The following is a 57,671-nucleotide window of genomic DNA, read 5'->3' as shown; positions in this document are numbered from 1 at the left end:
GGGTACGGCGAACCGGGCGCCGCCGCCTGCCAGTCGGGTGCGGCGGCCTGCGGCATCGGGGGCTGCGGGGTGCTCATCGGGCGTCCTCGGGCTTGGTCAGGTCGGCGGGGGCGGCGGAGGCGGGGCGCTGGGGCGGCGCGGCCGGCGCCTGGGGCGCCGCGGGCGCCGGCTGGGCGTACGGGTTGGGCTGACCCGCGCCCGGGGCGCCGGGGGCGCCGTACGGGCCCGGCTGCCCCTGCGGCATCGCGAACGGCTGTCCGCCCTCCTGGGGCGACGGCGGGGCGTACCAGTCCGGCTGGCCCTGCCCCGGCACCGGCATCGGCGGCTGCACACCGGGCGGCAGCGGCTGCTGCAGCCCCGCCTTCTGGTCGATGGTCGAGCGGTAGTCCACGGCCCCCTGTGTCATTCGCATGTACGCCTCCTCCAGCGAGGCCTGGTGCGGCGACAGCTCCCACAGGCGTACGTCGGCGTCGTGCGCGATGTCGCTGATGCGGGGGAGCGCCAGCCCCGTGATCCTGAGGGCGCCGTCCTGCTCGGGCAGCACATGCCCGCCCGCCTCGGTGAGCGCGGAGGTCAGCTTCTCGCGCAGCTGCGGCTCGGTGTCCGGCGTACGCACGCGCGCGAAGTCGGCGGAGTTCGCCGAGATGAAGTCCTTGACGCTCATGTCGGCCAGCAGCTGTCCGCGTCCGATCACGATGAGGTGGTCGGCGGTGAGCGCCATCTCGCTCATCAGATGGGAGGAGACGAAGACCGTACGGCCCTCCGCCGCGAGCGCCTTCATGAGGTTGCGGACCCAGAGGATGCCCTCGGGGTCGAGGCCGTTGACCGGCTCGTCGAACAGCAGCACCTGGGGGTCGCCGAGCAGCGCGGCGGCGATGCCGAGCCGCTGCCCCATGCCGAGGGAGAAGCCCTTGGAGCGCTTCTTGGCCACCTCCTGGAGGCCGACCACGCCGAGCACCTCGTCGACCCGGCGGGCCGGGATCCCGGACAGCTGGGCCAGGCACAGCAGATGGCTGCGGGCCGACCGGCCGCCGTGCACGGCCTTGGCGTCGAGCAGGGCGCCCACCTGGCGGGGGGCGTTGGGCAGCTTCGGGTACGGGTAGCCGCCGATCGTCACCTGCCCCGCGGTGGGGTTGTCCAGGCCGAGGATCATGCGCATCGTCGTCGACTTGCCGGAGCCGTTCGGGCCCAGGAAGCCGGTGACGGCACCCGGCCGCACCTGGAAGGAAAGGTTGTACACGGCGGTCTTGTCGCCGTAGCGCTTGGTCAGGCCTACAGCCTCGATCATGCTCCGCACCCATCAAAGGTTCAGGACAGCGGGGCACACGCCCCCGTAAGGGTTAGGAGGATATCGAGGAGCTGACGGTTCCGCTCAAATGAAAGTAAAGCAATGTGACTCCGCTTCCCGGCGGAGCGATGCCCGCGGAGCGCTACGCGTCCCGCCTCTTCAGCAGCACATAGCCGCCCGCGAGGGCCGCGAGCACCCACAGCACCATGATCCCGAGGCCGCCCCAGGGGCCGTACGAGGTGTCCTCGTCGATCCGCGGGACCACCTGCATGATCTTGCTGCCTGCCTGGTCCGGCAGGAACCGGCCGATCTTCTTCGTCGCGTCGACATTGCCCAGGATGTTGGAGATCAGGAAGAAGAACGGCATCAGGATGCCCAGCGACAGCATCGGCGAGCGGAGCATCGCGGCGACACCCATCGAGAACACCGCGATGAGCGTCATGTAGATGCCGCCGCCGATCACGGCGCGCAGCACATGCGGGTCGCCGATCGAGGCGCGGTGCGCGCCGAGCATCGCCTGCCCGAGGAAGAAGGCGACGAAGCTGGTCGCCAGGGCGACGGCGAGCGCGAGGCCGGTGGCCACGGCGATCTTGCTGAACAGGAAGGTGCCGCGCTGCGGTACGGCGGCCAGCGAGGTGCGGATCATGCCGGTGCTGTACTCGTTCGAGACGACGAGCACCCCGAACACGATCATCGCGAGCTGACCGAGGCTCATGCCCGCGAAACTGATGAAGGTCGGGTCGAAGGTCAGCCGGTCCTGCCGGCTCATCTTGTCGAACTCGTGGCTGGACAGCGCCGAGATCAGCATGCCTAGGGCGATGGTGACGACCACGGCGAGAGAGAGTGTCCACACCGTGGACGCCACCGACCGGATCTTGGTCCACTCGGACCGTACGACCTGCATCGCGGCCATGCTCATCTCCTCTTCCAGTCCTCGCCCCAGTGCTGCCGCTGCGGGGGCCTCTCGAAGGGCGTCTCGAAGCGGGTCTCAAAGGGCGCATCGAGGGGCGCATCGAGGGGCGCATCGAGGGGAGTGTCGGCGTGCGCGTGGTACTCCACCGCCCCCGCGGTCAGCTGCATGAACGCCTCCTCCAGGGAGGCCTGCTGGGGGCTCAGCTCGTGCAGCACGATCTGGTGCTGTGCGGCCAGTTCGCCGATCTGTTCGGCCTTGCCGCCGTCCACCTCGAGCGCCCCGCTGCCGGACTCGATGACGGTGACGCCCTCCTCGTGCAGCACGTCGAGCAGCCGTTCGCGCTGCGGGGAGCGGATCCGGATGTACGAGCGGGAGTTCCGCTCGATGAAGTCGGCCATGGAGGTGTCGGCGAGCAGCCGGCCCTGGCCGATGACGACGAGGTGGTCCGCGGTCAGCGCCATCTCGCTCATCAGGTGGGAGGAGACGAAGACCGTACGTCCCTGGGCCGCCAGGGACTTCATCAGATTGCGGATCCAGTGGATGCCTTCGGGGTCGAGGCCGTTGACCGGCTCGTCGAACATCAGGATCCGTGGGTCGCCGAGCAGCGCACCCGCGATCCCGAGCCGCTGCCCCATGCCCAGCGAGAACCCCTTGGCCTTCTTCCTCGCGACCGCCGTGAGGCCCACCGTGTCGAGGACCTCGGCCACCCGCCGTCTCGGGATGCCGTTGCTCTGCGCGAGGCACAGCAGATGGTTGAAGGCGCTGCGGCCGCCGTGCATGGCCTTGGCGTCCAGCAGGGCGCCGATGTACCGCAGCGGGTCCCTGAGGTGGTCGTAGTGCCTGCCGTCGATCCGGACGTCCCCCGCGGTGGGCCGGTCGAGCCCCAGCATCATCCGCATCGTCGTCGACTTGCCGGCCCCGTTCGGCCCGAGGAACCCGGTCACCATGCCGGGTCTGACGGTGAAGGTGAGGTTGTTGACCGCCAGTTTCTCGCCGTACCGCTTGGTCAGGCCCTCGAGCTCGATCATGAAGTCACGCTAAGACCGGGGTTCGGGGGCTGCCACTCGAACGCTCGTGGGGTATGACAAAGGCCCGCACCGTTCGGGGGAGAGGGTGCGGGCCCTTGCCGTTGCCGTGTCAGGCGGTGTTACCGGGTCTGCTGCGCCGGAACCCCACGGGAGATCGGCTCGTCCTCGGCCGGCGAACCGGCGGCGGCCACCGCCGCACCGGTGAGCGTCGCGAGCATCTCGCGGACGTTCGTCAGCTGGGCGTTGATGCTGTCGCGGCGGTTGGTGAGGGCGGCCAGCTCGCGCTCGGATTCCGAACGGATCCGGTCGGCCTTGGCGTTCGCGTCGGCCACGATGTCCTCGGCCTGGCGCTGAGCCGTCTCCACCGTCTGGCGGGCGCGGCGCTCGGCGTCGGTGCGCAGCTTCTCGGCCTCCAGGCGGAGCTGCTCCGCGCGGTGCTCGATCTCCGCGAGGCGCTTCTCGGCCTTGGCCTGACGGGACGCCAGGTCGCGCTCGGACTGCTCGCGGCGCTTGGCGAGGTTCGTCTCGAAGTCGGCGGCGGCCTGCGCGGCCTTGGCGCGGGTCTCCTCGAAGAGGGCGTCGGCCTCCTCGCGCTTGGACTGCGCGTCCTTCTGCGCCTCGGAACGCAGCTGCGAGGCGTCACTCTTGGCCTTCTCGACGATCCGGACGCCCTCGTCCTCGGCCTTGGCCTTGCGCTCCGCAGCGAACGATTCTGCGTCGTTGCGGACCTGCTGGGCCGCCGACTCCGCAAGTTCGCGGTGCTGCTCGGCCGCGCGACGGGCCTCCTCGCGCAGATCCTTGGCCTCTTCCTCGGCGAGGCGAAGGATCTTCTCGACACGCGCGCCGAGACCGGCGTACGACGGCTCTGCGTCGCTTACCTGGGCCTGGGCGTTCTGCGTCTCGAGGTGGAGCTCCTCGATGCGCTTTTCCAGAGCGGTGATGCGGGCGAGAGCGCTGTCACGGTCGGAGACGAGCTTGGAGATTCGTTCGTCCACCTGAGCGCGGTCGTACCCACGCCGCACAAGCTCGAAGCCGTAGGGGGAAGTGTCGCTCATGGGGTTCCTGTCAAATGAGACCGGTGAGGTGATAGGGGGAATCCTAGGGGCCGAAGCGGTGTGTCATCGAGCGGATACGTGTTTGATCTGGAGAATGAGACCCCTTTTGGGTGGCTAACCCTCGGACCACTTGCCAAAAAATTGGTCAAAGGCCCCAGATGGCGCCGCATGTGACCCTGTCGATCAGCTGTCCGACGGCTTACCCGAACGGGGGGCGCCGACCGTGGCACCCGCCTTGACGCCACCGTCCTTGCCCGCAGTCGGGGCCTCGAAAGACTCCAACGCCTCCAGGACGTCCTGGACACGGGAGATCTCGGCGTTGATGTCCTCGCGCCGGCGCACCAGGATCTCCAGCTCGCGCTTTCCTTCCTCGACCGTGCGCTTGGCCTCGCGGATCGCCTCGGCCTTGAGCTCCTCGGCCTCCCTCACGAGCGCCGCCTTCTTCTGCTCGGCCTCCTTCAGGAGCCCCTCGGCCTTCTTCACGGCGGCGATACGGACCTTGCCTGCTTCGGAGTTGGCCTCCGAGACCAGCTCCTTGGCCTTCGCCTGCGCCTTGGCCAGCTGCTCCTCGGCGGCCTTGATGAGCGCGTCGCAACGGTCGCCCGCCGACTTCATCGTCTCCGCGGACTCCCGGCGGGCCCGCTCGTGCAGCGCCTCGATCTCAGCGGTGATGCGCTCGCGCAGCTCCTCCGCGCGCTCGCGGATGGAGGTGGCGTCCCGGCGGGCGCCGACGAGCAGTTCGTCCGCGTCGGCACGGGCCTTCTCCACCCGGGCGTTGCCCTCGACCGTCGCCTCCGAGACCAGGCGCTCGGCCTCCTTGCGGGCCGCACCCACCATGGTGTCGGCCTGCGCCTCGGCGTCGGCGGTGGTCTTGTGGGCCTGCTGCTGCGCCTCGGAGAGCAGCTTGTCGGCCTCGGCGGTGGTCTCCGTGATGAGGGTGTCGACCTGCTCGGCCACGTCCTGGCGCCGCTTGTTGGCGTCCTTGCGGGCCTCGTCGAGGGTGCGTTCGGCCTCCTCGCGCGCGGCGTTGACCAGCCGCTCGGCCTCCGCCGCCGCCTCCGCCTTGACCCGCTCCGACTCGCTGCGGACCCGCTCGGCGTGCTGCTGCGCCGCCCCGACCGTGTCGGCGGCCTCGGCGCGCAGCCGCTCCGCGTCCCCGGTGGCGTCCGCGATGAGCTTCTCCGCCTTGGCGACCGCCTCGACGCGCACCCGCTCGGCCTCCGCGACCGTCTCGGTGCGCAGCTGGTCGGTGTCCCGGACCGTCTCCGTGGTGAGCCGCTCGGCCTCGTTGCGCGCCTCGGTGATGAGGGCGTCCGCCTGCGTCGCCGCGTCCGAACGGATGCGATTGGCGTCCTCGCGGGCGTCCGCCCGGGTGCGCGCCGCCGCCTGGTCGGCCTCGGCGATCGCGTCCGATGCCTCCGTACGCGCCCGCTGCGCGTACTCGGCCGCGTCCGAACGCAGCCGCTCCGACTCCGCGATCGCCTCGGCGACCGTGCGCTCGGCAAGCGACTTGGCGGCGTCGGTCTCCTCGTTCGCCTCGCGCCGGATGCGGCTCGCGTCCTCGCTGGCCCGCTCCCGCTCGGCGTAGGCGTCGGAGCGGACCCGGTCCGCCTCCTCCTGTGCCTCCCGGCGGGTACGGTCCGCCGCGTGCTCGGCGGCGCTGCGCAGCCCGGTGATCTCCTCCTGGGCCTGCTCGTGCAGCCCGGCCACGGAGTCCCGTACCTGCTGGGCGTGCTGCTCGGCGCCCGACACCATCTCGGTCGCGCGCCGGTCGGCCTCCTCGACCAGGCGCACGGCCTCGGCCTGCGCCTCCTCCACGCGCTTGCGCGCCGAGGCGAGCAGCTCCTCGCTCTGCTCGCGCGCCCGCTCGCGCTCCTGGTCGGCCTCGGTGCGCGCCGCGCCGAGGGTCTCCTCGGCCTCGCGACGGCGCCGGTTGGCCTCCTCCTGCGCGGCGGCCAGCGTCTCGGACGCCTCCGTACCGAGCCGCTCGGCGGCGGCCAGCGCCTCCGCCCGCACCCGGTCGGCGCTCTCCTGCGCCTCCGACTTCAGCCGCTCCGCCTCCGCGGCCGCCTCGGACCGCAGGCGTACGGCGATGGCCTCGCCCTCGGCCCGGGACGCGGACGCGTCCGACGCGGCCTCGTTGCGCAGCCGGTCGGCCTCCGCCTCGGCCTGGGCCTGCAGGGTGCGGATCCGCTCGGCGGCCTCGGCGCGCAGCCGCTCGCTCTCCTCGGCGGCCTCGCGGCGGATCCGGGAGGCCTCCTCGCGGGCCTCGGTCAGGGCCTGCTCGGCGGCGGCGAGGCGCTCCTCGGCCTCCGTGCGCAGCCGCGTCAGCTCCTCGGCCGCCTCGGCGCGGCGGGCCTCCATGGCCCGCTCGGTCTCCTCCTGCAGCTCCCGCGCGGCCCGCTCGGCCTCGGCCTTGATGCCCTCGGACTGCTCGACGACCTCCTCGCGGTGCCGCTCCGCCTCCTGACGGGTGCGCTGGAGGGTCTCCTCGGCCTGCCGGCGCAGCGTGGTCGCCCGCTCGATGGCCTCCGTACGGACCTTCTCGCTGTCCGCGGTGGCCTTCTGACGCAGCTCGTCCGCGTCCTGCCGGGACTTCGCGAGCAGCTCCTCGGCGGTCTTGGCCGCCTCCTCGATCTGCTGGACGGCCTCCTTGCGGGCCTCCGCGCGGATCTTCTCGCCCTCGGCGACCGCGTCGGCACGCAGCTGCTCGGCCTCGCCGCGCAGCCGGCGCGCCTCCTCCTGCAGCTCGACCGTCTTGGCGCGGTACTCCTTGGTGTCGTCCTTGGCCGCGCCCTTGAGCTGCTCGGCCAGGTCGTGCGCCTCGGCGCGCAGCCGGTCCGCCTCGGCCTCGGCCTCGGAGCGGATCCGCTCGGCCTCCTCGGCGGCGGCCTTGGTGGTGTTCTTCGCGTCCTCCTGCGCCCTGTTGAGGACGTCCTCGGCCGTCTTGGCCGCCTTGGACAGCTGGGTCGCGCTCTCCTCGGCCGTGATCGTGCGGGCCTTCTCGGAGGCCTCGGCGACGATCCGCTCGGCCTCGGAACGGGCGTCCGCGACGACCTGCTCGGCATCCGACTTGGTGGCCTCGGCCTCCTTGGTGGCCTCCTCGACCAGCCGGGCGACCTGCTCCTTCGCCGTACGGGTGCGCTGCTCGTTCGTCGACTCGGCGCTGGCGAGGGCCTTCTCGGCGGCCGCGGTGGCCTCGGTGACCAGCTTGTCGGCCTCGGCCTGCGCCTTGCGCAGCGCCTCCTCGGCCTGCGCCATGCGCTGCTCGGCGGCCCGGCTCAGCTCCTGCGCCTGGCGGCGGGCGGAGTCCGACTCGGTGGCGGTGGAACTGCGCAGCTGCTCGGCGTGGTCGGTGGCCTCCTGGGCCTGGGTGGACGCGGCGTTCAGCAGCCGCTCGGCGTCCGCACGCGCCCGGCGCAGCAGCTGGTCCGCCTCAGCGCGGGCCTCCTCGGCCTCGCTCTGCAGCCGCTGCCTGGCCTCGCTCGCGACCCGCTCGGCCTCCGCACGGGCGGCGGCCAGGGCCTGCTCGGCCTCGGCACGGGACTCGTCGAGCAGCCGGCGCGCCTGGGACTCGGTGCGGGCGCGCAGCTGCTCCGCCCAGGCCACGTTCTCGTTGACGTGCGACTCGACGGTCTGCCGGCGCTCGGCCAGCTCCTGGTCCAGCTGCTGGCGGCGGGTGACCGCCTCCTGGTGCAGCTCGGCCTGCAGCCGGGCGGCCTGCTCCGCGTGCTCCTGGAGGATGCGCTGGGTCTGGGCACGGGCCTGGCTGAGCTCGCGCTCGGCGTCCTGACGCAGCTGGTCGGCCTGGATCTGCGCGTTCCGCAGCAGCTGCTCGGCCTGGTAGCCGATGTCACCGCCGTCGAAGGCGGGCCGGGACATGATGGTGCGGCGCGCCTCGTGCAGCTTGGCGCGCAGCACCTCGACCTGGTAGCCGAGGTCCTCGGCGTGCTGGATCGCCTTTTCCCGCTCGGTCTTCAGCCGCTCCATCTCGGCCTCGAACCGAGAGAGGTGGTCGACGTCAGCCGCCGGCTCTCGCTCCTGGCGTTCGTAGCCCCGCACTGCGCGGTCCCATCCGTCCCCTGGTCGCAAGTCTGGCCAAACGAGCTCCGTCCATCCGCCGAACGGGGCCCCCGGGGAATGGTGTCAGATCAACGGCGGAGCATGGGCTGCTGCCCCGACGCTCGACCCCCGAAACACGGTCCCCGGCGTGCGGTCACCCCCCCACAGAGACGGCGACCGCCCCCAACCCTACCGGCCCATATGTACGGGGGTCAGTGCTCAGGTGACTCAACAGGCGCGGAAGTGACCAGTTCTGTCAGAACGCCGTGGCAGTCCTTCGGGTGCAGGAACGTGATTCGTGACCCCATGGAGCCGCGCCGGGGCTCTTCGTACAGAACGCGTACGCCCTTTTCCTTGATGTCGGCCGCGTCGGCGTCCACGTCCGCCGTACCGAAAGCGATGTGGTGGACACCCTCGCCGTTCTTGTCGAGCCACTTGGCGACGGTCGAGTCCGGTCGCGTCGGCTCCAGAAGCTGCAGGTAGGAGGCCCCGCCGTCGGAAGTGCCGTTGATCTTGAGCATGGCCTCGCGGACGCCCTGCTCCTCGTTGACCTCGGAGTGGAACACCTCGAAGCCATAGGTGGCCCGGTAGAACTCGACGGTCTTGTCGAGATCGAAACAGGCGATTCCGATGTGGTCGATTCGCGTCAGCATGGTGTTAGTGCAGCGCGACGGGGATGGTTACGCAACGTGCCAGCGATCACACCGGCTGCCGGGTGACGGCACGGAGTGCCACTCAGTACATTCGAAGTAAACCCTCGTTCACTCCTCGGCAGTGCAGCCGGAAGGGGATCGCAGCTCATGTCTGGATCGAACAGCACCACCTCGGTGATCGTCGCGGGGGCGCGTACCCCCATGGGACGGCTGCTGGGCTCCCTCAAGTCCTTCTCCGGAGCCGACCTCGGCGGCTTCGCGATCAAGGCCGCCCTCGACCGTGCGGGGATCGGTGGCGACCAGGTGCAGTACGTGATCATGGGCCAGGTGCTGCAGGCCGGGGCGGGGCAGATCCCGGCACGCCAGGCCGCCGTCAAGGCGGGCATCCCGATGAACGTGCCGGCACTGACCGTCAACAAGGTGTGTCTGTCCGGCCTCGACGCCATCGCGCTCGCCGACCAGCTGATCCGCGCCGGCGAGTTCGACGTGATCGTCGCGGGCGGCCAGGAGTCCATGACCAACGCCCCCCACCTGCTGCCGAAGTCCCGCGAGGGCTTCAAGTACGGCGCGATCGAGATGCTCGACGCGATGGCGTACGACGGCCTGACCGACGCCTTCGAGAACATCGCCATGGGCGAGTCGACGGAGAAGCACAACACCCGCCTGGGCATCCGGCGCCCCGAGCAGGACGAGATCGCCGCCCTGTCCCACCAGCGGGCGGCCGCCGCCCAGAAGAACGGCATCTTCGAGGCCGAGATCACCCCGGTCGAGATCCCGCAGCGCAAGGGCGACCCGGTCCTCTTCAGCAAGGACGAGGGCATCCGCGGCGACACGACCGCGGAGTCCCTGGGCAAGCTGCGCCCGGCCTTCACCCGGGACGGCACGATCACGGCCGGTTCCTCCTCGCAGATCTCGGACGGCGCGGCGGCCGTGGTCGTGATGAGCAAGGCCAAGGCGCAGGAGCTGGGCCTGGACTGGATCGCCGAGATCGGCGCCCACGGCAATGTGGCGGGCCCGGACAACTCGCTCCAGTCGCAGCCGTCCAACGCGATCCTGCACGCCCTGAAGAAGGAGGGCCTGGGCGTCGAGGACCTCGACCTGATCGAGATCAACGAGGCCTTCGCCGCGGTGGCCGTGCAGTCAATGAAGGACCTCGGAGTTTCAGCGGAAAAGGTGAATGTCAACGGCGGCGCGATTGCCCTGGGCCACCCCATCGGCATGTCCGGCGCCCGGCTCGTCCTGCATCTGGCGCTGGAGCTCAAGCGCCGGGGCGGCGGTGTGGGTGCGGCCGCGCTGTGCGGTGGCGGCGGTCAGGGTGACGCACTGATCGTGCGGGTACCCAAGGCCTGAACCCTTTCTCCACGTAACTCTGTAGTTCTCTGAACGGAGCTGTGATGCAGGACGTCTCCACACTCGTCGCCCAGGCGAGGGAAGGCCGGCCGCGGGCCGTGGCCCGGCTGATCTCCCTGGTGGAGGGGGCGTCCCCGCAGCTCAGGGAGGTCATGGAGGCGCTCGCTCCGCTGACGGGCAATGCGTATGTGGTGGGTCTGACCGGCTCGCCGGGCGTCGGCAAGTCGACCTCCACGTCCGCGCTCGTCACGGCGTACCGCAAGCAGGGCAGGCGGGTCGGCGTCCTGGCCGTCGACCCGTCGTCGCCCTTCTCCGGCGGCGCCCTGCTCGGCGACCGGGTGCGGATGTCGGAGCACGCCTCCGACCCGGGGGTGTACATCCGCTCGATGGCGACCCGCGGCCATCTGGGTGGCCTGGCGTGGGCCGCCCCGCAGGCGATCCGGGTGCTGGACGCGGCGGGCTGCGACGTGATCCTGGTCGAGACGGTGGGCGTCGGCCAGTCGGAGGTCGAGATCGCCTCCCAGGCGGACACGAGCGTCGTCCTGCTGGCCCCCGGGATGGGTGACGGCATCCAGGCGGCGAAGGCGGGCATCCTCGAGATCGGTGATGTGTACGTCGTCAACAAGGCCGACCGGGACGGCGCGGACGCCACGGCCCGGGAACTGAACCACATGCTGGGCCTGGGCGAGTCCCGCAGCCCGGGTGACTGGCGCCCGCCGATCGTCAAGACGGTCGCCGCGCGCGCCGAGGGCGTCGACGAGGTCGTCGAGGCCCTGGAGAAGCACCGCGCATGGATGGAGGAGCGGGGCGTGCTGGCGGAGCGCCGCCTGGCCCGCGCCTCCCGCGAGGTGGAGACCATCGCTGTGACGGCCCTGCGCGAACGCATCGGCGACCTGCACGGCGACCGCCGGCTGAGCGCACTGGCGGAACGGATCGTGGCCGGGGACCTGGACCCCTACCGTGCGGCGGACGAGCTGGTGGCGGGGCTGACGCAGGGCTGAGGCGGGTTTTCGCGTGGCCAACTCCCGGCCCGCGCTGTTACGTTGACTCTCATGTACCTCCTCTTGGCATAGGGCACGCCCAAGACCGCGTACGGCGAGCGGCGGTCGACCGACGAACCGACTGACCGGCCGCCCGGCCGACGCGGCGAACAGGCGTCCCCTTTTCCGCCTCGAGTCGAGGAACTCCCGTGTCTTCCACGCCAGTGGGACGGCCGTCGTATGCCGCCGTCCTCCGCATCCCGCATGCCCGCCGCACCTTCGCCGCCGCCCTGCTCGGCAGGCTGTCGTACGGCATCGTCCCCCTGTCGGTGATGCTCGCCGTGAACCGCGCCACCGGGTCGTACACGGTGGCGGGCACCGTCATGGCGCTGTTCGGCGCCACCAGCGTCTTCCTGTCGCCCGCCCGGGCCGCCCTGATCGACCGGCACGGGCCGCGCCACACGCTGGTCCCGATGGTCACGGCGTACGCCGCCCTGCTCGGGCTGCTCACACTGCTCGTCCGGCGCCCCGGTGCCGTCTCACCGCTCGTCCTGGGCGCCGTGACCGCCGCGGCGGGCGCCTGCACCCCTCCGCTGGGCCCGACCATGCGCGCCGTATGGGGCAGGCTCGCCCCGGACCGCGCCCTGCTGCAGCGCGCCTACAGCCTCGACGGCGTCGCCGAGGAACTCCTCTTCGTCTGCGGCCCCCTCCTGGTCGGCGTCCTCACCGGTTTCGCCCCGCCAACGGCCGGCATCGTCCTCGGAACCTCCCTGATCGTGGCAGGCACGACCGGCTTCACCACATCGCCGGCCGTCGGGGCGACTAGGCCCGCCGAGGCGGGCGGGGCGCGGCGTGGGGGCAGGTGGTTCGGGGGCGCGCGGGGGTGGCTGCGCGGGCTTGTCACCGGGTGGGGTGGCCCGGGGCGGAGGGGGCTGGAGGGGATCGGTTCTGCGCGGGGCGCGGGCGGGCGGGAACGGCTGCGCGGGCTTGTGTCCGGGCAGGGCGTGGCCGGGCCCCGGTCGCTGCGCGGGCCTGCCTGTGGGGCAGGCGGTGCGGGGCTCAGTGCGCTACGGCGAGTCCGTGCCGGGCACGAAGCGGGCACGCAGGGGCGACGCGTCGGGCGGGGCGCTGCTGGGGGCGGGGTGCCGCGCGGAGTCCGGGGTGGGCTCGGGCCGGGGGCTGCCGGGCGGAGTGTGTGGCGTCGGGGTGGGCGGGGTGTGTTGTGGGGGATTGTGCAGCCCGTTGTCGCTGCCGGTGGGGTTGGGGTGACGCTGGGGGTGGTTGATCTGGTGGTGGTGGCCTTTGCGGAGCAGCGGCACTACGGGGATGGGGCCGTGGCCTGGGCGCTGGCTGCGTTGTCGGCCGGGAGCGCGGTCGGCGGTCTGGTCAACGGGGCCGTCCACTGGCGTGTCCCGGCCCCGGTGCGGCTGCCCCTGGCGGCGGCGGGCCTGGGGGTGGCGTTGCTCGGCGCCGGGTTCGCCCCCGGGCTCGGCACGCTCGCCGCAGCGCTGGCGGCCGCGGGGTTCTTCGTCTCGCCGGCGCTGACCACCGCCTATCTGATCGCCGATGACGCGGCGGCACCGGAGGCGCAGGTCCGGGCCGGTGCCTGGGTCAACACGGGTGTGAACGCGGGCAGTACGGCAGGCGCGGCCGTTGCGGGGCCCCTGGTGGGCGCGATGCCGACCGCGCTGTGCTTTACGGCGGCCGGTACGGCGGCCCTGCTGACGGCCCTCGCGACGGTGCGGCGCAGCCGTGAGAGGCGCACCGTCCGGGCGGCTCCGGAGCGGGGCGATGCGGAGAGCGTTCCCGCCGCCTGACGGGCCGTCGGCCGGAAGTGGCCGGATCAGCAGGGCAGTTGGGGCGAGTGCTCGCCAATCCTCCCGCCGGCACAGGCACGGCCTCCGGAACGCACCGGCAGGCGGGGCCCGTTCGGACTCCGCCTGCCGTTTGCGCCGTAGGACCGCTAGGGACGTCCCCGCTGCCCGCGCAGGTGCTCCGCGATGGGCTTCAGGGCCTTGTCGAGTTCCGCCATGGCCTCGGGGGACAGCAGATCGATGAAGTGCCTGCGCACGGACGCCACATGGTGCGGGGCGACCTTGTTCATCGTCTCCATGCCGTGCTCCGTGAGGACCGCGTAGAGCCCGCGGCGGTCGGACTCGCAGTTCTCACGGCGGACCAGGTTCGCGTTCTCCATCCGGGTGATCTGGTGGGAGAGGCGGCTCTTGGACTGGAGGGTGGCGGACGCGAGGTCGCTCATCCGCATCCGTACGTCCTCCGACTCGGAGAGGTTCACCAGGATCTCGTAGTCGTTCATCGTCAGTCCGAACGGCTGCAGGTCCCTCTCGAGCTGGTACGTCAACAGCCTGTTGACCTCCAGGTGGGTGCGCCAGGCGCACTGCTCCGCATCGGTCAGCCAGCGCGTGGCCGTCTCGGTCTCCATGAATGAAGTCTACCTAAAATGTTGAAAGGCGAACTAGTGAGGGTGGTGTGGTGTCGGCGCGCACACGTTCGACGTCACACTCCGCAGACTACCGCTCACAGCCCGAAGCGACGCTGGAGGTCTCCCAGCTGTCCGGGAAGGCGCGGTGCGCCGGCTTGCTGTGAAGGGCCCATGTGTGCCCCGCCACCACCGGGTACGCCGGGCTCCGGCGGAACCACCCCCGTGGCCTGCTCGGCCATGAGGGTTTCCGAGGACTGGAGCAGGACCGTGCCGGCCCCTACGAACTCGAACTGGTGCTCCTCCCCGGAGGCCCCGCCGAGGCCCGTCATCGCACGTAGACCGCCCATTACGCCCGTCAGATAACCATGGTCGTAGTGGTGGCACGGCGAGGGGCAGTCGGCCCAGCCGACGAGCGCCTGCGGATCCACCCGGATCGGCGGTTCCATGAACACCACCGGACCGTTAGATGCGGCCACGAACTTTCCGGTTCCGATGAGTGTCAGAAAACCCGGCACGATCGATTGCTTGAGCGCGAGACTTGGCTGAAAAGCGAGCAGATTGCCCGAGCGAATGGTCAGATTGCCGTCGTCCAGGTCGTACGAGTTCACGTCGAAGGCCCGGTCGGCGAGGAGCATCTTGCCCGAGCCCTCCGCCACGACCCAGTCGCTCGCATGCAGTGGCGAATGAAAGGACGTACGGACCAGGCGGTCGAGCCGGCCGTGCCCGATGCCGTTGAACTCCATCGATCCGTAGTAGGCGATCATCTTCCCCTTCTGCAGGAACCACTGGCTCCCCTTGAGCTCCACGCAGAAGGTGTACTTGTTGACGTTGTCGTCCACCGGCAGCGTCATCGGGTCGAAGACCGTCGGGCCGCCCGGAGTCCCGTACGCGCTCACAGCTTCTCCTCCGAGGCCTGGACATACACCACGCCGTTGCCGCTGAGCTCCAGCTGGAAGGCCTCGCCGGAGCCGCGTCCCACCATGTCGCGCCAGCCCAGCGCCGCGGACAGCTTGTTGCGGACGTCCCCGTGGTGCGCGACGTACGCCTGCGGGTCGACGTGCACGGGCCGCTGTGGGGTGATCGGGATCTCGAAGACTCCGCCGTGGGCCATCACGGCCACCGAGCCGTGTCCCTTGAGGGTGGTCGTGAACAGCCCCTGGCCGGTGACCTGGCCGCGGACCATGCCCATGACCCCGCCCTGCGAGCCCATGAACATCGTGCCCTGCTGGAGCGTGCCCTCGAAGGCGAGCAGCCGGTCCGCCTCCACATAGAGGGTGTCGCCGGTGAGGTTGATCACCTGGACGTGGTGACCGCCGTGCCCGAACATCACCGTGCCGTTGCCCTCGACGCTCATCAGGGGCGTGGCCTCGTTCGCGACCCGGCGCCCGATCATCGACATGATCCCGCCCTGGCCGCCCTGGATGTTGGGCGTGAAGGACACCTCGCCCTTGTAGGCGAGCATCGCGCCGCGCTGACTGAACAGCCGCTGGCCCGGCAGCACCGTCGCCTCGACCATCTTGGAGTTGATCTCACGGAAGGGCATGTCACACATCCCCCGCGATCGTGTTCCGCTCGCTCGGCTGTACGTACACCAGCCCGTCCCCCTCGAACCGGATCTGGAAGGCCTCGCCGCCGCCCTCTCCGAAGAACGTGCGGAACGTCACACCGGACTGGAAGGACTGCCGCAGATTCCCCTGGTGCGCGATGTAGGCACCGGGGTCGACCGTCAGCGGGTACTGCGCACTCACCCGCAGCACCACCGCCGGGCCGTCCGACATGATCGCCGCCTGGCCGTGGCCCTCGACGGTGGTCGTGAACAGCCCGTTGCCCTGGGAGGCGCCGCGCAGGCCGGTGAAGGTCGTGCCGGTCCTGAGGCCGGCGTCGGTCGCGAGCAGATTGCTCGACTCCACATACAGCTTGTCCCCCTGGAGACTCACGAGGTTGATCTCGGAGGCCCGGTCCGCGAACCAGCACGTCCCGTGCCCCTTCACCTCCATCACCGTCATCTGCTCACCGGTGAGCCGCCGGGTCACCATGCCCCGGATGCCCTCACCGCCGCCGGTCATCTTCTTGAAGGCCATCTGCCCGTCGTACGCGACCATCGAGCCGTTCTTCGCCTTCACGGCGTCCCCGGTCATGTCGACGGCGAGCACCTTGCTGCCTTGAAGTCGAAACATCGCCACGCTGCGAAAGGTAACCGCCCGGCGGGTGCAGCGCACAGGGCCCGTGGGTGGAGAGGCACCCTGAGCGCACCCTTAGGGGAACCGTTTGTCACAATGGGCGGACGCTTGTGCTTCCGTTCACAAAGAGCGATCCGTCTCCCACCGAAGGTGACCCGTGGACATCAAGACCGCCACCGCCCTCCGCCGCCTGCGCCTCGTCTCGGCTCCCGAGGCGGTGTCGTTCCTGCTCCTGCTGACCTGCTCCGTGCTCAAGCGGACCACGAGCTTCGACGCGGTGTTCCCGATGGGCCTGACGCACGGCGTCCTGTTCATCCTGTACGTGATCTTCTGGGCCGACGCCTGGAACCGTACGAAGTGGGACAAGAAGACCGCGGGGCTCTACTTCCTCCTCTCCGTCCTGCCCACCGGCGGCTTCTTCGCCGAGCGCAAGCTCAAGCGCGCCGCCGAGGACGCCGTCATCGCCTCCCGCGCACGCCAGGAAGGAATCGTGAACGCATGATCGTCGCCTTCTCCGTGACGCCCCTGGGCGTCGGCGACGACGTGGGGGAGTACGTCGCCGAGGCCGTCCGCGTCGTCCGCGAGTCCGGTCTGCCCAACCGCACCGACGCGATGTTCACGAGCATCGAGGGCGACTGGGACCAGGTGATGGACGTGGTCAAGCGCGCCGTCGCCGCCGTCGAGGAGCGGGCGCCACGGGTCTCCCTGGTCCTCAAGGCGGACATCCGCCCCGGAGTGACCGACGGTCTCACCGCCAAGGTGGAGACGGTGGAGCGGTTCCTCGCCGACTAGGGCCGCCGGGGCTTCCACCATGGCGGCGCGGCACACGAACTGCTCATGGTGGGGCGGGAGATGCGGCCGCCCCACCCGCCTGGACGTCTCCAGGTCGCCCCGCCCCCGAAACTCCAGTTGTGTAGGGGGTGATCGGTACTCATCTGCCGATCACACCTCATTCACTGGAGGGCGCCGTGCAGTCGGAGGGCTACGCATACGACACCCACAGCCGACTGGCCGGACCTCTCACGGAGCCCAGCGACGCCTCGTACCAGGTGCAGTACACCTCGCTGCTGTCCAGCGAACCGCGCCGAATACAGGCCGTCCTGCTGATGACCCTCGCGCCGGTGCTCACCGGCACGCTGCTCGTCTACCTCGTCTGGCCCACGCACTGGGTGGAGCGCGACGGCGGGCAGAGCTGGCTGGTCGGGCTCGATGTCACGATGCTCATATCCATCGGGCTCATCGAGCTGTTCATGGTGGTCAACGTCGCCTCCGTCGCCCATGCCACGCTGGTCGCCCGTGACCCCGTCCCGGTCGTCCCCGAAGCCGGTACCCGCGTCGCCTTCCTCACCACGTACGTCCCCGGCAAGGAACCCCTCTCCATGGTCCGCGCCACCCTGGAGGGAGCCGTCCGGATCACCCATGCCGGGCCCGGCAGCGTCCTCGACGTCTGGCTCCTCGACGAGGGCGACGACGAGCAGGCGAAGGCCCTGTGCGCGGAGCTCGGGGTCCGGCACTTCACCCGGCGCGGCGTTCCGCAGTGGAACCAGGCCCACGGCGCCCACAAGGCCCTGACCAAGCACGGCAACTACAACGCCTGGATCGCCAGCCACGGCGACGAGTACGACTTCTTCGCCTCCGTCGACACCGACCACGTCCCGCGCCCCAACTTCCTGGAGCGGATGATGGGCTACTTCCGGGACCCCGACGTCGCCTTCGTGGTCGGACCCCAGGTGTACGGGAACTATGCCGACCATCCCGTCACCAAGGCCGCCGAGTCGCAGCAGTTCCTCTTCCACGCGCTGATCCAGCGGGCCGGGAACCGGTATCGCTCGCCCATGTTCGTCGGCACGAACAACGTGGTGCGGATCGCCGCCGTGAAGCAGATAGGCGGCCTGTACGACTCCATCACCGAGGACATGGCCACCGGCTTCGAGATACACCAGCGGCGCAATCCCGCAACCGGCAACCACTGGCGGTCCGTGTACACACCCGACGTACTCGCCGTCGGAGAGGGGCCCGCCTCCTGGACCGACTTCTTCACGCAGCAGATGCGCTGGTCGCGGGGGACCTACGAGACGCTGTTCAAGCAGTACGGAAGAGCGCTGTTCAGGATGCCTCCGGGACGGCTGTTCTCGTACACCCTGATGCTCGTCTACTACCCGATGACGGCCGTCAACTGGCTTCTGGGCATTCTCAGTTGTGTCCTCTTCCTCTGGTTCGGGGCCTCCGGCACGCAGGTCGCCTCCTCGGTGTGGCTGATGCTCTACAGCGATGCCGCCGCCCTGCAGATCGGGCTGTATCTGTGGAACCGGCGGCACAACATCTCGCCGCACGAGCCGGAGGGGTCCGGCGGGCTCGCCGGCATGGCGATGTCGGCCCTGGCCGCCCCGATCTACCTCAAGTCCTTCGGTGAGGCCCTCGTCCGGCGGCCCAGCAGGTTCGTCGTGACCCCCAAGGGCGCGGACGCCAGTGCCGACCGGCTGCTCACCTTCCGTATCCACCTCTTCTGGGCGGTCCTGCTCGCGACCTCCCTGGCCGCCTCGGTCGTCCTGGACCACACCCATGCGGCCATGCGCACCTGGGCGGTCCTGGCCATGGTCATCGCCCTCGCACCGGTCGCGGTGTGGTGCTCCACGCTCCTGAAGGAGCGGCGGGAGCGGCAGGCCCCGCACCGGACCACACGTGCCGTCGACGGCACGGAGCCCGCCCTCGCCACCAGCGGCGCGGTCTCCCCGGTCTCCGGAACCACGACAGGAGGCAGCTAGCACCATGGCCCGGAACGCTGAGAACAAGTACCGGAAGAGCCCGGGGAACAGGACGACCAGAAGGGCCGTCCTCGGGGTCGGGGGCGTCATGGTCCTGGCGGGTCTCAACGCCCCCGCCGCGGTCGAGTTCGCAGGTGAGGAGTATCACGAGTACAAGATCGCCCAGCCCGAGTACCAGGCGAAGTACGGCTCCTGGCAGCGGGTAGACATCCCCGCGAAGTACCGCACCAACGCCATCCATGCGGCGCTCCTGCACACCGGCAAGGTGCTGATCGTCGCCGGGTCGGGCAACGAGCAGAAGAAATTCAACGCCGGGTCCTTCGACACGGTCCTGTGGGACCCGAAGGCGAACACCTTCAAGAAGATCCCCACGCCGGCCGACTTCTTCTGCTCCGGCCACACCCAGCTCCCGGACGGGCGGCTCCTCGTGGCCGGTGGCACCGCCCGCTACGAACTGCTCGACGGCGAGGTCAAACGGGCCGGCGGCGGTATGCGGATCAAGAACGAGAACCCCCTCAAGTCGGTCTTCCTGAAGAAGGGCACCCGCTTCCGCTCGCCCGCGGGCGTCGAGTACGTCAGCAGCTTCGACGTCACCGTCCCGAAGGCGAAGCCCGCGGCCAAGCCCGCAGCCGACGCAGCAGCCGGGCCGGTCGGCGCGGTGCGGCCCGGGCAGGCCCCGGCCCCGGCACCGGTGGTGGCGGGCGAGGCCCGGGTCTTCGTCGAGGCCGTCGAGGCCGGTCCGCTGTCCGTCACCGAGAAGCAGGCGCAGTACGACATCGTCGGGCTGACCGGCAAGGACGCGGCCAACACCTACGGGCTGAGCGAGAAGATCACCCTCGACAAGCAGGACTTCCAGGGCATCCGGACCGCCTACGAGTTCGATCCCGTGGCCGAGCGGTATGTGCCCGTCGACCCGATGCAGAAGGCCCGCTGGTACCCGACGCTCGTCGGGCTCGACGACGGGAGGGTGCTCGCCGTCTCGGGCCTGGACGACGTCGGCCAGATCGACCCCGGGGACAACGAGATCTACGACCCGAGGACCAAGAAGTGGTCGCCCGGCCCGAAGCGGTACTTCCCGACGTACCCGGCACTCTTCCTGACCAAGGGCGGCAAGCTCTTCTACACGTCCTCCAACGCCGGATACGGGCCCGCCGACCAGGGGCGCGAGCCGGGGCTGTGGGACCTGAAGACCAACACCTTCCGGAAGGTTCCGGGGCTGCGCGACCCCGACGAGACGGAGACCTCCTCCTCCGTGCTGCTGCCGCCGGCGCAGGACCAGAAGGTGATGATCCTGGGCGGCGGAGGCGTCGGCGAGTCCAGGAGGTCGACCCCGCGCACGGCCGTCGTGGACCTGAAGCAGGACAACCCGGTCTTCAAGGACGGGCCCGACCTCCCCCAGGGCACGCGGTACCTGAACAGCGTGCTCATGCCGGACGACTCGGTGTTCACCACCAACGGCTCCGAGGACTACCGCGGCCGCAGCGCCAGCAACATCTTCAAGGCGCAGTTCTACGACCCGAAGAGCAACACCTTCCACGAGGCGGCCGCGCCCACCGTCGGCCGCAACTACCACTCCGAGGCGCTGCTGCTGCCCGACGGCCGGGTCGCCACCTTCGGCTCCGACCCCCTCTTCGACGACCAGCAGAACACCAAGCTCGGCCACTTCGAGCAGCGCATGGAGGTCTTCACCCCGCCCGCGCTGCACAGCAACGGCAAGAACCGCCCCGTACTGGAGGGCGGCCCGCGGGAACTCGGCAAGGACCGCCGTGCGACCTACCGCACCGACCACCCCGAAAGGGTGGTGAAAGCCCGGCTCATGCGGCCCAGCGCGGTCACCCACACCACCGACGTCGAGCAGCGCTCCATCGAGCTGGGCCTGACCAAGGACGCGCACTCGGTGACGGTCGCCGTACCGGACGACCCGGCCCTGGTGCCGCCCGGCTGGTACATGCTGTTCGTGACGGACGCGCAGGGCACGCCCTCCGAGGCCAGCTGGATCCAGGTGAAGTGACCGCCCGGCCCGATGCCCCGAACGGCGGCTACGGCTTGGAGTTGCGTGCCAGCTCCAGGGCGTACTCCGGCCACCACTTCCCCGCGGCAGGCCCGCTCCCGCAGGTCCCGTCGGACTCCCCGGGCCGCTTGATCCACAGGTAGGCGTCGAGGAGGGGGTCGCCGGTGTCGGTCGTCGGGCGGGTGCCCAGCGCGCGGCCGGGCGGGTTGCACCAGGCGCCGGGCAGCGGACCGTTGCCGTTGCGGCTGGTGTCGACGACGAAGTGCTTGCCGCCGAGGTCGGCGGAGAGCTCCAGGCCGTACGCCTTGGTGAGCTCGTCCGTCTGGAAGTTGGAGACGTTGAGGGAGAAGCCGTCGGCCTTCTCGATGCCGGCCTGCTTCAGCGGGTCGACCAGCTTCCACGGATCGCGGATCCAGGCAGGGTTGCCCGCGTCCAGGTACACCTTGGTGTTCGGCTGCTGTTTCAGGCGCACGACCGCCTCGTTCAGCAGCTGCTCGCGCTCGTCGTGGTAGCCGGCCGGTGTGCAGCCGTCCACGATGTGGGCGACCGCGTCCGGTTCGAGGACGACCAGGGCCTTGCCGTCCCCGAGTGCGTCCGCGAACTTCCCGATCCACTCCCGGTAGGCGTCGGCGTCGGCCGCGCCGCCCGCGGAGTGCTGGCCGCAGTCGCGGTGCGGGATGTCGTACGCCACGAAGAGCGCCGTGCGGTTCTCCTCGGCCGCGGACTCGATGGCCGCCTTCACGCTGGGGCCCGGGTCGATCTCGCCCGCAGGCCACAGCGCCTCCGGTTCGTCCGCGATCCGCTTGAGCAGGTGCGCGTCCTGGGCGCGGCCCGCCCGCCGCCACTCCTTGATCTGCTTGGCGGCCGGGCTGTCCGGGTCGACCCAGAAGTCCAGGGCGCCCGCGCGGACCGCCTTCTTCGAGGCGCTGCCCGCCGCGGCGGCCGTGTCGATGCCGGACGGGGACGAACAGCCCGCCGCAAGCCCGAGGACCGCGACGGCCGCGCAGATGTGGATCAGCCGGGACATGCAGCTCCCTGGGGCGAAGGTGACATTTGCTGATGATTCGTCAGCAATCGTTGCACAAGGGATTTCAGGCTGCAGGGTTAGACATGGCAGCCGTGGGACGGCCAGGCGCCCGACGACATCCGTCGGGGGGCGGGATCGGCGCGCTGTGCCGCGTACTGCTCGCCCTGCAAGCCCGGCGGACCGAAAGGCGAGACGGGGCTGACCGCCATGTGACCGGCCGGTAAGGTCGGTTCCGTGCCGAAGCCGCTCAGCCTTCCCTTCGATCCGATCGCCCGCGCCGACGAACGCTGGAAGCAGCGCTGGGGAAACGTGCCGTCCATGGCGGCCATCACCTCGATCATGCGCGCGCACCAGATCCTGCTCGCCGAGGTCGACGCGGTGGTCAAGCCGTACGGACTGACGTTCGCGCGGTATGAGGCGCTGGTGCTGCTCACCTTCTCCAAGGAGGGCGAGCTGACGATGTCGAAGATCGGCGAGCGGCTCATGGTGCACCCCACCTCGGTGACGAACACCGTCGACCGCCTGGTGAGGTCGGGCCTGGTGGCCAAGCGCCCCAACCCCAACGACGGGCGCGGCACCCTCGCCTCCATCACCGACAAGGGCCGCGAGGTCGTCGAGGCGGCCACCCGCGACCTGATGGCGATGGACTTCGGCCTCGGTGTGTACGACGCCGAGGAGTGCGCGGAGATCTTCGCGATGCTGCGGCCGCTGCGGGTGGCGGCGGGCGACTTCGCCGAGGACTGACCCGGCCCAAGATCTCCCGGAACGGGCGGTTACGCTCGACGCCATGAAGAAGAGCGTGCTGACCCGCTACCGCGTCATGGCCTACGTCACCGGCGTCCTGCTGGTCCTGCTGTGCCTGAGCATGATCGCCAAGTACGGCCTGGACGTCAGCGGCGCCGCGGACTTCACCCGCGTCGTCGCCATCGCGCACGGCTGGCTCTACGTGGTCTACCTGATCTTCGCCTTCGACCTGGGCTCCAAGGCGAAGTGGCCGGTCGGCAAGCAGCTGTGGGTGCTGCTCGCCGGGACGATCCCGACGGCCGCCTTCTTCGTCGAGCGGAAGATCAGCCACGAGCTGGAGGCGAAGCTCACCGAGGGCTCGCCCGCGGTCGCGAAGGTCTGACGATCACTGACGTGATGGCCGCCGGGCCGCCGTGGGCCAGGCCCTTGTAGATCACCGTCCGCGACGGCCCCAGCTCGTCCGCGAGCTGCTGCGCAGTGGGGACGGTCGCGGCCCCGGCGGCCACTTCGCGTGCGACGGCGTTCGTCCCGGTGACGGGCCACCCAGGGCGGGCCGAGGTGCCGGGCCGGTCGCTGAGCCACCGCCAGGCCCCGCTCGACGTGCGCAGGGCCGGACAGGGGCCAAGGGCGCCGGGGCGAGCCTTCCCCGCTGTACGAGCCTGCAGGCGGCGGGTGGGACGAGGAGCCCGCGTGCACCGTCGGCATACCACTGGAGGACAGCGCTCTCGCCTGCACGAGCAGACGGCGTGGTCCTTCAGGCGTCATACGGCCCAAGGCAGGGCTTTTCCGGAAGGGCGCCGACCGTTGTTGATCGGGCGGCCGCTCTCCGACTCCCCTCGACATTTACTAGGACGTCCTAGTAAATTTGAAGGCATGGACGCTGACGCCATCGAGGAGGGCCGCCGTCGCTGGCAGGCCCGGTACGACGCTTCGCGCAAGCGTGAGGCCGACTTCACCACGCTCTCCGGGGATCCCGTGGAGCCCGTGTACGGGCCCCGGCCGGGAGACGCGTATGCCGGCTTCGAGCGGATCGGGTGGCCGGGGGAGTACCCCTTCACGCGCGGGCTGTATCCGACCGGCTATCGAGGGCGTACGTGGACCATCCGGCAGTTCGCCGGGTTCGGGAACGCCGAGCAGACCAACGAGCGCTACAAGATGATCCTCGCCAACGGCGGGGGCGGTCTGTCCGTCGCCTTCGACATGCCGACCCTCATGGGGCGCGACTCCGACGATCCGCGCTCGCTCGGCGAGGTCGGGCACTGCGGGGTCGCCATCGACTCCGCCGCAGACATGGAGGTCCTGTTCAAGGACATCCCGCTGGGGGACGTCACCACGTCCATGACCATCAGCGGGCCCGCCGTGCCCGTGTTCTGCATGTATCTCGTCGCCGCCGAGCGGCAGGGCGTCGATCCGCGGGTGCTCAACGGCACGCTCCAGACCGACATCTTCAAGGAGTACATCGCGCAGAAGGAGTGGCTGTTCCAGCCTGAGCCCCATCTGCGGCTGATCGGCGACCTGATGGAGTACTGCGCCGCCGGCATCCCCGCCTACAAGCCGCTGTCCGTCTCCGGCTACCACATCCGCGAGGCCGGGGCGACGGCCGCGCAGGAGCTGGCGTACACGCTGGCCGACGGGTTCGGGTACGTGGAGCTGGGGCTCTCCCGCGGGCTGGACGTGGACGTCTTCGCGCCCGGGTTGTCCTTCTTCTTCGACGCGCACGTCGACTTCTTCGAGGAGATCGCCAAGTTCCGTGCGGCGCGGCGCATCTGGGCCCGCTGGATGCGGGACGTGTACGGGGCGAAGTCCGAGAAGGCGCAGTGGCTGCGCTTCCACACGCAGACGGCCGGTGTCTCCCTGACCGCCCAGCAGCCGTACAACAACGTCGTGCGTACGGCCGTGGAGGCGCTCGCCGCGGTGCTCGGCGGGACCAACTCGCTGCACACCAACGCCCTGGACGAGACCCTCGCGCTGCCGAGCGAGCAGGCGGCGGAGATCGCGCTGCGCACCCAGCAGGTGCTGATGGAGGAGACCGGGGTCGCCAACGTGGCCGATCCGCTCGGCGGTTCGTGGTTCGTCGAGCAGCTGACGGACCGGATCGAGGCGGATGCGGAGAAGATCTTCGAGCAGATAAAGGAGCGGGGGCTGCGGGCACATCCGGACGGCCGGCACCCGATCGGGCCGATCACCTCCGGGATTCTGCGCGGGATCGAGGACGGCTGGTTCACCGGCGAGATCGCCGAGTCGGCCTTCCGTTACCAGCAGGCCCTGGAGAAGGGCGACAAGCGGGTCGTCGGCGTGAACGTCCACCACGGGTCCGTCACCGGGGACCTGGAGATCCTGCGGGTCAGCCATGAGGTGGAGCGGGAGCAGGTGCGGGTGCTGGGCGGCCGCAGGGCCGCGCGGGACGAGGCCGGGGTACGGGCGGCCCTGGATGCCATGCTCGCCGCCGCCCGTTCGGGCACCAACATGATCGAGCCGATGCTGGACGCCGTACGCGCCGAGGCGACCCTGGGCGAGATCTGCGGGGTGCTGCGGGACGAGTGGGGGGTGTACACCGAGCCGGCGGGATTCTGACTCGCCTACCCCGCAGAAGCGTTTATAAAAATGTGACCTGCCTCCTTTCCCGCGATCGTTCCCGTGCATAGCATCGGCCCGTCGAGTCCGCCGATGCTCAGGGGAACTGACGGTGCGTAGGTTTTTCAGACCCAGAGTGGTACGGGCCGCCGTCGCGGTCGCGGCGGCCATGCTGCCATGTGCCGCGCTCGTCCCGGTCGCGTCCGCACATTCCGTCGCGCCGCCGGTGAACCCGGTGGCGCAACGGCTGGACGCCTACTGGAACCCGGCCCGGCTGACGGCCGCGCTGCCCGTCGACACCGGCCTGGACAAGGACTCCGTCTACTCCACCGCCCCGGACACCGACGCCGCCGCCTCCTCCGCGGTGGACGGCCCCATGCCCGGCGAGTTCATCCCGCCCAGCCACAGCTTCGACGGCATCCCCCAGACCGGCACGTTCTTCTGGACCGACCCCAGTGGCACCGGGCGCACCTGCACCGGCTCCGTGGTGCGCAGCCCGGGCCACGACCTGGTGCTGAGCGCGGGCCACTGTCTGAGGGGGTACTCCGGCACCTCCCCGCGCCGCAATCTGGCCTTCGTACCGCAGTACCACGACGGACTCAAGCCGTTCGGCGTGTTCCCGGTCCGGGTCAACGGCGTCTATGTCCCGCAGCAGTACTACGACCTGAAGGAGCACGCCGGCGCCCAGTACGACTACGGCTTCGCCGTCACCGAGCCCAACCAGGACGGCAAGCTGCTGCAGGACGCGGCCGGCGCGGTGCAGTTGCTCACCGACACGGGGTACCACCACGCCCCGGTGCGGATGATCGGCTACCCGGGAGGCGCGGACAAGCCGCTGGAGTGCTGGAGCCGCACCACCCGCTACGACAGCGACGACCCCGACGAGCCCGGCAGCTATCCGCGCATCGCCTGCGACGCCTTCGTTGACGGCACCAGCGGCGGACCGATGCTGGTGCCGTGGAAGGGCGGCTGGGCGGTGGTGGGCGTCATCGGCGGCTACCACACCGGCGGTTACACCCCGCAGATCTCCTACAGCGCCTACTTCGGCAAGAGCGTCGGTCAGCTCTACGGCGATGCGGTCACCGGCGCCCCGCCGGCCGGCCCGTCGTCGTAGACCTCGTAGCGGCAGACCTCGTGGCGGCAGACCTCGTGGCAGCGGGAGCCTCTACGGCTCCTGGGTGCCCGCTCCCAGGCCGCCCAGGAGCAGGGTCGTGAACTCGCGCACCCACTCCTCGTCCGCCGGGTGCCCGCTCACCAGGGTGCGGTGGACCACGGCGCCCGCGACCACGTCGAAGATCAGGTCGACCGTGCGGGCCGCCTCGGCGGGGTCGGTCTCGGCGGGCAGCTCGCCGCGGGTCTGGGCGCGGGCGCGGCCCTCCAGGACCAGTCCCTTCTGGCGCTCCACGATCGAGGAGCGGATCCGCTCCCGCAGGGCGTCGTCGCGGGTCGACTCCGCGACGACCGCCATCAGGCCGCTCGCGGCCTCCGGGCGGGCCAGGATCGCCGCGAACTGCAGGACCACGCCCTCGATGTCGGCCGCCAGGGTGCCGCGGTCGGGGAGGGCGAGTTCGTCGAAGAGCTCGGCCACCGCGTCGACGACGAGTTCGTTCTTGCCCGCCCAGCGGCGATACAGGGTCGTCTTTGCAACCCCGGCCCGGGTCGCCACGTCTCCCAGGGTGAGCTTCGACATGCCCAGCTCCACCAGGGCCTCCCGGGTGGCCGCGAGGATCGCGGCGTCCGCCTCGGCGCTGCGCGGGCGTCCTGAGGCGCGGGTGGCGGGGGTCCGGCTCTGCATCCCACGACCATAACCGGCAGTTCCTGTGAGGCCGTGAGGGAGATCACCAGGGGGTGGTACCGGGGAGGCACTCGGTGCCATTACGCTACGACTCGTAGCGAAAGCTCGTGAGTGACTCCACGGGCGGCAACCACTGACGTGGGGTGGGGACCCGGCGTCGAACAGAACGCAACAGGTACGGCTTTCTCAACGCACTGGGGTCTGGGGGTTTCCCCCCGGGGTATTGCAGCACTGACGCGCGGGAACGGGGGAGGATAGACCCATGCAGCCACGGAACATGTCCATGAGCGGAGTCGTCGACCTCGCCGCGGTGAAGGCGGCCCAGGAGGCCAAGGCGAAGGCGGAGCAGGCGCGCGCCGAAGCGGCCCGCCAGGGCGGCGGCCCGGGAGCCGTCTCCCCGGCCGATCTCGTCATCGACGTCGACGAGGCCGCCTTCGAGCGCGACGTCCTGCAGCGGTCCACCGAGGTGCCCGTCGTCATCGACTTCTGGGCCGAGTGGTGCGAGCCCTGCAAGCAGCTGAGCCCGGTCCTGGAACGGCTCGCCGTCGAGTACAACGGCCGCTTCCTGCTCGCCAAGATCGACGTCGACGCCAACCAGATGCTGATGCAGCAGTTCGGGATCCAGGGGATCCCGGCCGTCTTCGCCGTGGTGGCGGGGCAGGCGCTGCCGCTCTTCCAGGGGGCCGCAGGCGAACAGCAGATCCGCGAGACCCTCGACCAGCTCGTGCAGGTGGCCGAGCAGCGCTTCGGCCTGACCGGTCTGACGGTCGACCCCGACGCCGAGCCGGGCGGCGGCCGGGCCGCGGACGAGGCGGCGCCGGCCGGACCGTACGACGCACTGCTCGAGGCGGCCGTACGGGCCCTGGACTCGGGGGACTTCGGCGGTGCGGTGCAGGCGTACAAGAACGTGCTGAGCGAGGACCCGGGCAACCCGGAGGCCAAACTGGGCCTCGCCCAGGCCGAGTTGCTGCAGCGCGTGGGCGGCCTCGACCCGCAGCAGGTGCGCAAGGAGGCGGCCGAGAAGCCGGCCGACGTGCAGGCGCAGATCGCAGCGGCCGATCTGGATCTGGTCGGCGGTCATGTGGAGGACGCCTTCGGGCGGCTCATCGACACCGTCCGGCGCACGGCGGGTGACGACCGCGACACGGTACGTCTGCGACTGCTGGAGCTCTTCGAGGTCGTCGGGGCGGATGATCCGAGGGTGGCGGCGGCCCGCAGGGCGCTCGCGCGGGCGCTGTTCTGACCAGTCGCTAAACACCAGGGCATGTGATGCCCGAGTGAAAGATTTGCCGAAGGAACGTCAGTGCGGCCGCGCTTTACCAAATCTTGGTAAACGCGGCCGCTGTTACTGGGAGTAAGTTCCGGGCGTTGATCTGTCGGTTTCTGTCCAACGATCAATAGTTTTGTCCAGGCCCCCGGCTGCACCCTCCGTCGCCACCCGAGACCTGTGGGTCGTCCTTCGGTTATCCCGCCGTTACTACCCAGTAACGAAGCCCCTTGTGCGGGCGGCGAGAATGCACCACGATCGGCGACGCTCGGTCCTTTCCCGTACCCCGACAGCCGGTTGGGTCGCGGGAGTTCCTGGGTCCCCACCGAGCAGAGCCTGTGTCACTGACACCGGCTCTTGGGCAGGGGGGTCTTCGCCGGCTCGGCGAAGCCTGTCCAGCAAGGTTGTGCGTGATGTGTGTCAGGCGCGACCAGTGGTTGTCGCTCGGGGGTGATCGCCGGTGATCGGTGCGCGTTTGCGCCTCCGAGTGCGGGCGCTCTCCTTCCCGAGGACGTAGCACTTCTCCCATCCCTGCCCGGCTGAGGCGCCGACAGGCAGCAGTCAGGGCCAGGAGATGTACGTCCGAGAAGGAGGAAATATGGAGTCCCAGGTGCGTGGCGGGACCAGATGGAAGCGGTTCGCTGTGGTCATGGTGCCCAGCGTCGCCGCTACGGCCGCGATAGGTGTCGCCCTCGCGCAGGGCGCTCTCGCCGCGTCGTTCAGTGTGTCGGGCCAGCAGTTCAAGGTCACGGCCGACCAGCTCGAAGGTGATGGCTTCTCGCAGTACGGAGCCCTCGACTCGGGGTACAACCTCGACGGCAGCAAGACGGTCCACCCGGTCGCGGTCTCGGCGTTCAAGTCCGCGTCCATCACGAACCTGTGCCAGTCCGTCGTCACCCCGAATATTCCGATTCTGGGTAGTGTCAGCCTGGTTCTGAAGGCGGGCGGCGGTGACACGCCGGTCCAGGCCGACAACCTCTACATCGATCTCAACGACCTGTCGGCCGACGCGACGTTCACCGGCATCGACATCGGTGTGGCGGCCAAGGACGCCAGCAAGGGTCCTGGCATCAAGAGCGGCGACACCGCGAACCCGAACGGTTTCGCCCAGCAGGCCGAGCACGCCTCGCTGAGCCACGTGAAGCAGACGGCGTGGGCGACCACCGCCGGAACCTTCAAGCTCAGCGGGCTGAAGATGTCCGTGCAGACGGGCACCCACGAGTGCTACTAGGCACTTGGTGACGGGCGGGGGAGCCGATGGCGCCCCCGCCCGTCCACCTTCCACCACATTCTTCACACATACCGCAACTCACCACCACAGCACCATCACCACAGCAAAGCCGCACCAGGGAGCTGTTTTCCATGAGCGCCGAGACTCCTGCCGTACCCGCCGGCCAGTTCAGTCGCCGGAGGGTGCAGTTCCGCGCCTGGCGGGGCACGCGGCCGTTCTGGGCCGGCCTGTTCGTCATGCTTGCCGGACTCCCCATCGCCTACTTCCCGTACGCCCACCTGCAGGTGGGGCATCTGACGCTGGCGATGGCCACCACCGCCGGTGCCGGGTCCCTGATCATCGGTGTGCTGCTGATCGTCCTGGGCTTCAGCCTCTGGTTCCAGAAGCATGTGCGTACCTTCGCGGGTGTCGCGGCGATCCTGCTGGGGCTGGTGTCCATCCCCGTGTCCAACCTCGGCGGCTTCCTGATCGGCTTCTTTCTCGCTCTGATCGGCGGGGCGATGGCCGTGGCCTGGGCGCCGGGCGAGCCGCCGGCCGAGGCGGCGCAGGAGGACGCGCCTGGGGCGGGCGGGGCCCCGCAGGCGATGGACACGGACACCACCATCCTCAAGCCCGTGGTGGGCGAGCCGATCGATCTGTCAGGAACGAGCCCGGCGAACGGGGCGAACGGGAGGCACAGTGCCGGCTGACGAGGTGACCCACGGGGCTGATGTGGACGAGTCCCGTGTGAGAACCGGGCCGCGCCACGCGGCACCCAAGAAGCCGCTGTTCACCAGGTTCCACATGCCGGCCGGCAAGGCGATAGCCACGGTGGCGATGCCGACCGCGGTCCTCATGGGAATGGGGTTCACGTCGTCGCTCGCGCTCGCCGCCGGCAATGGCACCCCGTCGCCGTCGTCGAAGAGCCTGACCGCGGACGAGTACAAGGACTGTGTGGCCGCGCTGGGCGACAACGCTTCGGCCTCGCCGTCGCCGTCCGCCTCGAAGAGCTCCGGTGCCACGGCCGACAAGGCGACGCCCTCGCCCTCGTCCTCCGCCGGCACGTCCAAGGACTCCTCGGACTCGACGTCGGGCAAGACGGGTTCGTCCGGCTCGTCGGATTCAGGTTCCGGCGACAAGGCGACGCCCACGCCGTCCGCCTCGCAGAGCTCGGGCAAGGGCACGTCGGGCAGCGACACCGCCACGCCGAGCCCCTCGGCGTCCGCGAGCAGCGGCGGGGGTCTGCTGGGCGACCTGGGCAACGCGATCGGCAGCATCTTCACCGGCGGCAGCTCCACGTCGAGCGCGAGCCCGACGCCCACGCCGTCCGCCTCGGCGAGCACGGGCAAGGACTCGTCGTCCTCGGACACGAGCGCCTCGGGCACCCTCAAGGACACCACCAAGAAGGTCACCGACACGGTGAACAACACCGTGAAGGACACGACCGACAAGGCGACCAAGACGGTCGAGGAGGCCACCAAGGCGGCCCAGAAGGCGGCCGATCCGGCCACCTCCGCCAGCCCCTCGCCGAGCTCGTCCACGGATGCGCAGAACTGCCCGGCCGCCACGGACGACACGGGTGGTGTCGACAACAAGGTGCCGGTGGCGGACGACCCCTGGTACTTGAACGCCAGCTATCTGAAGCTGCATCACGCCGACTACCAGGGCATCGTCAAGGTGAGGACGGCCAACGGCACCATCAAGAGGGTGCTGAAGTACGTCATCTCGGGCGGCACCGAGATCGGCGACCTGCATCAGACGGTCAAGGACCACGACATCAACAAGACCTACCACGTGCAGGCCCGGCCGGGTTCGGAGTCCACGATCACCGGCGGCGCGACGACGATGTACACGGAGTCCATCTCCGGGAACCTGCTCGGCCTGATCCCGCTGACGTTCACCCCGGACAGCCCGCCTCCGCTGAATCTCCCGGAGATCCTCTTCACCAACGTGAAGGTGGTCCAGGCCGCTCAGTTCGGCGGCACCCTGCACGTGCCCGGCATGCACGTCTACACGACCGACGGAACCGGCTGAGCGCCGTCACAGACCCGTTCGGGAGCCGCAACACGCTGAGGGGCGCCCCCTGTTCGCAGGGGGCGCCCCTCAGTGCCGTATGGGCCTCTTCCAGGCCGTAGTCGTACCGGCGCAGCGCCTGATCCACTCTGGACAAGTGATCGATGTTCGATAACATGTTCGAGACCGTAAGTGATCGGGGAGGATTAGTTGAAGAAAGTCTGTTCTGTCCTGGGGGTGCTGGGTGCCGCGCTGGGGCTCGTCCTGGCCACGAGCACCTCGTCCTTCGCGGGCACGGATGGCCCGAAGGTGTGCAATTCCAGCCCGCAGTCCGCGTGCGTGAAGTTCTATCAGGACGGCGACATCATCCGGGTCTGGGACACCGACTGCGACGGCCACTCCGCCGTGGGAGTGATCGAAGTCCCCGCAGCCGGGATCTACGAGAACGTGTGGAACACCGCCGGTTGCAACACGTACGTCGACAGGGCGTACGGTACTGCGATTCCCGAGGGCGACGCTGTGTACTACAAGGCGTGCTACGGCGTGCATTCGACGAGAGAGATCACCCGTTGCTCCGAAATCGGCGGCGGCAGGGCCTGACCGAAGGCCGCACAGACTGAGGGCGCCCCCGCTTGTGTGTCGCAGGGGGCGCCCTCAGCGCCGTACAAGTGCCTTCAAGGCGCTCTGCGGGGCCGTCAGTTGGCGCCGCCGCCGATGTGGTGGACGCGGAGCATGTTGGTGGTGCCCGGGACGCCGGGGGGAGAGCCGGCCGTGATGATCACGATCTCGCCCGGGTTGAAGCGGTTGATCTTGGCGATCTCCTGGTCGACCATGTCGACCATCTCGTCCGTGGTGTTCACGAACGGCACCACGTGCGACTCGACGCCCCAGCTGAGGGTGAGCTGGTTGCGGGTGTTCTCGTCGGTGGTGAAGGCGATGATCGGCTGCTGGGCGCGGTAGCGCGACAGCCGGCGTGCCGTGTCACCGGACTGCGTGAAGGCCACCAGGCCCCGGCCGCCCAGGAAGTCCGCGATCTCGCACGCGGCGCGCGCGACAGAACCACCCTGCGTACGCGGCTTCTTGCCCGGCACCAGCGGCTGCAGGCCCTTGGAGAGCAGCTCCTGCTCGGCCGCCGCGACGATCTTCGACATCGTCTTCACGGTCTCGACCGGGTACGCGCCCACGCTGGACTCCGCGGACAGCATGACCGCGTCCGCGCCGTCCAGGATCGCGTTGGCGACGTCGGACGCCTCGGCGCGGGTGGGGCGGGAGTTGGTGATCATCGACTCCATCATCTGGGTCGCCACGATCACCGGCTTGGCGTTGCGGCGGCACAGCTCGATGAGGCGCTTCTGCACCATCGGGACCTTCTCGAGCGGGTATTCGACGGCGAGGTCGCCGCGGGCGACCATCACGGCGTCGAACGCCATCACGACGGCCTCCATGTTGTCGACCGCCTGCGGCTTCTCCACCTTGGCGATGACGGGGACGCGACGGCCCTCCTCGTCCATCACGCGGTGGACGTCGTCCACGTCCTTGGCGTCGCGGACGAAGGACAGCGCGACCATGTCGCAGCCCATGCGGAGGGCGAAGCGGAGGTCCTCGACGTCCTTCTCGGACAGTGCCGGCACGTTGACCGCCGCGCCGGGCAGGTTGATGCCCTTGTGGTCGGAGACGACACCGCCCTCGATGACGATCGTCTTGACCCGGGGGCCCTCGACGTCCAGGACCTTCAGCTCGACGTTGCCGTCGTTGATCAGGATCTGGTCGCCGCGGTCGACGTCACCGGGCAGGCCCTTGTAGGTCGTACCGCAGATGGACTTGTCGCCCGGGACGTCCTCGATGGTGATGACGAACTCGTCACCGCGCTCGAGCTCGACCGGGCCTTCGGCGAAGGTCTCCAGACGGATCTTCGGACCCTGCAGGTCGGCCAGGACACCGATGGCACGGCCGGTCTCCTTGGAGGCGGCCCGGACGCGGTCGTACCGCGCCTGGTGCTCGGCATGGGTGCCGTGGCTGAAGTTGAACCTGGCCACGTTCATTCCGGCCTCGATCATCGAGACCAGCATTTCGTGGGAGTCGACCGCGGGGCCGAGAGTACAGACGATTTTCGAACGGCGCATGGGGCGATCCTATCGGTTTGTTTCGCCGCGGAATATTCCGTCTGGCGGAAGATACAAATGGGCGGGTCCGCGCTCAGGCGTGTTACTGCGGTGTATTCCTCTTGGGTTCTTCAGCCGGTCATGCGGCGGAGCCGCATTTCGTTACTGCCCGACCAGTGCGTAGGTCTGTGTGGCGATCTCCAGTTCCTCGTCGGTCGGCACCACGGCGACCGCCACGCGCGCCTGCGCGGGCGAGATCAGCCGCGGTTCGTCACTGCGTACGGCGTTCAGCTCGCTGTCCACCGCCAGGCCCAGCTCCTGAAGGCCCGCAAGGGCAGCCTCCCGCACCGGGCTCGCGTTCTCCCCGACTCCCGCTGTGAAGGCGACCGCGTCCACCCGGCCGAGTACGGCGTAATAGGCACCGATGTACTTCTTCAGCCGGTGAATGTAGATGTCGAAGGCGAGCTGTGCCTCTTCGTCACCTTCGTCGACCCGGCGACGGATCTCCCGCATGTCGTTGTCACCGCACAGCCCGATCAACCCGCTCTTCTTGTTGAGAAGAGTGTCGATCTCATCGGTGGACATTCCGCCAACACGCATCAAATGGAAGATGACGGCCGGATCCATGTCCCCGGATCGCGTACCCATCACGAGCCCCTCCAAAGGCGTCAGCCCCATGGAGGTGTCCACGCACTTCCCGCCCCGCACGGCAGAGGCGGACGCCCCGTTGCCGAGGTGCAGCACGATGACGTTGACCTCCTCGGGCGCCTTCCCGAGCAGCTCGGCGGTGGCCCGGGACACATACGCGTGCGAGGTGCCGTGGAAGCCGTAGCGCCGGATCCGGTGCTCGTCGGCGGTCTTCACGTCGATCGCGTAGCGGGCGGCCGACTCCGGCATCGTGGTGTGGAAGGCGGTGTCGAAGACGGCGACCTGCGGCAGGTCGGGCCGCAGCGCCTGCGCGGTGCGGATGCCGGTCAGGTTGGCCGGGTTGTGCAGGGGCGCCACCGGTATCAGCCGCTCGATCTCGGCGAGCACGGCGTCGTCGATCACGGTCGGCTCGGTGAAGGACTGCCCGCCGTGCACGACCCGGTGCCCGATCGCGGCGAGCTCAGGGGAGTCAAGGCCCAGCCCGTCCTTCGCCAGCTCCTCCGCCACGGCCTTCAGAGCCGCCTCGTGGTCGGCGATCGACCCGCTCCACTCACGGGTGACGCCGCCCGTCCCGAGGGGTGTGTGCCTGAGCCGTGAGGTCTCCTCGCCGATCCGCTCGACGAGGCCCGCGGCGAGCCGGCTGCCGTCCCGCATGTCGAGCAGCTGGTACTTCACCGACGAGGAGCCGGAGTTGAGGACGAGGACACGGGTCGGGCTCACTGGGCGGACGCCTTCTCGTTCGGGTGCTGGGCCTGGATGGCGGTGATGGCGACGGTGTTGACGATGTCCGAGACGAGGGCGCCCCGGGACAGGTCGTTGACGGGCTTGCGCAGACCCTGCAGCACCGGCCCGACGGCGATCGCGCCGGCCGAACGCTGCACGGCCTTGTAGGTGTTGTTACCTGTGTTGAGGTCAGGGAAGATCAGGACCGTTGCCTGCCCGGCGACTTCGGAGCCCGGCAGCTTGGTCGCCGCGACCGTCGGCTCCACCGCGGCGTCGTACTGGATCGGCCCCTCGATCTTCAGGTCGGGGCGCCTCTCCCGGACCAGCTCGGTCGCCTCCCGTACCTTGTCGACGTCGGCGCCCGAGCCGGACGTACCCGTCGAGTACGACAGCATCGCGATCCGCGGCTCCACGCCGAACTGCTCGGCGGTGGCGGCCGACTGGATGGCGATGTCGGCCAGCTGCTCCGCGTTCGGGTCGGGGTTCACGGCGCAGTCGCCGTAGACGAGGACCTTGTCGGCGAGGCACATGAAGAAGACGGATGAGACGATGTCGGCGTCCGGCTTGGTCTTGATGATCTCGAAGGCCGGGCGGATGGTCGCGGCTGTGGAGTGCACCGAGCCCGACACCATGCCGTCCGCGAGGCCCTCCTGGACCATCAGCGTGCCGAAGTAGTTGACGTCCGAGACGACGTCGTACGCCAGCTCCACGGTGACGCCCTTGTGGGCGCGGAACTGCGCGTACTTCTCGGCGAAGGAGTCGCGCAGCTCGCTGGTGGCCGGGTCGATCAGCTGGCACCCGCCGAGGTCGATGCCCAGGTCGGCGGCCTTCTTGCGGATCTGCTCGACCGGGCCGAGCAGGGTGAGGTCGCAGACCCCGCGGCGCAGCAGCACCTCGGCGGCGTGCAGGACGCGCTCCTCGGTGCCCTCCGGGAGGACGACCCGGCGTTTGTCGGAGCGGGCCTGTTCGAGCAGCTTGTTCTCGAACATCATCGGGGTGAGGCGGTCGCTGCTGGGCGCGGAGACCCGCTTGATGAGGTCGCCCGTGTCGACGTACCGCTCGAAGAGGCCGAGCGCGGTCTCCGCCTTGCGCGGTGTCGCCGCGTTCAGCTTCCCCTCCAGCGCGAAGAGTTCGGCGGCCGTCGGGAAGCTGTTGCCGGACACCGAGAGCACCGGGGTGCCCGGGGCGAGGCGCGCGGCGAGGGTGAGGATCTCGTCGCTCGGCACCTCGTTCAGGGTGAGCAGCACGCCGGCTATCGGCGGGGTGCCGGCGCTGTGCGCGGCCAGCGAGCCGACGACCAGGTCGGCGCGGTCGCCCGGGGTGACGACCAGACAGCCCGGGGTCAGGGCGGGCAGGAAGTTCGGCAGCATCGCGCCGCCGAAGACGAAGTCCAGGGCGTCGCGCGCCAGCCCCGAGTCGTCACCGAGGACGACCTTGGCGCCGAGCGCCTGGCCGATCTGGGAGACGGTGGGCGCGGCGAGGGCGGGCTCGTCCGGGACGACGTAGCACGGCACGGGGAGGCGGGAGCCGAGCTTCTTCGCGATCTCCTCCCGGTCCTCGCGCGCGACCCGGTTGGTCACCATGGCGAGGACGTCGCAGCCCAGGCTCTCGTAGGCGCGGAAGGCGTTGCGCGTCTCGGCGAGCACGGACTCGGCGGTCTGCCCGCGGCCGCCCACGACCGGGAGCACGGACGCGCCGAACTCGTTCGCCAGCCGGGCGTTGAGGGAGAGCTCGTCGGGCAGCTGGGTGTCGGCGAAGTCCGTGCCCAGGACGAGGACGACCTCGTAGTCGCGCGCGACCACCAGGAAGCGTTCCACGAGGGTGGACACCAGTTCGTCCGTCCCCCGCTCCGCCTGCAGGGCGGAGGCCTCGTGATAGTCCATGCCGTAGACGGTGGCCGGGTCCTGGGAGAGCCGGTAGCGGGCGCGGAGCAGCTCGAACAGGCGGTCGGGCTGGTGGTGGACGAGCGGCCGGAACACCCCGACCCGGTCGACCTGCCGGGTCAGGAGCTCCATGACCCCCAGCTCCACGACCTGCCGGCCGTCGCCTCGGTCGATCCCGGTCACGTACACGCTGCGCGTCACGCGTGCTGGCCCCTTCCTTGCGCCGTCACAAAAATCGCCCACCGAGGTGAGCAGAACCCTCTTGACAATACCCCTGGCGCTGGATAAGGCGCCCGTCAGGGCCGGGGGCCGGGCCGACGTCCCGATGGGGCCAATCGGGTCATAGGGAGCAGAGCGGATATCGTCTTGTCGGGCATGAAACAATCGGACCGGCTCACCGGAACCACCGGGCTGGCTCACCGGTAACGACAGCGAGCAGGAGACACAGCACGATGCGCATCGGAGTTCTCACCGCAGGCGGCGACTGCCCCGGCCTGAACGCCGTGATCCGGTCGGTCGTGCACCGAGCGGTCGACCACTACGGCGACGAGGTCATCGGCTTCGAGGACGGCTACGGCGGTCTGCTCGACGGCCACTACCGCTCCCTCGACCTCGACGCGGTCAGCGGCATCCTGGCCCGCGGCGGCACGATCCTGGGCTCGTCCCGGCTGGAGCGGGACCGCCTGCGCGAGGCCTGTGAGAGCGCGCTCGACATCGCCCGTGACTTCGGCATCGACGCGTTGATCCCGATCGGCGGCGAGGGCACGCTGACCGCGGCCCGGATGCTCAGCGACGCGGGGCTGCCGGTGGTCGGCGTCCCGAAGACCATCGACAACGACATCTCCTCCACCGACCGGACCTTCGGTTTCGACACCGCGGTCGGGGTCGCCACCGAGGCGATGGACCGCCTGAAGACCACCGCCGAGTCGCATCAGCGCGTGATGGTCGTCGAGGTCATGGGCCGGCACGCGGGCTGGATCGCCCTCGAGTCCGGCATGGCGGCGGGCGCGCACGGCATCTGCCTGCCCGAGCGCCCCTTCGACCCGGCCGACCTCGTCAAGATGGTCGAGGAGCGCTTCTCCCGTGGCAAGAAGTTCGCGGTGGTGTGCGTGGCGGAGGGTGCCCACCCCGCCGAGGGCACCATGGACTACGGCAAGGGCGAGATCGACCAGTTCGGCCACGAGCGCTTCCAGGGCATCGGTACGGCACTCGCGTACGAGCTGGAGCGGCGGCTCGGCAAGGAGGCCAAGCCGGTCATCCTCGGCCATGTGCAGCGCGGCGGCGTCCCCACTGCCTACGACCGCGTCCTCGCCACCCGCTTCGGCTGGCACGCGGTGGAGGCGGCGCACCGGGGTGAGTTCGGCCGGATGACGGCCCTGCGCGGCACGGACATCGTGATGGTGCCGCTGGCGGAGGCCGTGACCGAGCTGAAGACGGTCCCGAAGGACCGGATGGACGAGGCGGAGTCGGTGTTCTAGGTCCTGGCTGGGGGCTGCCGCCCCCGGACCCCCGCTTTTTCGGCCTGAACGGCCTCGCCCTCAAACGCCGGGCGGGCTGAATTGGACCGCTGCCCAGAAGTGGTCGACGATCCGGTCCAGGAACTCGCGGCCCGCGTCGCTCGACTCGCTGGCCGCGTTTCCGGCGCCCCAGCTCAGCGACGCGGCCATCTGCCCCTGGTAGTCCTGGTGCAGCGCCTGGAGGGCGTCCTCCAGGAGGTGCCGGTCCAGGGGCACGGTTTTGGCCACCGGGCGGACGTACGCCTGCCAGCGCGTGGTCACCGCACTGCGCAGCAGCTCGGCCAGCTTCGGCTCGCGGCCCGTGACGGTGACGAAGTCCGGGAGCGAGAGGTCGAGCACCTCGGCGAGGGTGGCCGACTGGCGCTCGTTGCCGCGCCAGGCGTTGTGCTCCTCCATGTGCATATAGGCCAGGAACTCCAGGCCGACGGTGCGGGCGACGTCCTCCGGGGCGAGGCCGCGGGCGATGCGGTGCTCGCGCAGGGTCCGCGGCGGCCCGGTGATCTCGCCGGGGGAGCACCACAACACGCCTGCGAGAGCGGTGAGTTCGGGGCTGGAGGGGGCGACGGAGCCGCGCTCCCAGGCGAGGACGAGATCCGGGGAGACGTACGGCAGCCCGTAGGAGACGCGCAGGCCGTAGGCGACATGTTCGGGGCCCATGTTGAGAGCCGTGCGGAGCCGGCGGGCGGCGGGGGCGTTGAAGGGCGGGGCGGGCTGGTTCGAGCGGGCTGGACGATGGCGCACGGGCCACAACGTAGGCGGCCCGTGACGCGATGACTACGGTCTGTTCGGCCAGGATCACGGATTGTAGGAACGTACGGATTCGGCCGCCCGTGCGGAGTGGACGGGGGTGGCCGAAGATCGTCTGTCTTCGTCGCGGGCGAGCTGGCGAGGATGGCGCGAAGCCGTCCGGGCGGGCGGCCCGAGAGGCGGTGACTTTGTGAACGTCAAGCTCGAGGGGCATATTCGCGAGCGTCTGCTGGCGCCGAACTTCTGGCATCTCGCCACGGTGGGCGCGGACGGGATGCCGCACGTCTCGCCCATGTGGGCGGACATCGAAGACGAGTACGCCATGGTCAATACGTCGATCGGCCGCGTGAAGATCGACAACCTGCGGCTCAATCCCAACGTCTCGCTCTCCCACCACGACGCCGGCAACCCGTACGACCGGGCCGAGATCCGGGGGCGGGTCGTCCGCTTCGTGGAGGGGGAGGAGGCGGAGCGGGGCATGGACCGGCTGGCCCGGAAGTACATCGGCGAGGACCGGTACCCATGGCTGCTGCCCGGGGAGCGGCGGGTGATGCTGCTGATCGAGCCGCTGCGGGTGCGGCGGGTCGTCGGAGTGGAGCCGTTCCGGGCGGGTGTGCTGCCGGAGGCGTGAGCGGGGTTCCCGGACGGGCTCTTGAGCGGTCTCATCCCTTGACCGCTCCACCCAGCGCGAACCCGCCGCCCAGCCGCCGGGCGACCAGCACGTACAGCAGGATCACCGGCGTCGAGTAGACGATCGAGAACGCCGCCAGCTGCCCGTACGCCACCATGTCCCGGTTGCCGAAGAACTCGTTGATGCTCACCGAGGCCGGCATCTGGTCGGGGGTCAGCAGCAGCATGAAGGGGACGAAGAAGTTCCCCCACATGACCACGAACGAGAACACCGTCACCACCGCCACCCCCGGACCCATCAGGGGCAGCACGATCCGCACCAGTGACTGCATCGACGACGCTCCGTCGGTCCACGCCGCCTCCTCCAGCTCCTTCGGCACGCCGTCCATGAAGGTCTTCATCAGCCAGATGGCGAAGGGGAGTTGGGAGGCGGCGAAGAAGAGGATCGTGCCCTGCATGGTGTCGATCAGGTTCACCTGAACGAACAGCGCGTACACCGGCACCATGATCGCCGTGATGGGCAGACTCGTAGCGAAGAGGACGGCCAGGAGGAACGGGCGGTTCAGCCGGGACCGGAAACGGGAGAGCGGGTACGCCGCCAGGGCCGCGCACACCACCGTCAGCAGCGTCGCGCCGCCGCACAGGACCAGGCTGTTGAGCAGCGGTGTGAAGGTGATGTCCGAGGTCAGGATCGCGTCGAAGTTGGACCAGGTGAAACCGTCGGGGGCCTTCACCTTCAGGTTTGCATGCGGGTCCACCGACGACAGCAGCACCCAGGCGAGCGGCAGCGCGAAGGCGGCGGCCACGACCAGCAGGCCGGCGTCGGCGGCCAGCCGGCGGCCGCGGCGGCGGGAGGCGAGTGTGCGGGCCATGGTGAGGGTCAGACCTCCGTCCGCAGCAGGCGCAGATACACGAGGGAGAACAGCGAGCCGACCAGGAGCAGCAGCAGGGCTACGGCGGTGCCGTAGCCGATCATGCTGTTCTGGAAGGCCTGCTCGTACATGAAGAGCGGGAGGGTCTGGCTCTTGTTGCCCGGGCCGCCTCTCGTCATCACCCAGATCAGGCCGAAGACGGACAGGGTCTGGAGGGTGTTCAGCATCAGGTTCGTGCCGATGGAGCGGCGGATCATCGGGAGGGTGATGTGCCACATCCGCCGCCAGCCGCCCGCGCCGTCGACCTCGGCGGCCTCCGTGATCTCCTTCGGGATCTCGCCCAGTGCCGCCGAGTAGACCAGCATCGAGAAGGCCGTACCCCGCCAGACGTTCGCGAAGGACACGGCCAGGATCGGGAGGGTGAACAGCCAGTTCTGGGACGGGAGATGGAGCCGTTCCAGGATGGCGTTCAGGGTGCCCTCGCGGCGGAAGAAGGCGTAGAGGAGGAAGCCGGCGACGACCTCCGGAAGGACCCATGCCGTGACCACGATGCCGCCCGTCAGCGTGCGGACCGGCTTCGACGCACGCTGCATGAGCGCGGCCAGCGCGAGGCCGATCGTGTTCTGGCCGAGCAGCGACGACACGACCGTGAAGATGAGGGTCAGCCATACGGCGTTGAGGAACTCCTCGTCCCTGAAGGCCTTGCGGAAGTTCGCGAGGCCGACCAAGGACGAGTGGGCCTGGCCGGTGAGCTGGAGATCGGTGAACGCGATGTAGGCGCAGTAGGCGATCGGGCCGGCGAGGAACAGGAGCAGCAGGACGACGGCGGGGGAGAGGGGAAGCAGGCGCGCGAGGGCGCGGCGGAACGTCCGGGAGGGCCGGCGCTCGGACGGGGTGGGCCGGCGCGAGGGCGACTCGGCCGCCTCCGCGCCTGCCGTGTGCGGTACCGGCGCGGCGGTCATGCGCGGTCGCGGCCGCTCGTGACCTGGTTGTCGGTGGCGTCCTTGAGCGCGTCGTCGTACCCGCTCGCCGCCTTGTCGACGGACAGGTCGCCCGTCGTGACGCCCTCCATGGCCTCCTGGATGGCGGTGGAGACCTTCGGGTACGCCGGGTAGGCGGGCCGGTAGTGGGTGCTCGACACCAGGTCCGTGAAGAACTTGATGCCGGGCTGGGCGCTTGTGTACGACGGGTCGCGCGCCACGTCGTTGCGTACCGAGATACCGGAGTTGGCGATGTACCACTTCTGCGCGTTCGCCTTCGTCTGCATCGTCCTGATGAAGTCGAAGGCGAGGTCGGGGTTGCCGGCCTTGGACGGGATCGCCCAGGTCCAGCCGCCGGACATGCTCACCTTGCCGGGGGCCTGGCCGTGCTGGGTCGGCATATATGCCAGCCCCAACTCGCTGGACCACTGCGGCCATTCGTGGCCGCTGCCCTTCAGCCAGGCCTGCGGCAGCCACGAGCCGTCGAGGGCGATGCCCAGCTTGCCCTTCGGCAGCAGGTCGCCCGCCACGATGGTCTGGATGTTGGGGTCGAGGGCGTCGGAGACGTCCGGGCCGAGCTTCTCCTTGTAGACCGTCTCGACGAAGCCGAGCGCGTCCTTGAAGCCCTGGCTCCCGGCGATCCACTTCTTGGCCGACTTGTCGTAGAGGGGGTCGGTGGTTCCGTCGCCGGTGCCGTAGAGCAGCATCTCGAAGGTCTGCATGGTGGCGGCCTCACCGGCGGGTTTGCCGGTGTAGACGTTGATGGGGGTGACACCCGGGACTTTCTGTTTGATGGTGCGCGCGGCGGCGAGGACGTCGTCCCAGGTCTTCGGCTGCCAGTTCGCGGGCAGACCGGCCTTCTTGAAGATGCCCTTGTCGAACCAGAGCCCGCGGGTGTCGGTCCCGTCCGGGACGCCGTACGTCTTCCCGTCCTCGGCCCTGGCCGCGGTCTTCGCCGTGCCGATGAACTGCTTCCAGTCCGGCCACTTGTCGAGGTACGGGTCGAGGGGTTTGAGGTAGCCGCTCGTGATGTCCGAGTTGATGAGGAACGTGTCCTCGTACACCAGGTCGGGGGCCGTCTTGGGGGAGCGGAGCATCTGCTGGAGCTTGGTGTAGTACTCCGAGTCCGGGGCCTTGATCGGGACGAGTTCGACCGTCTTGCCGGGGTATTTCTTCTCGAACTGCTTCTTGATGTCCGCGAGGAAGCCGTCCATCACCTTGATGGAGTTGTCCGTGGACTGCTTGAAGGAGACCTTGAGGGTGTTCGGACTGCTGCCGGATCCGCTGCCGCAGGCCGTGAGGGTGGTTGCGGCGAGGGCGGTGGTGAGGAGGACGGGGAGGAGGGGGAAGGCGGCGGTGGGGCGCACGGGCATGACCTCCTGCGGGCTCAACGTCGTTGTCGGCCGAGATGGTTGCCCGGTGAAGGTAGGAGGAGTGGTCTAGTCAGGTCAATGACCGTGCGGCGACCTAACGTCCCCGATCTCCTTCCCCCTTCTCGTTCCGCACCCACCGGTACTGCAACTCCGGCCGCCCCACGGTCCCGTACTGCGGAGCCCGCGCCGCCCGTCCCGCGTCCACCAGATGCTCCAGATACCGCCGAGCGGTGATCCGGGATATCCCCACCGCCTCGGCCAGCCCCGCCGCGGTCAGCCCCTCCCCGCAGTCCCGCAGCGCCACCGTCACGCGCTCCAGCGTCGGCGCGCTCAGCCCCTTCGGCAGCGCCGCCGGCGAAGGCGCCCTCAGCGTGGCCAGTGCCCGGTCCACCTCGTCCTGCCCGCTCGCCTCGCCCACCGCCGCGTGGAACTCGGCATACCGCACCAGCCGGTCCCGCAGGGTCGCAAAGGTGAACGGCTTCAACACGTACTGCACGACCCCCAGCGACACCCCCTCCCGCACCACGGTCAGGTCCCGCGCCGACGTCACCGCGATCACGTCCGCATGGTGACCGGCCGCCCGCAGCGAGCGGGCGAGCTGCAGCCCGTGCACATCCGGCAGATGCAGATCCAGCAGCAGCAGGTCCACCGGGGTACGGTCCAGCAGCCGGCGGGCCTCCGCGCCCGTGTGGGCCTTGCCGACGGCCACGAAGCCCGGGACGCGGCCGACGTACATGACGTGCGCGTCGGCGGCCACCGGGTCGTCCTCCACGACCAGGACGCGGATGGGCTGGGTCGTCATGCGTCACCTCTCACCGTGGCGCGCCCGGTCGCCTCGACCGGGGAGACGGCCGTGCCCAGAGGCAGCCGTACCTCGAACACCGCACCGCCCTCCTCGCCTTCGGCCACCGTCAACGTGCCCTCCTGCCGGGTGACCGCCTGCCGTACGAGGGCCAGCCCGAGGCCCCGGCCGCCCGGACCGGCCGGCTTCGTCGAGAACCCCCGTTGGAATACCAGCTCGGCATGGGCGGGATCCACCCCTGTGCCGGTGTCCGCGACCCGCATCACCAGCTCCGGGCCCTCCGCGTACGCCGTCACCGTCACCCGGGCGCCGATGCTGCCCTGCGCCGCGTCCACCGCGTTGTCGATCAGGTTGCCGAGGATCGTCACCAGATCGCGTGCGGGAAGCGAAGGCGGCAGCAGGCCGTCGTCCAGGCGGCTGTCCTCCGACACCACCAGTTCCACGCCCCGTTCGTTCGCCTGCGCCGTCTTTCCCAGCAGCAGAGCCGCCAGCACCGGCTCGCTCACCGCCGCCACCACCTGGTCGGTCAGCGCCTGCGCCAGCTCCAGTTCGGCCGTCGCGAAGTCCACGGCCTCCTCGGCGCGGCCCAGCTCGATCAGGGACACCACCGTGTGCAGGCGGTTCGCGGCCTCGTGGGCCTGCGAGCGCAGGGCCTGGGTGAAGCCCCGCTCGGAGTCCAACTCGCCCATCAGGGACTGGAGTTCGGTCACGTCGCGGAGGGTGACCACGGTGCCCCGGCGCTCGCCGCCCGACACCGGGGAGGTGTTGACCACCAGGACGCGGTCCGCGGTGAGGTGCACCTCGTCCACCCGGGGCTCCGATGCGAGCAACGCGCCCGTAAGGGGCGCGGGCAGGCCGAGGTCCGCGACCGACTTCCCCACCACGCCCTCCTCGGACGGCACCCCGAGCAGTTCCCGACCCCCGTCGTTGATCAGCGCCACCCGGTACTGCCCGTCCAGCATCAGCAGCCCCTCCCGCACCGCGTGCAGCGCGGCCTGGTGATAGTCGTGCATGCGGCTGAGTTCCGCGGCGTTCATGCCGTGGGTGTGGCGGCGCAGGCGGGCGTTGACGACGTAGGTGCCGATCGCGCCGAGGGCGAGGGCACCGGCCGCGACGCCGAGCAGGGCCGAGACCTGGCTCTGCACCTGCTTGCTGATCGCCTTGACCCTGATGCCCGCGCTGACGAGCCCCACGATCTTCTTGCCGTCCTTGATGGGGGTGACTGCGCGGACCGAGACGCCCAGGGTGCCCTTGTAGGTCTCGGTGAAGGGCGTGCCGTGCAGGGCCGGCCCGATGTTGCCGACGAAGTGCTTGCCGATCTGCTGCGGGTTCGGGTGGGTCCAGCGGATGCCCTTGGTGTTCATGATCGTGACGAAGTCGACGTCGGCGTCCTTCATCACCTTCAGCGCGTACGGCTGGAGCTCGGCGCTGGGGTCGGGGGTGCCGATCGCCTCCCGTACGGACGGGGAGTCCGCGATCGAGCGCGCTACCGCCAGGGCCTGGCGGCTCGCCGCGTCCTCAGCCTGGCGTTGGTCGCTGACATACGTGAACAGCGCATATCCGGCCACGACGACCGCTATCAGCACGGCCTGCATGGCGAAGAGCTGTGCGGCCAGGCTGCGGGGGCGCGGTACGGGGATGCGCATGTCGTCAGTGTGCCTCGCCGGTTAAGCGTGAACTAAATGAACGGAAGGGTGACCGCCCTCACAGGGGCAGGGGATAGTCACCGCATCGAGGAAGCAGTGGAAGCGGGACATACGGTTCCAGCCACCGCCTCCCTTGCAGAGAACCGCACCCCCATCCCCATCCCCCGGACGTGAGCCGCACGCCGGTGATGCCGACGAAGACGTCAAGGAGGGCAGCCGTGGCCGCCAGCACCCCCGATACGGCACCTGCCGCACCCGCTGGGAAGCGGGACCGCACCCACTATCTCTACATCGCCGTCATCGCAGCGGTGGCCCTCGGTATCGCCGTGGGTCTGATCTGGCCGAGCGTGGGCGTCGAGCTCAAGCCGCTCGGCACGGGCTTTGTGAACCTGATCAAGATGATGATCTCCCCCATCATCTTCTGCACGATCGTGATCGGCATCGGCTCCGTACGGAAGGCCGCGAAGGTCGGCGCGGTCGGCGGTATCGCGCTCGGCTACTTCCTGGCGATGTCGCTGGTCGCCCTGACCATCGGCCTGGTCGTCGGCAACGTCCTGCACCCGGGCGACGGGCTGCACATCACCAACGCGATCAAGGCGACCGGGCACGCACAGGTGGACAGTGAGGCGCTGCCGCCGGTCGACTTCGTGCTGTCGATCATCCCGACGACCTTCGTCTCGGCCTTCACTCAGGGGCAGGTGCTGCAGACCCTGCTGGTCGCCCTGCTCGCCGGTTTCGCCCTGCAGGCCATGGGCTCGGCCGGGCAGCCGATCCTGCGCGGTGTGGAGCACCTCCAGAAGCTCGTCTTCCGCATCCTCGGCATGGTGATGTGGGCCGCCCCCGTCGGTGCCTTCGGCGCCATCGCCGCCGTCACCGGGTCCGCAGGTTTCGACGCGCTGAAGCAGCTGGCCATCCTGATGCTCGGCTTCTACGTCACCTGTTTCCTCTTCGTCTTCATCGTGCTCGGTGCCCTGCTGCGGATCATCGCCGGGCTCAACATCTTCACGTTCTTCAAGTACCTGGCCCGTGAGTTCCTGCTGATCCTGTCGACCTCCTCCTCCGAGTCCGCCCTGCCGCGCCTCATCGCGAAGATGGAGCACCTCGGTGTCAGCAAGTCGGTCGTCGGCATCACCGTCCCGACCGGCTACTCCTTCAACCTCGACGGCACCATGATCTACATGACCATGGCCTCGCTGTTCATCGCCGACGCCATGGGCACGCCGATGGCGATCGGCGAGCAGATCCCGCTGCTGCTCTTCCTGCTGCTCGCCTCCAAGGGCGCGGCGGGCGTCAGCGGCGCCGGCCTCGCGACCCTGGCCGGTGGTCTGCAGTCGCACAAGCCCGCCCTGGTGGACGGCGTCGGCCTGATCGTCGGCATCGACCGCTTCATGAGCGAGGCGCGCGCCCTGACGAACTTCGCGGGCAACTCCGTGGCGACGGTCCTGATCGGCACCTGGACCAAGGAGATCGACAAGGAGCGCGTGGGCCGGGTCCTCGCCGGTGAGCTGCCGTTCGACGAGACGACCCTCCTGGACGACGAGGAGGTCCGGCCGCTCGCCGAGGTGCCGGAGCAGGGCGGCGAGAAGGAGCTGGCGAAGGCCTGAGCCCCGCCGGGACTCCGGGCGGCTGAACTCTCCCCCGTCGATCAGCCGCCCGGCAAAGAAGCCGAGCGGTCGGGTTCCTCCCCCGTGGACCCGACCGCTCGGCTTCGTCGTTTCCTCCGGAACTCCTCCGACCTGGAAAGACACCCGGCGATCCTCACCGATCTCTTACCGAAGTCCACTAGCGTTCGGCGCCGGTCCAGTACAAGTGCGGCGCGTTCGCCGGTTGGTTGGAGGCACGGGGGATGAAGATCGACTGGGATCGGCGCACATGTGCCCGCAAGGGGCACGTGACGTATGCGCCGGACGAGCCGGGACTGAAGGCGCGGCTGCACGCGCAGACGGCTCTCGGGGACGTCTGGCGCTGTCTGCGCTGCGGTGACTTCGTGCTCGGCGAGCCGCACGGCTCGGGACCGGCGGAGCAGGCGCCCCTGGTGCCGCGCGGCAAGGTCCTGCGCGACCTGTTCATCCTGCGCTTCCTGGCGATCGAGCGAGCCGTGCGCGGCGTCTTCATCGTGCTGGTGGCGCTCGCCGTGTGGAAGTTCAGCAACAGCCAGGACTCGGTGCGCCGGCTCTTCGACGAGTACCTCGACGTCTTCAGGCCCGTCTTCCGGCACTTCCACTACGACCTCGACCACTCGCCGATCGTCGGCACGATACAGAAGACCTTCGGCTACAAGCACTCCACGCTGCTGCTGGTGGCCGTACTGCTGCTGGCGTACGCCCTGATCGAGCTCGTCGAGGCGGTCGGCCTCTGGTACGCCAAGCGCTGGGCGGAGTACCTCACGGTGGTCGCCACCGCCGCCTTCCTCCCCCTGGAGATCTACGAGCTCACCGAGCACGTCAGCTGGCTGAAGATCGGCACGCTGGTCCTCAACGTCCTCGCCGTCCTCTACATCGCCCTCGCCAAGCGGCTGTTCGGCCTTCGGGGCGGCCGTAAGGCGTTCGAGGAGGAGCGGGAGAGCGCGTCGCTGCTGGAGGTCGAGGAGTCGGCCGGGGTGCCGGCCCACACCGCACCGGCCGTCTGAACCGTCCCGACCGTTCCGGCCGGCCGGGCCTGCTGGGCCCGTTTGCCGAGGTGGGCCTCCCATTCCTGCTCCACTTCGGCGACCACGCCGTCGACGATCCCCTTGGCCGGCCAGGCCCGATCCGCCAAAGGCACCCCAGCCGGGTGCCGTCCGGGCCGACGCGACGGGCAGGGCCGCGCCGCCCTGCTCGCCCTCCACGGCGCCGGTCTCGGCGTCGACGGGCTCCTTCGGTGACTGGCCCGCGGCCCGGCCGCGCACCGGCCTTGCCCTGACGTCGGCGTCAAGGATTACGTTCGTACGCATGCGAATCGGCGAGCTGGCCGAACGGGCCGGGACCACGACGCGGACGCTCAGGTACTACGAGTCGCGCGGGCTGCTGCCCGCGCGGCGCGGTGGTAACGGCTACCGCACCTACGACGAGAGCGATCTGAAGCTGCTCCGGCAGATCCGGACGCTGCAGGACTTCGGGTTCGACCTGGAGGAGACGCGGCCGTTCGTGGAGTGTCTGCGAGCCGGGCACCCGGAGGGCGACTCCTGCCCCGCCTCGCTCGCGGTCTACCGGCGCAAGCTGGACGAACTCGACGCGCTGATCGGCGAGTTGCAGGCCGTGCGGGCGCGGATCGCGGTGCGGCTGGCCGTGGCCGACGGGGAACCACCGTTGTGCGAACTGGGAGGGCGGGAACTGTGATCGACGTGACGGACGAGGATTTCGCGGCGCAGGTGATCGGGTCCGAGTTGCCGGTGCTGGTGGAGTTCACGGCGGACTGGTGCCCGCCGTGCCGGCAGATGGGTCCGGTCCTGCACGCCCTCGCCGCCGAGGAGGCCGGTCGTCTCAAGGTGGTGCAGTTGAACGTGGACCGCAATCCGGAGACCACGAACGCCTACCAGGTGCTCTCGATGCCCACGTTCATGGTCTTCCGCGACGGTGAGCCGATCAAGGCGATGGTGGGGGCGCGCCCCAAGCGGCGGCTGCTGGCCGAGCTGGCGGACGCCCTCTGACCTCACCCAGTACAGAAGAAATCCCCCGGGCAATTGCGTCCGGGGGATTTCTCTGTGTAAGTTTAATGATTCGCGACTTCAAGGGGATTGGGTCGCAAAGAAGTTCACTGGCGTCATTGTATCTGCCCGGGAGTGGAATTGTCAAACAGCGATGAAATTCGCAGGGAACAGGAATTCATCGACGCCCTGTACGCGCGCGTGGACGCCCTGCGCGGTCACACCGAGGCGGGCGTCACGGACGCGCTCGCACAGGGCAACACGCCCATGCAGGCCCGGCTGGAGCGGGACATCCTGGTCGCCGAGCGGTCCGGGCTGCTCGCCGCGCTGAACGCCGTCGACGGTTCGCTCTGCTTCGGCCGTATCGACTTCACCTCGGGCACCCGGCACCACATCGGCCGTATCGGGCTGCGCACCGACGACGCCGAGCGCACCCCGGTCCTCATCGACTGGCGTGCCGACGTCGCCCGCCCCTTCTACCTGGCCACCGGCCACACCCCGATGGGGCTGCGCCGGCGCCGGCACCTCACCACCGAGGGGCGCCGGGTCACCGCCCTGCACGACGAGATCCTCGACCTCGGGGACCAGGAGCGGACCGGCCACGAGGACCCGACCGGCGACGCCGTGCTGCTCGCCGCACTCGACGCCGCGCGCACCGGCCGTATGCACGACATCGTGCAGACCATCCAGGCCGAGCAGGACGAGATCATCCGGGCGCCGCACCGGGGCGTGCTGGTGGTCGAGGGCGGCCCGGGCACCGGCAAGACGGCCGTCGCCCTGCACCGGGCCGCCTATCTGCTCTACGAGCACCGGGAGCTGCTCGCCAAGCGGGCCGTGCTCATCGTCGGCCCCAACCCCGCCTTCCTCGGCTACATCGGCGAGGTGCTGCCCTCGCTCGGTGAGACGGGCGTGCTGCTCGCGACGGTCGGGGAGCTGTTCCCCGGGGTGAAGGCGACGGCGAGCGACAGCCGTGCGGCGGCCGCGGTGAAGGGCCGCGCCGACATGGCGGACGCGCTCGCCGAGGCCGTACGCGACTGGCAGGCGCTGCCCGACCCGGTGATCGCGATCGAGCACGACCGGGAGGTCCTGATGCTCGACGACGGCCTGGTGAAGGTGGCTCGCGAGCGCACCCGTGCCGCCCGGCTGCCGCACAACGTGGCCCGGGAGCACTTCGAGGGGCACATCCTCAACACGCTCACCGAGATGTACGCCGAGCGGGTCGGGACGGACCCCTTCGACGGTACGAGCCTGCTGGACCCGAGCGACATCACGCAGATCCGCGACGAGATCGCCGAGAACCCCGAAGTGTGGGCCGCCATCGACCAGTTGTGGCCGCGGCTGACTCCGCAGCGCCTGGTCGCGGACTTCCTCGCCGATCCCGTCGGCTATCTCCCCGACGAGGACGCGGCCGCGATCCGCCGGCCGGTGACGCGGGCGTGGACGGTGGCGGACGTACCGCTGCTCGACGAGGCGGCCGAACTGCTCGGCGTGGACGAGCGGGTGGCGCGGGCGCGGGCGGAGCGGGAGCGGGAGACGCAGGTCGCGTATGCGCAGGGCGTGCTGGACGTCTCGTACGCCTCGCGGACCTATGAGTTCGAGGACAAGGACGAGGAGGACTCCGAGGTCCTGTCCGCGCACGACATCATCGACGCCGAGCGGTTCGCCGAGCGGCAGGAGGAGGACGACCACCGCAGCGCCGCCGAGCGGGCGGCGGCCGACCGGACCTGGGCGTTCGGGCACATCATCGTCGACGAGGCGCAGGAGCTGTCGCCGATGGCGTGGCGGCTGCTGATGCGGCGCTGCCCGACGCGGTCGATGACGCTGGTGGGGGATCCGGCGCAGACGGCGGAGGCGGCGGGGGTCGGTTCCTGGGCGGGGATCCTCGAACCGTATGTCGAGGACCGCTGGGAGCATGCCCGGCTCGGCGTCAACTACCGCACGCCTGCCGAGATCATGGAGGTCGCGGCGGCGGTGGTGCGGGCCGAGCAGCCGGACTTCTCGCCGCCGAGTTCGGTGCGGGCCACTGGCGTGCGGCCTTGGGTGCGGGCGGTTGATGATCTGCCGGATGCCGTGGGCAAGGCGGTGGAGGAGCTGACGCCTGCGGAGGGGCGGCTTGCGGTGATCGCGCCTCGGCACCTGCATCGGAAGTTGGCTGCGCGGCTGGACGGGGTGACGGCGGGGCGCGAGCCCGATCTGACGCGGAGTGTCGTGCTGCTCGATCCGCGGCAGTCGAAGGGGCTGGAGTTCGACTCGGTGCTGGTGGTTGAGCCGGGGCTGTATGGCACGAGTGATCTGTACGTGGCGCTGACTCGGGCCACGCAGCGGTTGGGGGTGCTGCACAGTCGGGCGTTGCCGGGGGCTTTGGCCGCGGCGCTTGCGTGACCGGCTGTTTCGCCCCCGCCGCCCCTTCCCGTCCCGACCCGGGGGGCAGCCCCCGGACCCCCGTTCCTCAAACGCCGGAGGGGCTGGATTCGGCTCAGCCAACTCAGCCCGTCCGGCGCGGGGGCCTGGGGGCGGCAGCCCCCAGGGGACGGGAATGGGAAGGGGCGGCGGGGGCGAGGAAAAGCTACGCCGGGCGCAGCCACACCGTTGCCAAGGGGGGCAGGGTCAGCCTGATGCTGGCCGGGCGGCCTTGGTGGGGCTGGGGTTCCGGTTTGATGATGTCGGGGTTCGTCACGTCGCTGCCGCCGTACTTCGCGATGTCGGTGTTCAACGACTCGTGCCAGGCCGGCACGTCATCGGGCACACCCAGACGGTAGTCCTGGCGGACCACAGGGGAGAGGTTGGCGACCGCCAGGAGCGGGGTGCCGTCCGCGGCGAGGCGCAGGAACGCGAAGACGTTGTCCTCGGCCGCGTCGCCGACGATCCACTGGAAGCCCGACGGGTCGGTGTCCCGCTGCCACAGGGCGGGCGTGTGGCGGTAGACGATGTTGAGGTCGCGGACCAGGTCACGGACCCCGCGGTGGTCGGCCTCGGCACCGTACGCCGGGTCCAGGAGCCACCAGTCCGGGCCGTGCGCCTCCGACCACTCCGCGCCCTGCGCGAACTCCTGCCCCATGAAGAGGAGCTGCTTGCCGGGGTGGGCCCACATGAAGCCCAGATAGGCGCGGAGGTTGGCGCGCTGCTGCCACCAGTCGCCCGGCATCTTCGAGACCAGTGAGCGTTTGCCGTGGACCACCTCGTCGTGCGAGATGGGCAGCACGTAGTTCTCGCTGTACGCGTACACCATCGAGAAGGTCATCTCGTTGTGGTGGTACTTGCGGTGGATCGGCTCGTGGCTGATGTAGTCGAGGGAGTCGTGCATCCAGCCCATGTTCCATTTGAGGCCGAAGCCGAGCCCGCCGAAGCCGCCCGGGCCCCGGTGGTGCGTGGCCCTGGTCACGCCGTCCCAGGCCGTGGACTCCTCGGCGATCGTGACCACGCCCGGCACCCGCCGGTACACCGTCGCGTTCATCTCCTGCAGGAACGCCACCGCGTCCAGGTTCTCCCGGCCGCCGTGCTCGTTCGGGGTCCACTGGCCGGGCTCGCGCGAGTAGTCGAGGTAGAGCATGGAGGCGACCGCGTCGACGCGCAGGCCGTCGATGTGGAACTCCTCGCACCAGTAGATGGCGTTCGCGACCAGGAAGTTGCGCACCTCGCGGCGGCCGTAGTCGAACTCCAGGGTGCCCCAGTCGGGGTGTGCGGCGCGGAGCGGGTCCGCGTGCTCGTACAGGGGGCGGCCGTCGAATTCGGCCAGGGCCCAGTCGTCGCGCGGGAAGTGCGCCGGCACCCAGTCCATGAGGACGCCGATGCCCGCCTGGTGCAGTGCGTCGACCAGGTACTTGAAGTCGTCGGGGGTGCCCAGGCGGGCAGTCGGGGCGTAGAAGCCGGTGACCTGGTAGCCCCAGGAGCCGCCGAAGGGGTGCTCCGCGATCGGCATCAGTTCGACGTGCGTGAAGCCCAGGTCCTTGACATAGGCGGGAAGCTGTTCGGCCAGTTGACGGTATGTCAGGCCTGGGCGCCAGGACGGGAGGTGGACCTCGTAGACCGAGAACGGGGCCTCGTGCGCGGGCACGTTCGCACGCTGCTCCAGCCACTGCGCGTCCTGCCACTCGTGGTGGGAGGCGGTGACGATCGACGACGTGTTCGGCGGGGCCTCCGTGCGGCGGGCCAGTGGGTCGGCGCGCAGCGTCTTCGAACCGTCAGGCCGGGTGATGTCGAACTTGTACAGCTCACCCTCGCCGATCCCCGGTGCGAACAGCTCCCAGACACCGGAGGAGCCGAGCGAGCGCATCGGATGGCCGGTGCCGTCCCAGAAGTTGAAGGTGCCGGCCACACGCACACCGCGCGCGTTCGGCGCCCACACGGAGAAACGGGTGCCGGGCACGCCCTGGTGCGTCATCGGGTGCGCGCCGAGCACCTGCCACAGATACTCGTGCCGCCCCTCGCCGATCAGGTGCAGGTCGAGCTCGCCCAGCGTGGGCAGGAAGCGGTACGCGTCCTCGGTCTCCAGGACCGTCTCCTCGTACCGCACGAGGAGCCGGTACTCGGGGACTTCGGTCAGGGACAGCAGGGCGGAGAAGAAGCCGTCCCCGTCGTCGTGCAGCTCGGCCCGCAGGTCCGCGGCGACGACGGTCACGGACAGCGCGTACGGCCTGAAGACCCGGAAGGCGACCCCGCCGGGCACCGGGTGGGCGCCCAGCACGGTGTGCGGATCGTGATGCGTACCCGCGAGGAGCCGCTCACGGTCCCCGACGGGCACCTCGGGAGACGCAACCGGAACCGGTGCGGTGACCTTCTTCGCGGCGGTGACGGTCTTCTTGGCGGAAGTCTTTGTGGCCGTCGTCTTCTTCGCAGTTGCCTTCTTCGCAGTCGTCTTCTTCGCCGGGCTCTTCTTCGCTGTTGTCTTGGCCGCCGTCGTCTTCGCCGCGGCGGCCTTTTTCGTGACTGCCTTCTCGGCGGTGGTCTTCGCCGCCGCCTTCTTCACCGATTTCCTGGGCTCGGTCGCCTTCTCCGCGGCCTTCGCGGCACTCTTCTTCGGCTTCTTCGGATCCGAACCGCTGGGCGTGGGGCGGGGGGTCACGGGCGGCGCCTCCTCGGCGAAGGTGAGGTCGGGTCAGTGAGGGTCGGATGCGGCGTAACGCTCTATCGCCGCCATGGGAACGGGCAGCCAGTCGGGGCGGTGACGGGCCTCGTAGACGACTTCATAGATCGCCTTGTCTGTTTCGTACGCGCGCAGCAGTACCGGGTCCGTGCGCGGATCCCGACCGCTGACCTCGGCGTATCCAGAACAGTAGGCGGCCCGGCAGGCCTCGGCCCAGCCCTCTGCCTGAGATACGGCGGAGTGGGCCGCGTAGTCGAAGGACCGCAGCATTCCCGCGATGTCCCGCACCGGAGGCTGCGGCATCCGCCGTTCCGCCAGGGGCTTGGACGGCTCGCCCTCGAAGTCGATCAGCCACCACTGGCCGGCCGGCGAGCGCAGGCACTGCCCGAGGTGCAGGTCGCCGTGGATGCGCTGCGCGGTCCAGGTGCGGCCCTCCGAGGCCAGGTCGGCGAGCGCGGTGAACGCGGAGCGCAGGGCAGGGGCGTACGGCCGTAGCGCGGGCACAGCCTGGGCGGCCACGTCGAGGCGCTCGATCATGCCGTCGGCCAGCAGCTGCAGCTGGGTGTGGCCCAGGGTGACGGTCGGCAGGGCGCGGGCGAGTGCCGTGTGCACCTCGGCCGTGGCGCGGCCCAGCGCCCGTGCTTCGGCGCCGAAGTCCTCGCCCTTGGCCAGCTCGCGCAGCGCCAGCTCCCAGCCGTCCGTCGCACCCTGCAGAAACGGCTGGAGCACACCGAGCACATACGACTCCCCGGCCAGCTCCGCCCGTAGCCACGCCGTCGGCGCGGGCACTCGTGGGCAGCCTTCGCGGGCGAGCGCCAGCGGCAGTTCCAGGTCGGGGTTGACGCCGGGGACGACCCGGCGCAACAGCTTGAGGATGAACGTATCTCCGTAGACGACCGACGAGTTCGACTGCTCGGCCGTCACCAGCCGCGGGACCAGCCCGGTCCGGATCTCCTGTCCGGGCTCCCGCTCGAAGCGCAGCCCGCCGATACGGGCCTGGGTGCGCAGCGCCTCCAGGAGCACCTCGGCGGGCCGGGAGTCGTACAGGGCGTCGTACACCGTGCGTCCTGCAAGGGGGCCCTGGTCCACGTGTCCGATCAGCGCGGGCGCCAGCCGGGGCGGCAGCGCCTCGCGCACGCCTATCAGCAACTGGTAGCAGTCACCGGGGTGGGGTTCGGCGCCGAGCGTGAGCGGCTGATGGGCGCGCACCAGCAGATGGAACAGGCCCAGCCTGCCGTCGGCCGGCAACAGTTCGGTGGCCGCGACCAGCGAGAACCCGGTGACCGGCCGTCCCTTGCCGGCGAACCAGCGTTGCCGCGGCAGCCATTCCCGTAGGAGGGGATCGAGGGACGCGAGCAGGCCAGGACTTGTCTTGCCGGAAAGTGTGACAGTTTCCGCCATGGTGTCACATTCCTTTCCCCGGGTGGGCGGGGTGTTACTGATGCGTGCCCCGGGTGGGACAGGAGAAACCGCCCCACCCCGGGTTCTGCGAGGCGCTGCGCGGCGCTACGCGGGGTCCTTGCGGAGCCGGAACCAGTAGAAGCCGTGCCCCGCCAGTGTCAGCAAGTACGGCAGCTCGCCGATGGCCGGAAAGCGCACCCCGCCGAACAGCTCGACCGGATGCCGTCCGTTGAAGATCCGCAGATCCAGCTCGGTGGGCTGCGCGAACCGCGAGAAGTTGTGCACGCACAGCACGAGATCGTCCTCGTACTCCCGCAGGAAGGCCAGTACCGCCGGGTTGGAGGACTGGAGTTCCGTGTAGGACCCGAGGCCGAAGGCCGGGTTCTGCTTGCGGATCTCGATCATGCGGCGGGTCCAGTGCAGCAGCGACGAGGGCGACGACATCGACGCCTCGACATTGGTGACCTGGTAGCCGTAGACGGGGTCCATGATGGTCGGCAGGAACAGCCGCCCGGGGTCACAGGACGAAAAACCTGCGTTGCGATCCGGTGTCCACTGCATCGGGGTGCGTACGGCGTCCCGGTCGCCGAGCCAGATGTTGTCGCCCATGCCGATCTCGTCGCCGTAGTAGAGGATCGGCGAGCCGGGCAGGGAGAGCAGCAGGGCCGTGAAGAGTTCGATCTGGTTGCGGTCGTTGTCGAGGAGCGGGGCGAGCCTGCGGCGGATGCCGATGTTGGCGCGCATACGCGGGTCTTTCGCGTACTCCGCCCACATGTAGTCGCGTTCCTCGTCGGTGACCATTTCCAGGGTCAGCTCGTCGTGGTTGCGCAGGAAGATGCCCCACTGGCAGCCCGCGGGGATGGCGGGGGTCTTGGCGAGGATTTCCGAGACCGGATAGCGGGATTCGCGCCGTACGGCCATGAAGATGCGTGGCATGACGGGGAAGTGGAATGCCATGTGGCATTCGTCGCCGCCGCTTTCGAAGTCGCCGAAGTAGTCGACGACGTCCTCCGGCCACTGGTTGGCCTCCGCCAGCACCACCGTGTCCGGATAGGAGGCGTCGATCTCCTTCCGCACCCGCTTCAGGAACTCGTGGGTCGCCGGAAGGTTCTCGCAGTTGGTGCCCTCCTGCTGGTAGAGGTACGGCACCGCGTCCAGCCGGAAGCCGTCGATGCCCAGGTCCAGCCAGAAGCGCAGCGCGGAGATCATCTCCTCCTGGACGGCCGGGTTCTCGTAGTTGAGGTCCGGCTGGTGGGAGAAGAAGCGGTGCCAGTAGTACTGCTTGCGGACCGGGTCGAAGGTCCAGTTGGAGGCCTCGGTGTCGACGAAGATGATCCGCGCTTCCGGGAACTGCTTGTCGTCGTCGGCCCAGACGTAGTAGTCGCCGTACGGGCCGTCGGGGTCCTTGCGCGACTCCTGGAACCACGGGTGCTGGTCACTGGTGTGGTTCATGACGAAGTCGATGATCACGCGCATGCCGCGCTGGTGGGCGGCGTCGACGAACTCGACGAAGTCGGCGAGGTCACCGAACTCCGGGAGGACGGCCGTGTAGTCCGAGACGTCGTAGCCGCCGTCGCGGAGCGGTGACTTGAAGAAGGGCGGCAGCCACAGGCAGTCGACGCCCAGCCACTGCAGATAGTCGAGTTTGGCGGTGATGCCCTTGAGGTCGCCGACTCCGTCGCCGTTGCTGTCCTGGAAGGAGCGGACGAGGACCTCGTAGAACACCGCGCGCTTGAACCAATCCGGGTCGCGGTCCTTGGCGGGTGTGTCCTCGAAGGTGTCCGGAACGGGTTCGTTGACGATCATGTTGTGGGTGACCCCCCGATCTGCGGGTTGGACGGTCGCAGGACGGTGCTGTGCTCTCCCGGGGGGCGACCCCCGGACTCCGAGCCGACATCAAGGACGTGTGCCCCGCCGGGCTGAAGGCGCACATAGTTGGACCTGCCCCAGTGATAGGTCTCGCCGGTGAGTTCGTCCCGCACCGGCACCGACTCGTGCCATTCCAGGCCGAGTTGCGGCATGTCCAACGAGACCGTGGCCTCCTGGGTGTGGTGCGGGTCGAGGTTGGCGACCACCAGAACAGTGTTCGAGCCGCTCCTCTTCGAGTACGCGATCACCGTGTCCTTGTCCGCGTGATGGAAGTGGAGATCGCGCAGCTGACGCAGGGCAGGGTTGGCGCGCCGGATGGCGTTGAGTCGGGTGATGAGGGGGGTGATGGTGCGGCCTTCGCGTTCGGCTGTTTCCCAGTCGCGGGGGCGGAGCTGGTATTTCTCCGAGTCGAGGT

The 57,671-nt window shown here is 69.8% G+C and carries 49 protein-coding genes (1 of these 49 running past the window's edge); 23 read left to right on the top strand and 26 right to left on the bottom strand.

Going from position 1 to position 57,671, the window contains the following annotated elements; genetic code table 11:
- The 7 genes from ACWCRD_RS31210 to mce form a co-directional block, all read right to left on the bottom strand.
- A protein-coding gene (locus tag ACWCRD_RS31210) for an ABC transporter permease (protein WP_450969105.1) crosses the window boundary here: on the bottom strand, positions 1-77 show its beginning. It extends 799 nt beyond the left edge of the window; the window shows 77 of its 876 coding nt (coding positions 1-77); it begins with the start codon at positions 75-77; its stop codon lies off the left edge, out of view.
- On the bottom strand, positions 74-1,288 hold the full coding sequence (locus ACWCRD_RS31205; protein ID WP_450969104.1) for an ATP-binding cassette domain-containing protein: 1,215 nt from the start codon (positions 1,286-1,288) through the stop codon (positions 74-76). The genes ACWCRD_RS31210 and ACWCRD_RS31205 overlap by 4 nt, the downstream gene beginning before the upstream one ends.
- Before the next feature lie 142 nt (positions 1,289-1,430).
- Positions 1,431-2,201 (bottom strand): ABC transporter permease, encoded by a 771-nt coding sequence (locus tag ACWCRD_RS31200; RefSeq protein ID WP_450969103.1) that lies wholly within the window; start codon positions 2,199-2,201, stop codon positions 1,431-1,433.
- A 2-nt stretch (positions 2,202-2,203) separates the two neighbouring features.
- The gene (locus tag ACWCRD_RS31195; RefSeq protein ID WP_450969102.1) at positions 2,204-3,229 is read right to left on the bottom strand and encodes an ABC transporter ATP-binding protein; all 1,026 of its coding nucleotides are present in this window, start codon (positions 3,227-3,229) and stop codon (positions 2,204-2,206) included.
- Between the two features lie 119 nt (positions 3,230-3,348).
- Positions 3,349-4,284 (bottom strand): cellulose-binding protein, encoded by a 936-nt coding sequence (locus ACWCRD_RS31190; protein WP_450969101.1) that lies wholly within the window; start codon positions 4,282-4,284, stop codon positions 3,349-3,351.
- Between the two features lie 183 nt (positions 4,285-4,467).
- Positions 4,468-8,346, bottom strand: coding sequence for a polarized growth protein Scy (gene scy, locus ACWCRD_RS31185; RefSeq protein WP_450969100.1), 3,879 nt, complete (start codon positions 8,344-8,346; stop codon positions 4,468-4,470).
- A 212-nt stretch (positions 8,347-8,558) separates the two neighbouring features.
- Positions 8,559-8,999: a methylmalonyl-CoA epimerase gene (gene mce, locus ACWCRD_RS31180; protein WP_450969099.1), complete on the bottom strand. Its 441-nt coding sequence runs from the start codon at positions 8,997-8,999 to the stop codon at positions 8,559-8,561.
- Positions 9,000-9,146: 147 nt separating this feature from the next.
- Between mce and ACWCRD_RS31175 the strand changes: the two genes are divergently transcribed.
- The 3 genes from ACWCRD_RS31175 (at position 9,147) to ACWCRD_RS31165 (ending at position 13,146) form a co-directional block, all read left to right on the top strand.
- A complete protein-coding gene (locus tag ACWCRD_RS31175; protein ID WP_450969098.1) occupies positions 9,147-10,349 on the top strand; it encodes an acetyl-CoA C-acetyltransferase in 1,203 nt (400 codons plus the stop codon).
- 44 nt (positions 10,350-10,393) lie between these two features.
- On the top strand, positions 10,394-11,350 hold the full coding sequence (meaB, locus tag ACWCRD_RS31170; RefSeq protein ID WP_365839539.1) for a methylmalonyl Co-A mutase-associated GTPase MeaB: 957 nt from the start codon (positions 10,394-10,396) through the stop codon (positions 11,348-11,350).
- A 188-nt stretch (positions 11,351-11,538) separates the two neighbouring features.
- Positions 11,539-13,146 (top strand): MFS transporter, encoded by a 1,608-nt coding sequence (locus tag ACWCRD_RS31165; protein WP_450969097.1) that lies wholly within the window; start codon positions 11,539-11,541, stop codon positions 13,144-13,146.
- Between the two features lie 146 nt (positions 13,147-13,292).
- Here ACWCRD_RS31165 and ACWCRD_RS31160 read toward each other — a convergent pair whose 3' ends face one another.
- From ACWCRD_RS31160 to ACWCRD_RS31145, 4 genes are all read right to left on the bottom strand, one after another.
- On the bottom strand, positions 13,293-13,769 hold the full coding sequence (locus tag ACWCRD_RS31160) for a MarR family winged helix-turn-helix transcriptional regulator (RefSeq protein ID WP_450833922.1): 477 nt from the start codon (positions 13,767-13,769) through the stop codon (positions 13,293-13,295).
- 95 nt (positions 13,770-13,864) lie between these two features.
- Positions 13,865-14,665, bottom strand: a complete 801-nt coding sequence (locus ACWCRD_RS31155) for an AIM24 family protein (protein ID WP_450969096.1) — start codon at positions 14,663-14,665, stop codon at positions 13,865-13,867.
- Positions 14,662-15,312, bottom strand: coding sequence for an AIM24 family protein (locus ACWCRD_RS31150; RefSeq protein WP_450969095.1), 651 nt, complete (start codon positions 15,310-15,312; stop codon positions 14,662-14,664). The genes ACWCRD_RS31155 and ACWCRD_RS31150 overlap by 4 nt, the downstream gene beginning before the upstream one ends.
- 1 nt (position 15,313) lies before the next feature.
- A complete protein-coding gene (locus tag ACWCRD_RS31145; protein ID WP_344399167.1) occupies positions 15,314-15,946 on the bottom strand; it encodes an AIM24 family protein in 633 nt (210 codons plus the stop codon).
- 160 nt (positions 15,947-16,106) lie between these two features.
- Here ACWCRD_RS31145 and ACWCRD_RS31140 point away from each other — a divergent pair, with 160 nt between their 5' ends.
- From ACWCRD_RS31140 to ACWCRD_RS31125, 4 genes are all read left to right on the top strand, one after another.
- Positions 16,107-16,451 carry a DUF3817 domain-containing protein gene (locus ACWCRD_RS31140; RefSeq protein WP_398963167.1) on the top strand — a complete coding sequence of 115 codons (345 nt, stop codon included), beginning with the start codon at positions 16,107-16,109 and terminating at the stop codon, positions 16,449-16,451.
- The gene (locus ACWCRD_RS31135; RefSeq protein ID WP_450969094.1) at positions 16,448-16,741 is read left to right on the top strand and encodes an MTH1187 family thiamine-binding protein; all 294 of its coding nucleotides are present in this window, start codon (positions 16,448-16,450) and stop codon (positions 16,739-16,741) included. The genes ACWCRD_RS31140 and ACWCRD_RS31135 overlap by 4 nt, the downstream gene beginning before the upstream one ends.
- 176 nt (positions 16,742-16,917) lie before the next feature.
- A complete protein-coding gene (locus ACWCRD_RS31130; protein ID WP_450969093.1) occupies positions 16,918-18,714 on the top strand; it encodes a glycosyltransferase family 2 protein in 1,797 nt (598 codons plus the stop codon).
- Between the two features lie 4 nt (positions 18,715-18,718).
- Positions 18,719-20,725 carry a galactose oxidase-like domain-containing protein gene (locus ACWCRD_RS31125; RefSeq protein WP_450969092.1) on the top strand — a complete coding sequence of 669 codons (2,007 nt, stop codon included), beginning with the start codon at positions 18,719-18,721 and terminating at the stop codon, positions 20,723-20,725.
- 28 nt (positions 20,726-20,753) lie between these two features.
- On the opposite strand, the gene ACWCRD_RS31120 is transcribed toward ACWCRD_RS31125, so the two are convergent.
- The gene (locus tag ACWCRD_RS31120; protein WP_450969091.1) at positions 20,754-21,752 is read right to left on the bottom strand and encodes a glycoside hydrolase family 6 protein; all 999 of its coding nucleotides are present in this window, start codon (positions 21,750-21,752) and stop codon (positions 20,754-20,756) included.
- A gap of 234 nt (positions 21,753-21,986) precedes the next feature.
- On the opposite strand from ACWCRD_RS31120, the gene ACWCRD_RS31115 reads away from it, so the two are divergent.
- The 4 genes from ACWCRD_RS31115 to ACWCRD_RS31100 all read left to right on the top strand — a co-directional run bounded on the left by ACWCRD_RS31115 (position 21,987) and on the right by ACWCRD_RS31100 (position 26,184).
- Positions 21,987-22,496, top strand: coding sequence for a MarR family winged helix-turn-helix transcriptional regulator (locus ACWCRD_RS31115; protein WP_450969090.1), 510 nt, complete (start codon positions 21,987-21,989; stop codon positions 22,494-22,496).
- Positions 22,497-22,539: 43 nt separating this feature from the next.
- Complete coding sequence (locus tag ACWCRD_RS31110) at positions 22,540-22,878, top strand: DUF3817 domain-containing protein (RefSeq protein ID WP_450969089.1); 339 nt, start codon at positions 22,540-22,542, stop codon at positions 22,876-22,878.
- Between the two features lie 491 nt (positions 22,879-23,369).
- Positions 23,370-25,070, top strand: coding sequence for an acyl-CoA mutase large subunit family protein (locus ACWCRD_RS31105; protein ID WP_450969088.1), 1,701 nt, complete (start codon positions 23,370-23,372; stop codon positions 25,068-25,070).
- Positions 25,071-25,182: 112 nt separating this feature from the next.
- Positions 25,183-26,184, top strand: a complete 1,002-nt coding sequence (locus tag ACWCRD_RS31100) for a trypsin-like serine peptidase (RefSeq protein ID WP_450969087.1) — start codon at positions 25,183-25,185, stop codon at positions 26,182-26,184.
- 51 nt (positions 26,185-26,235) lie between these two features.
- Here ACWCRD_RS31100 and ACWCRD_RS31095 read toward each other — a convergent pair whose 3' ends face one another.
- Positions 26,236-26,865, bottom strand: a complete 630-nt coding sequence (locus ACWCRD_RS31095) for a TetR/AcrR family transcriptional regulator (protein ID WP_450969086.1) — start codon at positions 26,863-26,865, stop codon at positions 26,236-26,238.
- Positions 26,866-27,127: 262 nt separating this feature from the next.
- Here ACWCRD_RS31095 and ACWCRD_RS31090 point away from each other — a divergent pair, with 262 nt between their 5' ends.
- The 5 genes from ACWCRD_RS31090 (at position 27,128) to ACWCRD_RS31070 (ending at position 31,955) form a co-directional block, all read left to right on the top strand.
- Complete coding sequence (locus ACWCRD_RS31090; protein WP_450969085.1) at positions 27,128-28,108, top strand: tetratricopeptide repeat protein; 981 nt, start codon at positions 27,128-27,130, stop codon at positions 28,106-28,108.
- Between the two features lie 622 nt (positions 28,109-28,730).
- Complete coding sequence (locus ACWCRD_RS31085) at positions 28,731-29,363, top strand: DUF6230 family protein (RefSeq protein WP_450969084.1); 633 nt, start codon at positions 28,731-28,733, stop codon at positions 29,361-29,363.
- A gap of 131 nt (positions 29,364-29,494) precedes the next feature.
- Entirely contained in the window at positions 29,495-30,052 is a 558-nt protein-coding gene (locus tag ACWCRD_RS31080) for a DUF6114 domain-containing protein (protein ID WP_450969083.1), read from the top strand.
- A complete protein-coding gene (locus ACWCRD_RS31075) occupies positions 30,042-31,376 on the top strand; it encodes a hypothetical protein (RefSeq protein ID WP_450969082.1) in 1,335 nt (444 codons plus the stop codon). Before ACWCRD_RS31080 ends, ACWCRD_RS31075 begins: the two co-directional genes overlap by 11 nt.
- Before the next feature lie 189 nt (positions 31,377-31,565).
- Positions 31,566-31,955 carry a hypothetical protein gene (locus ACWCRD_RS31070; RefSeq protein WP_450969081.1) on the top strand — a complete coding sequence of 130 codons (390 nt, stop codon included), beginning with the start codon at positions 31,566-31,568 and terminating at the stop codon, positions 31,953-31,955.
- A 95-nt stretch (positions 31,956-32,050) separates the two neighbouring features.
- On the opposite strand, the gene pyk is transcribed toward ACWCRD_RS31070, so the two are convergent.
- The 3 genes from pyk to pta all read right to left on the bottom strand — a co-directional run bounded on the left by pyk (position 32,051) and on the right by pta (position 36,912).
- A complete protein-coding gene (pyk, locus tag ACWCRD_RS31065; RefSeq protein WP_450969080.1) occupies positions 32,051-33,478 on the bottom strand; it encodes a pyruvate kinase in 1,428 nt (475 codons plus the stop codon).
- Between the two features lie 141 nt (positions 33,479-33,619).
- Complete coding sequence (locus ACWCRD_RS31060) at positions 33,620-34,825, bottom strand: acetate kinase (RefSeq protein ID WP_450969079.1); 1,206 nt, start codon at positions 34,823-34,825, stop codon at positions 33,620-33,622.
- On the bottom strand, positions 34,822-36,912 hold the full coding sequence (gene pta, locus ACWCRD_RS31055) for a phosphate acetyltransferase (protein WP_450969078.1): 2,091 nt from the start codon (positions 36,910-36,912) through the stop codon (positions 34,822-34,824). The genes ACWCRD_RS31060 and pta overlap by 4 nt, the downstream gene beginning before the upstream one ends.
- Positions 36,913-37,163: 251 nt before the next feature.
- Here pta and ACWCRD_RS31050 point away from each other — a divergent pair, with 251 nt between their 5' ends.
- The gene (locus ACWCRD_RS31050; protein WP_450969077.1) at positions 37,164-38,189 is read left to right on the top strand and encodes an ATP-dependent 6-phosphofructokinase; all 1,026 of its coding nucleotides are present in this window, start codon (positions 37,164-37,166) and stop codon (positions 38,187-38,189) included.
- A gap of 60 nt (positions 38,190-38,249) precedes the next feature.
- Here the strand turns inward: ACWCRD_RS31050 and ACWCRD_RS31045 are convergent, their stop codons facing one another.
- Positions 38,250-38,978, bottom strand: a complete 729-nt coding sequence (locus ACWCRD_RS31045; protein ID WP_450969076.1) for a helix-turn-helix domain-containing protein — start codon at positions 38,976-38,978, stop codon at positions 38,250-38,252.
- A 187-nt stretch (positions 38,979-39,165) separates the two neighbouring features.
- Between ACWCRD_RS31045 and ACWCRD_RS31040 the strand changes: the two genes are divergently transcribed.
- On the top strand, positions 39,166-39,606 hold the full coding sequence (locus ACWCRD_RS31040; RefSeq protein WP_450969075.1) for a TIGR03618 family F420-dependent PPOX class oxidoreductase: 441 nt from the start codon (positions 39,166-39,168) through the stop codon (positions 39,604-39,606).
- Between the two features lie 31 nt (positions 39,607-39,637).
- Here ACWCRD_RS31040 and ACWCRD_RS31035 read toward each other — a convergent pair whose 3' ends face one another.
- From ACWCRD_RS31035 to ACWCRD_RS31015, 5 genes are all read right to left on the bottom strand, one after another.
- Positions 39,638-40,477, bottom strand: a complete 840-nt coding sequence (locus ACWCRD_RS31035) for a carbohydrate ABC transporter permease (RefSeq protein ID WP_450969074.1) — start codon at positions 40,475-40,477, stop codon at positions 39,638-39,640.
- Between the two features lie 8 nt (positions 40,478-40,485).
- On the bottom strand, positions 40,486-41,439 hold the full coding sequence (locus ACWCRD_RS31030; protein WP_450969073.1) for a carbohydrate ABC transporter permease: 954 nt from the start codon (positions 41,437-41,439) through the stop codon (positions 40,486-40,488).
- Complete coding sequence (locus tag ACWCRD_RS31025) at positions 41,436-42,830, bottom strand: extracellular solute-binding protein (RefSeq protein ID WP_450969072.1); 1,395 nt, start codon at positions 42,828-42,830, stop codon at positions 41,436-41,438. Before ACWCRD_RS31025 ends, ACWCRD_RS31030 begins: the two co-directional genes overlap by 4 nt.
- Positions 42,831-42,924: 94 nt before the next feature.
- Positions 42,925-43,632 carry a response regulator gene (locus tag ACWCRD_RS31020; RefSeq protein ID WP_450969071.1) on the bottom strand — a complete coding sequence of 236 codons (708 nt, stop codon included), beginning with the start codon at positions 43,630-43,632 and terminating at the stop codon, positions 42,925-42,927.
- Positions 43,629-45,278, bottom strand: coding sequence for a sensor histidine kinase (locus tag ACWCRD_RS31015; RefSeq protein WP_450969070.1), 1,650 nt, complete (start codon positions 45,276-45,278; stop codon positions 43,629-43,631). The genes ACWCRD_RS31020 and ACWCRD_RS31015 overlap by 4 nt, the downstream gene beginning before the upstream one ends.
- Before the next feature lie 218 nt (positions 45,279-45,496).
- Here ACWCRD_RS31015 and ACWCRD_RS31010 point away from each other — a divergent pair, with 218 nt between their 5' ends.
- From ACWCRD_RS31010 to ACWCRD_RS30990, 5 genes are all read left to right on the top strand, one after another.
- Entirely contained in the window at positions 45,497-46,882 is a 1,386-nt protein-coding gene (locus tag ACWCRD_RS31010; RefSeq protein WP_450969069.1) for a cation:dicarboxylate symporter family transporter, read from the top strand.
- A gap of 242 nt (positions 46,883-47,124) precedes the next feature.
- Entirely contained in the window at positions 47,125-47,907 is a 783-nt protein-coding gene (locus ACWCRD_RS31005) for a DUF2127 domain-containing protein (RefSeq protein WP_344399061.1), read from the top strand.
- Between the two features lie 301 nt (positions 47,908-48,208).
- Positions 48,209-48,595 carry a MerR family transcriptional regulator gene (locus ACWCRD_RS31000; RefSeq protein WP_390693647.1) on the top strand — a complete coding sequence of 129 codons (387 nt, stop codon included), beginning with the start codon at positions 48,209-48,211 and terminating at the stop codon, positions 48,593-48,595.
- The gene (locus tag ACWCRD_RS30995; protein ID WP_450969068.1) at positions 48,592-48,906 is read left to right on the top strand and encodes a thioredoxin family protein; all 315 of its coding nucleotides are present in this window, start codon (positions 48,592-48,594) and stop codon (positions 48,904-48,906) included. The genes ACWCRD_RS31000 and ACWCRD_RS30995 overlap by 4 nt, the downstream gene beginning before the upstream one ends.
- Positions 48,907-49,062: 156 nt before the next feature.
- On the top strand, positions 49,063-51,285 hold the full coding sequence (locus ACWCRD_RS30990; RefSeq protein ID WP_450969274.1) for a HelD family protein: 2,223 nt from the start codon (positions 49,063-49,065) through the stop codon (positions 51,283-51,285).
- 184 nt (positions 51,286-51,469) lie between these two features.
- On the opposite strand, the gene glgB is transcribed toward ACWCRD_RS30990, so the two are convergent.
- From glgB to ACWCRD_RS30970, 4 genes are all read right to left on the bottom strand, one after another.
- Positions 51,470-53,965 carry a 1,4-alpha-glucan branching enzyme gene (gene glgB / locus ACWCRD_RS30985; RefSeq protein ID WP_450969067.1) on the bottom strand — a complete coding sequence of 832 codons (2,496 nt, stop codon included), beginning with the start codon at positions 53,963-53,965 and terminating at the stop codon, positions 51,470-51,472.
- A 33-nt stretch (positions 53,966-53,998) separates the two neighbouring features.
- The gene (locus ACWCRD_RS30980) at positions 53,999-55,387 is read right to left on the bottom strand and encodes a maltokinase N-terminal cap-like domain-containing protein (protein WP_450969066.1); all 1,389 of its coding nucleotides are present in this window, start codon (positions 55,385-55,387) and stop codon (positions 53,999-54,001) included.
- 105 nt (positions 55,388-55,492) lie between these two features.
- Positions 55,493-57,193, bottom strand: a complete 1,701-nt coding sequence (treS, locus tag ACWCRD_RS30975; RefSeq protein WP_099931384.1) for a maltose alpha-D-glucosyltransferase — start codon at positions 57,191-57,193, stop codon at positions 55,493-55,495.
- The coding region (locus ACWCRD_RS30970; RefSeq protein ID WP_450969065.1) for a DUF3459 domain-containing protein at positions 57,190-57,671 on the bottom strand (482 nt) is incomplete at its 5' end. The genes ACWCRD_RS30970 and treS, both read right to left, overlap by 4 nt.

Source organism: Streptomyces sp. NPDC002092 (assembly GCF_053593775.1).
Note: the sequence above shows the minus strand (reverse complement) of the source record. Positions and strands in the feature narration are given on the sequence as shown.

Bases quoted from the DNA above. Each gene is read 5' to 3' on its own strand.
- ACWCRD_RS31125 (WP_450969092.1), top strand. From the start codon at position 18,719: ATGGCCCGGAACGCTGAGAACAAGTACCGGAAGAGCCCGGGGAACAGG.
- ACWCRD_RS31150 (WP_450969095.1), bottom strand. From the start codon at position 15,312: ATGCCCTTCCGTGAGATCAACTCCAAGATGGTCGAGGCGACGGTGCTG.
- meaB (WP_365839539.1), top strand. From the start codon at position 10,394: ATGCAGGACGTCTCCACACTCGTCGCCCAGGCGAGGGAAGGCCGGCCG.
- ACWCRD_RS31030 (WP_450969073.1), bottom strand. From the start codon at position 41,439: ATGACCGCCGCGCCGGTACCGCACACGGCAGGCGCGGAGGCGGCCGAG.
- ACWCRD_RS31095 (WP_450969086.1), bottom strand. From the start codon at position 26,865: ATGCAGAGCCGGACCCCCGCCACCCGCGCCTCAGGACGCCCGCGCAGC.
- ACWCRD_RS30980 (WP_450969066.1), bottom strand. From the start codon at position 55,387: ATGGCGGAAACTGTCACACTTTCCGGCAAGACAAGTCCTGGCCTGCTC.
- ACWCRD_RS31000 (WP_390693647.1), top strand. From the start codon at position 48,209: ATGCGAATCGGCGAGCTGGCCGAACGGGCCGGGACCACGACGCGGACG.
- ACWCRD_RS31050 (WP_450969077.1), top strand. From the start codon at position 37,164: ATGCGCATCGGAGTTCTCACCGCAGGCGGCGACTGCCCCGGCCTGAAC.
- ACWCRD_RS31035 (WP_450969074.1), bottom strand. From the start codon at position 40,477: ATGGCCCGCACACTCGCCTCCCGCCGCCGCGGCCGCCGGCTGGCCGCC.
- ACWCRD_RS31135 (WP_450969094.1), top strand. From the start codon at position 16,448: ATGATCGTCGCCTTCTCCGTGACGCCCCTGGGCGTCGGCGACGACGTG.
- ACWCRD_RS31020 (WP_450969071.1), bottom strand. From the start codon at position 43,632: ATGACGACCCAGCCCATCCGCGTCCTGGTCGTGGAGGACGACCCGGTG.
- ACWCRD_RS31205 (WP_450969104.1), bottom strand. From the start codon at position 1,288: ATGATCGAGGCTGTAGGCCTGACCAAGCGCTACGGCGACAAGACCGCC.
- ACWCRD_RS31015 (WP_450969070.1), bottom strand. From the start codon at position 45,278: ATGCGCATCCCCGTACCGCGCCCCCGCAGCCTGGCCGCACAGCTCTTC.
- ACWCRD_RS31195 (WP_450969102.1), bottom strand. From the start codon at position 3,229: ATGATCGAGCTCGAGGGCCTGACCAAGCGGTACGGCGAGAAACTGGCG.
- mce (WP_450969099.1), bottom strand. From the start codon at position 8,999: ATGCTGACGCGAATCGACCACATCGGAATCGCCTGTTTCGATCTCGAC.
- pyk (WP_450969080.1), bottom strand. From the start codon at position 33,478: ATGCGCCGTTCGAAAATCGTCTGTACTCTCGGCCCCGCGGTCGACTCC.
- ACWCRD_RS31110 (WP_450969089.1), top strand. From the start codon at position 22,540: ATGAAGAAGAGCGTGCTGACCCGCTACCGCGTCATGGCCTACGTCACC.
- ACWCRD_RS31090 (WP_450969085.1), top strand. From the start codon at position 27,128: ATGCAGCCACGGAACATGTCCATGAGCGGAGTCGTCGACCTCGCCGCG.
- ACWCRD_RS31160 (WP_450833922.1), bottom strand. From the start codon at position 13,769: ATGGAGACCGAGACGGCCACGCGCTGGCTGACCGATGCGGAGCAGTGC.
- treS (WP_099931384.1), bottom strand. From the start codon at position 57,193: ATGATCGTCAACGAACCCGTTCCGGACACCTTCGAGGACACACCCGCC.
- ACWCRD_RS31080 (WP_450969083.1), top strand. From the start codon at position 29,495: ATGAGCGCCGAGACTCCTGCCGTACCCGCCGGCCAGTTCAGTCGCCGG.
- ACWCRD_RS31200 (WP_450969103.1), bottom strand. From the start codon at position 2,201: ATGGCCGCGATGCAGGTCGTACGGTCCGAGTGGACCAAGATCCGGTCG.
- ACWCRD_RS31005 (WP_344399061.1), top strand. From the start codon at position 47,125: ATGAAGATCGACTGGGATCGGCGCACATGTGCCCGCAAGGGGCACGTG.
- ACWCRD_RS31105 (WP_450969088.1), top strand. From the start codon at position 23,370: ATGGACGCTGACGCCATCGAGGAGGGCCGCCGTCGCTGGCAGGCCCGG.
- ACWCRD_RS31085 (WP_450969084.1), top strand. From the start codon at position 28,731: ATGGAGTCCCAGGTGCGTGGCGGGACCAGATGGAAGCGGTTCGCTGTG.
- ACWCRD_RS31120 (WP_450969091.1), bottom strand. From the start codon at position 21,752: ATGTCCCGGCTGATCCACATCTGCGCGGCCGTCGCGGTCCTCGGGCTT.
- ACWCRD_RS31025 (WP_450969072.1), bottom strand. From the start codon at position 42,830: ATGCCCGTGCGCCCCACCGCCGCCTTCCCCCTCCTCCCCGTCCTCCTC.
- ACWCRD_RS31145 (WP_344399167.1), bottom strand. From the start codon at position 15,946: ATGTTTCGACTTCAAGGCAGCAAGGTGCTCGCCGTCGACATGACCGGG.
- ACWCRD_RS31190 (WP_450969101.1), bottom strand. From the start codon at position 4,284: ATGAGCGACACTTCCCCCTACGGCTTCGAGCTTGTGCGGCGTGGGTAC.
- ACWCRD_RS31175 (WP_450969098.1), top strand. From the start codon at position 9,147: ATGTCTGGATCGAACAGCACCACCTCGGTGATCGTCGCGGGGGCGCGT.